The organism is Lentisalinibacter sediminis (assembly GCF_040706615.1).
Classification (GTDB): Bacteria; Pseudomonadota; Gammaproteobacteria; order Steroidobacterales; family Woeseiaceae; genus Lentisalinibacter; species Lentisalinibacter sediminis.
Map to the genome: position 1 here is coordinate 1 of NZ_JAPDRF010000003.1, position 57,671 is coordinate 57,671.

Genomic DNA, 57,671 nt, shown 5'->3' on the forward strand with positions numbered 1-57,671 from the left:
GGTGCTGGGCAACACCGAGCTTCGCCAAAGACTGATCACCGCCGCCGCGGCCTGATCGACAACCCTCAAAAAAACAACGCCCCGGAATGCTCCGGGGCGTTGTCGTTAGTGCCGGCCCGCAGGGTTTTGACACACCCTGAATGGCGCCCTTTTTTTGTCCGGGAATTGTGACTCGCATCACACCGGGCGAGTCAGCCCTCCGGTAACTTCTCTCTCGAATCTTCTCTTATCGCTCGGAGAAGATTCCTCCAACCCTCAAATCTCCTAAGTTGAGGCGAGATATTAGCCGGCAGGGATGCCGGCTTTTTTTTAGTCAAGTTCGCTTAGAGCACTCGCGAAAACTGACACGTTGGTCGCCGGGAAAGCGCTTCCATACGCTGCGAAGCGATTGCCCGCTGAAATGGCCGGAAGAGCCGCCTGCCCCAGTGACTGCGTCATGTCGACACTAAATCCGCCAATCACAGCAGTACCAGTTGTCCGATCAACAGACTGGACGGGTCCAGCTACTAGAACTTCTGTGGAACCAGGAACATGGGCCTCAGGGTAGACAACCGCGGTCAATGCCCTAAACGTGCCGTCCTTACCAACAACACCTTGGAAATACGTCATGTTACCTGCAGAAAAGACACCAGCCGCATTCTCAGGAAAACTACTTAAGTCCACTGTACGGCCAAGTACCTGAAGCGTACGACTACCGGTCACAGCGTCTACGGGAGCAAAAAGTTCGATGAGTGAGGATGAATCTACATCCTTCACACCGCTGCCTACTGCAATTGCATCGACACCACTGCCAACCTGGATAGCGAACACGCCACTACCAACCTGGATAGCTCGAACTCCGCTGCCAACGGCAATTGCGTCCACGCCGCTGCCGACCTGGATAGCGTGAGCACCGCTACCCACTTGAATCGCGTGAACTCCACTTCCGACAGCAATAGCGTCTACACCACTGCCAACCTGGATAGCATGCGCGCCGCTGCCGACCTGGATAGCGTGAGCGCCACTACCCACTTGGATCGCGTGTACCCCACTTCCGACGGCAATAGCGTCTACACCGCTGCCAACCTGGATAGCATGCGCGCCGCTGCCGACTTGGATAGCGTGAGCGCCGCTACCCACTTGAATCGCGTGAACTCCACTTCCGACAGCAATAGCGTCTACACCACTACCAACCTGGATAGCGTGAGCGCCACTACCCACTTGGATCGCGTGCACCCCACTTCCGACAGCAATAGCGTCTACACCACTGCCAACCTGGATAGCATGCGCGCCGCTGCCGACCTGGATAGCGTGAGCGCCGCTACCCACTTGGATCGCGTGTACCCCGCTTCCGACAGCGATAGCGTCTACACCACTACCAACTTGGATAGCATGCGCGCCGCTACCGACTTGGATAGCGTGGACACCGCTACCAACCTGAATCGCGTGCGCCCCACTACCGACAGCAATCGCGTCCACACCACTTCCTACCTGGATAGCTTTGGACCCGCTACCCACAGCGATTGCCTTGGCACCACTCCCAACGCTAATCGCATGCGTTGAAGACGTGGCCTGCTCGGCAGTCACATGCGAGGCCGCAAACCCCAGCGCGACGGCAAACGCAATGCCCCAAGTCATCCTCATTGTACTTCTCCTAAGTTTTCGCTCTGACAGCTCGCTCGTGCTGCCATTAGTCCCAGTCAATCGGGCGTCCTAGCCGTCAACTGGGTTTCTATTTCTTGTCCTCTTCGCTCGCAGAGTCGGCCTCATCCAGGAACTGATAGACGCCGACCCCGGCATACACTCTCCGAATTCCTCGTCGCGCCGCTCTGATGGCTGGCGTATCCGGAGCGTTATCCGAAAGTTCATTCGCCACGATCCAGGAATTGATCGCTTCCAAAAACTCCGCCGACCTATCTCTTACTACTCTCTGAAAATCTGGGTACTTCGATTCCGGAAATCCCTGATCGGAATACACCAACCGCTCTACTCGCTTCGTTGCCGCGTATCGCTCGTCATTATTGTGATTGAGCGTATCCGCGATCCTTTGTATTACCGTGCCTAAATGCTCAATGCTCGCTTCATCCATCGGCGAGGGAAGATACGTAGAGCTCTGCAGCTTCAGCGTTCCATCGTCAAATTGCTTAACAGCATCGATCCTCAAGAGTTCATCCAACATCGCCCTCGGCAGCATGTCCCCGCTGTAGAGCTTGACCAGCTCCGTGAAACTCGGCTCGTCTCTATCGGCATCGAAAGGCAACTCAAGAGGAACACCATAGGCTCCTGTGTAACGCGCGTTTCGCTGCCACTCGTTCAGTACCCGAGCGACACGGGACATGTTGCTAAAGTCTCTTTGAAACGACTCCCCCCTCCTAAGCCTCGCAATCTCTTTACGAGTGAGCCCAGTGAGAATTGCCAATCGTGTGTTGCTAACCCGAGATCGACCCTCGATCGCGAACTCTTCTGAAGAAGCAACATCTACGAAGACTTGTCTGACAATCTCCTCTAAGTCTTTAGCCACCATCCCACTTCGCAGCAGAATCCTGACGAGCGGGTTAAGCAAACGCCTAAATGCCTTTCGCAGGCTGTCTCTGATCTCCGGCGATCCAGCAGCGGCCGCGTTATCCGCGCTCATCTGGTGGAACTTCGTATTTTCTGGGTTCTTAACATAGTTTCTAATTATTTCAAATACAAGCGAGAAGATGTAAAAGGCGGTATCCGCTTTGCGACATAATTCTCCTCTTTCGGAGACAAATTGACAAATTTTTCCCAGAATTGACTGAAATTCGCCAAGTAGGAGGACCGATCGCCCGAGTGGGTAGCCGGTGGGTAGCCAGTCTAGTTCACATAACTCACTGATTTTATGTCAACTAGATGTGACACAAAATTTGTTGAGTCGCTGCGTCGTTAGATCTAGAAGGGCCCGCGTACGCGGTCAGATTTTTGTGCGATCGCACAAACAAGCGCGTTGGGTAGGAAAACCCAGGATAGGCTCTTAATGCCAATTTTGCTGCGACAGATCTGATTCTGCGCAACTCTCCCTAACACCGACCGAAGGAAGAGGTCCAACGGGCGGCAGTTATTAATCCCCTTGGAAATAGTAGAGCCCAACTCCGATTACTTCATTGGAATTGTCTGCTTCACTCTCGTGAAGCGCTTCATACGCCCCAAAAAGGTCATCGATGGATTCCGAGAACTCAATCAAGCGGCTGCTGACGATACGCCGAAGTCGTTTAGCGTCTTCGGCGCTAATTCGCTTGGTTTCGACGGTCCTCTGCACATAGGTGCTAACACCTTTATCCAACGAATCAGCGTTGTGAGCAACCGTCTGTCCCAAGGCGCTCAAACCAACCAAGCCCTCCGCGATTTTCTCCGACGATGTCGGAAGAGAGAAGCTTCGTTTCAGCGCCCTCAGACGTCCATCCTCATCCTCGCTTACAGCGCCAACCCTCTTCAGTTCAGTCCGCATAGCCCCAGGAGGAATATCTCCACCGTACTTCTTTACAAGCGCGGCAAAGGAGTTGTTGTGATCATCGAAATCGAGCGCGGCAGGCTGTCCATCTTCGTCAAGAAATAACGGATCTGTATGCCAGAAATGCAGTACATCTGAAGCAGGCACAGTACGATAAACTCTGCTCGCTTCCGCTCCGTCTATTTTCGAACGAATTCGTCTGATTTCTTTCCGGGTAAGCCCCGTCATAACGGCTACACGGGAAATATTGGTTGGACGACCACGTAAGCCATAATCAGTCGTCGAAACATCTACGAAAGCTGTCTTTGCTATCTCAGCAAACTCTCTATATCCAATACCTGAACGCAGAAGAATCCTAGCCACCTGCCTCATGAGGCCATAAAGAGCATCAAGAATTTTCTGTTGAGTAGCGCCGAGCATGGCGCGGAATATAGGACTGCCAACAGGTACGGTCAATTAATTCCAAATGCTGGGAAAATCGCCCCATTTGCCAACTGTCCGACCCACTGTTGTCCCTCCCTCGCAATTGAGCCTTTTTCGTTAGACGCTATCTGCGACCTGGATCATCTCCCCCAGCCTATCCTCATCAATCGTCTCAATGCCCAGAGCCTCGGCTTTTTCCAGTTTGCTGCCCGCGTTCTCACCGACTACGACAAAGTCTGTTTTCTTCGAGACACTTCCGGTCACTTTGCCGCCTGCCGCGCGGATGCGGTCCTTTGCTTCATCCCGGGTCATTGACTTGAGCGTTCCCGTGATCACGACGGTCTTGCCGGCGAATGGTCCGGTTTCGGATACCGCACCCGCCGCCTTGCCCTTGGGCCAGGTGATGCCGAGATCCTGCAGAGCCTGTATGACCGTGCGGTTGCGGTCTTCTGCGAAGAACGCATGGATGTGCGATGCGACTACCGGTCCCACGTCCGGTACCGCTTCCAGCGCTTCCTGATCCGCGGCCATCAGTGCGTCCAGGTCGCCGAAGTACTGCGCTAGATTCGCAGCGGTCGCCTCGCCCACCTCGCGGATACCGAGCGCGTAGAGGAAGCGATCCAGGGTCGTCTTCTTGCTGTTCTCCAGTGCCGCGACGAGGTTCTCGGCGGATTTCTCGCCCATCCTCTCGAGTTCGGCGAGTTCCTCTGCCGTCAGCCGGTAGAGATCGTCCGGGGATTCCACCTTGCCGGATTCAACGAGCTGCTCGACGATTTTCTCGCCGAGCCCGTCGATGTCCATGGCACGGCGCGAGGCGAAGTGCCGGAGCGACTCCTTGCGCTGGGCGGCGCAGATGAGACCGCCGGAGCAGCGGGCGACGGCCTCGCCTTCCGGGCGCTCCACCGCCGATCCGCAGACGGGGCAGTGTTCGGGCAGGCTGATCTGCCTCGCGTTCTTCGGACGCCGGTCGGTGACCACCGAGACGATCTCGGGGATGACGTCTCCCGCCCTCCGCACGATGACGGTATCGCCGATTCTGACGTCCTTGCGGGCGATCTCGTCCATGTTGTGCAGGGTGACGTTGCTCACGGTGACGCCACCGACGAAGACGGGCTCCAGGCGGGCCACCGGCGTGACGGCGCCGGTGCGTCCGACCTGGAATTCCACGTCGCGCACGACCGTGAGTTCCTCCTGGGCCGCGAATTTGTGGGCGATGGCCCATCGCGGTGCACGGGAGACGAAGCCGAGTTCGCGCTGATGATCGAGTCTGTCCACCTTGTAGACGACACCATCGATCTCGTACGGGAGCGAGTCCCTTTTCTCGGCGATTTGCCCATAATAACGAAGGCAGCCCTCGACCCCGCTCACGGTCTCCGTCTCCGGACAGGTACGGTGGCCCCAGTGGCGCAGCTGCTTCAGGATCCCACTCTGACGATCGGGCAGATCGCCGCCGGAGTATTCGCCGATGCCGTAGACGAAGATCTCGAGCGGCCGCTTCGCGGTGATGCGTGGGTCCAGCTGGCGCAGGCTGCCCGACGCCGCGTTGCGAGGGTTGACGAAGGTCTTCTCACCCGCTTTCTCCGCCCGGCGGTTGAACGCCTCGAAGCCGGCTTTCGGCATGAAGACCTCGCCGCGGATCTCGATGACGCGCGGATAACCGGAGCCGCGCAGGCGCAGGGGGACGCTGCGGATGGTGCGCACGTTGTGGGTGATGTCCTCGCCCGTGGTTCCGTCGCCGCGGGTGGCGGCCTGCACGAAGCGGCCGCCCTCGTAACGCATGCTGACGGCGACACCGTCCATTTTCGGCTCGGCGTGGTAGACGAGTTCTTCGCCCTGCTCCTCGTCCAGCTCGAGTCGGTCGATCACCCGACGATGAAAGTCCCGCAGCTCCTCTTCCGAGAATGCGTTGGCAAGTGAGAGCATGGGCACGCCATGCCGGACCTCGCCGAATTCGCTGACCGGTGTGGTTCCCACCCGCTGGGTCGGCGAGTCGGGGTCCTGCAGTGCCGGGTACTCCTCCTCCAGCGCTTCCAGCTCACGCATGAGCCGGTCGTACTCGGCATCGGGGACGGAGGGATCGTTGAGAACGTAGTAGCGGTAGTTGTGCTGGCGGATCTCCTCGCGGAGCTGCTCGACGCGTTTTCTCTTGGCGGCGGGAACGCTCACGGAGCGCCTTCAGCTCACGGCCAGACCGTGCTGGTACTGGATGATCTCCTCGCGCAGGAACCGCTCACGCTGAACGCTCATGGTGCTGCCGGCCTCGTCGAGGAGTTCCCCGTTCAGCGAGTCCGCCAGTGCGCGGGCGGTTTCCATCATCTCGTCGAAGGCCTCGGCACCGTCCTTCGGTCCGGGCAGCACCATGAACATGCTGACACCGGGCAGTTCCTGCTGGCGGATGTTCGCAAGATCGAAGGTGCCCGGCTCCACGAGGCTGGCCACGCTGAAGACGATGCTCTCGTCGTCGGTGCCCTCCACACGGTGGAAAATGCCGAACTTGCCGTGGCGCAGGCCGAGGCCGCGCAGGGCGAGTACGACCTGCTCGCCGTTAAAGTGATCGTCGCCGCGTGCCACCAGTCGCAGCGTGACGATCTTCTGCTCGATCTGCGGCTGTTCGGCCGTCTCGGCGTTCTCCTCGCTGTCGCCGACGAAGTCGCGGGTCTCGCCGACCGGGATATCGTCGTCGAAACCGTCATCGTACTCGTCATCGTCGCGGACGGTAGCGTCGGGCTCGTCCGCTTCCAGCTCCGGGAGTGAGGCCGTGTCGTCGTCGGCGCTGACGTCGTTCTCGTCGAACGCAGGCTCCAGCCTCACCTCCGGCTGGGACTCACGGCGCCGGGCCTGACGTCGGCTGTGCCAGTACACGAGGCCGACGACGGCGATACCGACCAGGAGAAGGATGACGCGTAATTCGTCCATGGCAACGACCAGCGACGCCGGATCAGCTCGCCGCCATTTTCACCGCCTCGTCGAGATCGACCGATACCAGGCGGGAGACGCCGGGCTCCTGCATGGTAACGCCAGTGAGCTGGCGCGCCATCTCCATGGTGCCCTTGTTGTGCGTGATGAACACGAACTGCACCTGGGACGACATTTCCTGGACGATATCGCAGAAACGGCCGACGTTGGCGTCGTCCAGCGGCGCATCCACCTCGTCGAGCATGCAGAACGGCGCCGGGTTCAGCTCGAATATGGCGAATACCAGGGCGACGGCGGTCAGCGCCTTCTCGCCGCCCGAGAGCAGGTGGATGGTGCTGTTGCGCTTGCCGGGCGGCCGCGCCATCACGGTCACTCCCGCGGAGAGGAGGTCCTCGCCGGTGAGCTCCAGGTAGGCGTGCCCGCCGCCGAAGAGCTTGGGGAACAGTCGCTTGAAACCGGCGTCCACCAGGTCGTAGGTCTCGCGGAAGCGCGTACGCGTTTCCTTGTCGATCTTGCGGATCGCCCCCTCCAGCGTGGTCAGGGCCTCGTTCAGGTCGGCCAGCTGGGCGTCGAGGTATTCCTTGCGCTGCGACTGCTCTTTGAATTCGTCGATCGCGGCAAGATTGATGGGCCCGAGCCGATCGATGCGGGCGCCGAGCTTGTGCAGGTTCTCTTCCCAGACCTCGGCCGAGGCGTCTTCCTGCATCTCCGCGAGGACCGTCTCCAGCTCGAAGCCGGTCTCGGCAAACTGCTCGGCCACACCTTCGCGGCGGACACGAATCTCCTGTACCGCCATGCGCACCTGGTCGACGGCCTGGCGGGCCGACTCCACGGCGGTCTCGTTGGCCAGACGCTGCTGATCGAGTTCCCTGAGCTCCGCATCCACGGCTTCCACCGCGCGGCGCGCCTCGGCCAGGGTGCCTTCCACTTCCACGCGCTCGCGCAGCTGCACCTCCAGCGCCTCTTCCTGGCGCCGGATCGGCTCCTCGCCCGCAGCGAGCTGCTCCTTGAGCCCCGCCTCGCGCTGGTGGAACTGACCTAGCTGGGACTTCATGCGCGCGAGACTCTGACTGGCGGACTCCCGTGAGGAACGGCGCGACTCGTATCGCAGTGCGATCGCCTGGGTCTCGGCCCGGTCCTGCTCCGCCTGCTGGCGAACCCGCGCGAGTTCGCCGCGGAGCTGCTCGCGCTGGGTCTCCAGCTCCGAGCGCTGCTTCTCGAGCGAACCCACATCGGCACGCGACTGCTCCAGATGCTGACGGCTGTCTTCGAGCCGCTGCCGTGTGGCCTCGACTTCCCGGTCGATATCGGCGGTCTCCGTGCGGAACGACTCGATGCGTTCCTCGATCTGGGAGAGCCGATACCGCGCGCTCTCGAGCCGGGCCTGGGCGTCGGCCTGGCGGCGATGTCGGTCTGCAGCCGCCTGCTGCACGGATTCGCGCTGCTCGTCGAGGCTCTCCAGCCGTCGGCGCGTATCGTGCAGGGTCTTCTCCAGTGTCTCCACCCGCACACGCTGCTCGCGCAGTTCGTCCTTCAGCATGCGCATCTCCTGCTCACGCTTCAGGATGCCGCCCCGCGCGTCCTTCTCCCGGTTGACTCGCAGCCAGTTGCGGCCGAGCCAGATACCCTCGGCGGTGATGATGGATTCGTTGTCCTCCAGGCGGTCCCGCAGCGCGAGCGCCGCCGGCAGCGAGTCCGCCGTGCGCACGTGCTGCAACTGGTCGAGCACCGCCTGGGGTGCGGCGCGGACCCGGGCCGCGAGACGGCCTTCTCCGGTCGCCAGGGAGCTCTCGCTCCCCTGCACGAGTGTCAGGGAGCCTTCGTTCAGTTCTTCCAGCGAACGGGTGGCAGCGACGAGATCGTCCACACAGACCGCCTGCAGGTAGGAACCCAGCACGGTCTCCACCGCACGCTCCCAGCCGTCCTCGACCTTGAGACGCTGTGCGAGCCGCGGCCGGTCGGCGAGCCCTGCGGACTCGAGCCAGCCGCCAACGGTGCCGTCCGCCTCGCCGAGCGCCGCCTTCTGCAGGGCCTCCAGCGAGGTATAGCGGCCGCTCGCCTTCTGCAGCTCGTCCTTGCGCGCCTCCAGGTGACGGCCGATGCGCACCTCCTGCTCCCGCAGCGTGGCGATCTGCTGGCGTAGCTCGTTCACCCGGGCGTCCGCCTCTTCGGCTGCCTGCCGCAGCGCACTCTCCTCGCCGGTGAGACCGGAGACGGCCTCTTTCTGCTCGTCGACGGAGAGGCCGCGGGAGTCGTCTCCGATCCGCTGGCGGCGCTGGCTCAGTTTCTCGAGCTGGCCCTCGAGCTGCTCGATCCTGGCGCGCTCGACTTCGCCCGACTGCTCCACGTCGCTCGCGCGGCGCACGAACTCGTCCCAGCGCGACTGCCACGACGCCATGGCTTCCTCGGCGCGCTGCAGCGAATCGGCCGAAGCAGCCTCACGGCCCCGGGCCTGCTCGAGGTCCGGCGTCAGCTCGTTCAGTGCCAGCTCGAGCTGGTCCAGCTCGTTGCGGTCCTGCTCGATGTGGTCCTCGATCTCGCGCGCCGCGGCCCGGGCCTGCGCGAGGTCCTGCTCCTGGCGCTGGCGCAGCTCTCTGCCGTGCTCGATGGCCTGCTCCAGACGGGCGATCTCGGCACCGATGCGATAGTAGCGGCCCTGGATCTCGTTGAAAGCCTCGCTGCGCTCGCTCTGGCCCACGCGGGCCTGCTCCATGGCGGCCTCGATGCGGCGCTGTTCGGCCACGGCCGCCTGCAGGGCATTCTCCTTCTGCGCCTGGTGGCGCTCCTGCCCCGCCGCCCGGGCATCCAGGTCCCGCAGCTTCAGGGCGAGCAGTTCGGCCCGGGTGCGGCGCTCTTCCGCCTTCAGGCGCTTGTAGCGTTCCGCCGTCTTCGCCTGGCGGTCGAGATGCTTGAGTTGCTTCTCGACTTCGTCCACCAGGTCGGCCAGACGCTCCAGGTTGTCCTTGGTATGGCGGATCCGGTTCTCGGTCTCCCGGCGCCGGTCCTTGTACTTGGAGATGCCGGCGGCCTCTTCCAGATAGACACGCAGCTCTTCCGGTTTGGCCTCGATCAGCCGCGAGATCATGCCCTGCTCGATGATCGAATAGCTGCGCGGCCCCAGCCCGGTGCCGAGGAAGACGTGGGTGATGTCCTTGCGGCGGCAGCGCGTGCCGTTCAGGTAGTAGGTGGAGATACCGTCGCGGGAGACGGACCGCTTGATGGAGATCTCCGAGTACTGGGCGTACTGCCCGCCGATGGTGGCATCGGAGTTGTCGAACAGGAGCTCGATGGTGGCCGCGCCGACCGGCTTGCGAGCGCTGGAGCCGTTGAAGATGACGTCCGTGATAGAGTCGCCCCGCAGGCGGCTCGCCGAACTCTCTCCCATCACCCAGCGCACCGCGTCGATCACGTTCGACTTGCCGCAACCGTTCGGGCCTACGACGCCGACGAGGTTGCTCGGAAACGAAATGGTGGTGGGATCAACGAAGGACTTGAAGCCGGATAGCTTGATTTTGCTCAGTCGCATCTGGTGATCTTACGGCAATAGCCCGCCAAAACGCGCTAGTGTAAAGTAAATTCCGGACGGTGACGATTGCCAGGAAAATCGACGCAGACCGGCCACACGAGGAGCAGAAATCCCGATGAGCGAGATTCGTTCGCCGGCCCCCGCAACGGGCCCGAGCAAGCAACTGGAGACGTTCGAGAATCCCAACCCCGGCCGGGATTATACCATCCGGATCACGGTGCCCGAGTTCACCTGCCTCTGTCCCAAGACCGGCCAGCCGGACTTCGCCACGCTGTATCTCGAGTACGTCCCGGACGCACGCTGCGTCGAATTGAAATCGCTGAAGCTCTACGTCTGGTCGTTTCGCGGCGAGGGCGCCTTCCACGAGGCGGTCACGAACCGGATCCTGGAGGACCTCGTTGCCGCCATGGAGCCCCGTTTCCTGCGACTCACCGCCGATTTCAACGTGCGTGGCGGCGTGTATACCGAGGTCGTGGTGGAGCATCGCCGGGCCGACTGGGAGCCGCAGATTCCGGTGGTTCTCCCGCCTCCCGCCGGCGGCGAATGACCGCCATGCGGCACCGCTCGGCGGAGCCGCGTTTCCACCCGAACAAAAAGCCGGAAATGTCGCTTTTCAGAGCGCGTATTGGATGTATAATCCCGCGCTTTTGACGCGCCTTTCCCGGAGAGAGATGATGCCTGCAAAGAAGAAGGCAACGAAGGCCAAGAGCCGCAAGAAGACCGCTTCCAAGTCGAAGGCCGCGCCGCGCAAGAAGGCTACGGCAAAGAAAACGGCGAAGAAGAAGGTCACCAGGAAAGCGCCGGCGAAGAAGGTCGCCAAGAAGAAGGCCGTGAAGAAGAAGGCGGCCGGGAAGAAGAAAGCGACGAAGAAGGCCCCGGCGAAGAAAAAGGTGGCAAAGAAGAAGGCGGCAAAGAAAAAGGCTGCCACCAGGAAAGCGCCGAGCAAGAAGAAGGCCGCCGGCAAGAAGACCGCCAGGAAGGCGCCCGCGAAAAAGACCGGAAAGAAGAAGGCCGCGAAGAAGCGTACGCGCAGCCGCTCGGAGGTGCTGTCCGGTCCCCTGCACGGCCTGGAGCCGTACAAGCCGCGGCGGGGCGAGGAATACATGAGCGCCGAACAGCTGGATCACTTCCATCAGATCCTGAGCGCCTGGAAACGCGAGCTGATGGAGGAGGTCGACCGGACCGTGCATCACATGCAGGACGAGGCGGCCAACTTCCCGGACCCGAGCGACAGGGCCACCCAGGAGTCCGAATTCGGACTGGAGCTGCGTACCCGCGACCGGGAACGCAAGCTGCTGCGCAAGATCGACGCTGCGCTGAACCGCATCGACGAGGGCACCTACGGCTACTGTGAGGAGACCGGCGAGGAGATCGGGCTGAAGCGGCTCGAGGCGCGCCCGGTGGCGACGCTCTGCCTGGAGGCGCAGGAGCGCCGCGAGCTCGCCGAACGGCAGTTCCGCGACCGGGACGACCAGTACCGCTGAGTCACGCGGCGCGGACGGCGGAGCCCAGTTGAACGCCGATCCCCCCCGCGTGCCCGGCGTGGGCCGCTTTGCTCCCTCGCCCACCGGCCCGCTTCATTTCGGTTCATTGCTGGCCGCCGTCGCCAGCTATCTCGAGGCCCGCGTCCGCGGCGAACAATGGCTGCTCCGGATCGAGGATATCGACCCGCCCCGGGAAGAGGCCGGCGCGGGCGAAGCCATCGTCCGCTGTCTCGAGGTCTATGGTTTCCAGTGGGACGGACCGGTGCTGCGGCAGAGCCGCAACGAGAAGCGCCACCGGGCCGCTGTCGAACGCCTGCTCGCCGACGGCCTCGCCTACCCCTGCCGCTGCACGCGGCGCGTCCTCGCCCGTACGGCCCGCCAGGGCGCGATGGGACCGATCTACCCGGGCACCTGCCGCGACGGCGGCGGCCGCGGCGCACGCGCGATACGGGTGCGCACGACGGACGAGCCCATCGCCATGGTCGACCGGCTGCAGGGGCCCATCGAACAGCGACTGGAGAGCGAACTCGGGGACTTCGTGATCCGGCGCCGGGACGGTCTCGTCGCCTACCAGCTCGCAGTGGTGATCGACGACGCGGTGGACGGGGTCACCGACGTGGTCCGGGGCATCGACCTCCTCGACTCGACCCCGCGCCAGATCCACCTGCAGCGCCTTCTCGGGCTGCCAACGCCGAGCTACATGCACATCCCCGTCGCCGTGGGCGCCGATGGCGAGAAACTGAGTAAACAGACAGGAGCCGCGCCCATCACCATCGAGGCGCAGGCGGTCGCGCCCACGCTCTGCCGGGCGCTCGCCGGCCTGCGCCAGGAACCGCCCGCGGATCTGGCGGGCGCCAGCCCGGATGCCGTGTGGGAGTGGGCCCTTGCCAACTGGCGGCCCGGGAGACTGCGCTCGCTGGCGAGCGTACCAGGTGCCTGAGGGGTCTTTCCGCTATGCAGCAAAATCGGCTATCTTACGGGCATGAGTGAAACCCGAATCATCAAGAAGTACCCCAACCGCCGGCTCTACGACACCGAGGAGAGCCGCTACATCACGCTGGCCGATATCAAGCGCCTGGTGCTGGAGAAGGCGGATTTCACCGTCATCGACAAGAAATCCGGCGACGACATCACGCGGAGCATCCTGCTGCAGGTAATCAGCGAGCAGGAGGCCCAGGGCGAGCCGATCATGAGCCAGGACTTCCTGTCCCAGATCATCCGCGCCTATTCCAGCGCCATGCCGAATTTCGTCAGCACCTACCTGGAGCAGAGCCTGAAGCTGTTCCTGAACCAGCAGAAGCAGGTGCGCACCCAGGTCAAGAAGGTGGTCGGCGTCGATCCGGTGGCCGCCGTGGCCGGCGTCACACAGCGAAATTACGCGCGCTGGAAATCGGTGCAGGAGGAGATTTTCCGTACTCTGACGGGCACCCGGAAGGAAGACGAAAAGCCTGAGGACAAGCGGGACAACGAGCGTTGAATTTCTTGCCCGCGAGGGGTTGACACCGGCCTCCCGATAGCCTAATTTGTGCACTGCAGCAGGCTTCATGCTCCCCCGCTACCTGCTGCACATGCCTGAAGGAGTGCAACACTCCGATTGGCTGGCCCCTCGCGCTTGCGAGGGGCCTTTTTTATGCCCGACCGGCATGCGCGCGAGACGGCCATGGACAAGCCAGCACCCTTTCAGCCGCCCCGGTGGCTGAAGAACCGCCACGCCCAGACCCTGTTCACCAGCTCACCGCTGTGCCGCCCGCCGGCACCGCGGTGGCGCCACGAGACGGTGGAGTTGCCCGACGGCGACTTCGTCGAGGCCCACTGGCTGGACCCCGCCGTCGTTCGGCCCGCGACCACCCTCGTGCTGCTGCACGGCCTGGAAGGCTCCAGCGAGGCGACCTACGCCCGCATGATGGGCCCGACGGCGGTGGCGCGGGGCTGGCGGCTCGTGGTTCTGCACGCGCGTGACTGTGGCGAGCGCCGCAACCGCCTCCCCCGCCGCTATCATGCGGGCGAGACCGGCGACCTGCGCTATTTCATGGGGCGCCTCGCGGCGGAGCAGCCGGACGCCCGCTTTCTCGCCGCAGGCTACTCCCTGGGCGGCAACGTCCTGCTAAAGTATCTCGGCGAGGAAGGCGCCGACAGCCCGTTCACGGCCGCCGCCGCCGTATCGGTGCCGTTCCAGCTGCGCGACTCGGCAGAGGCGCTGAACCGGGGCTTCTCACGCTTCTACCGCTGGTACCTCCTGCGCCGGATGAAGGCCGCGATGAAGCGGAAGTTCACTTCGGATACCGCACCTTTCGACTGGCAGGCCGCGCTGCGCGCGCGGGATTTCGTCGCCTTCGACGATATCGTCACGGCGCCGCTGCACGGCTTCCGCGGCGCGGCGCATTACTACGAGGAGTGCTCCTCGGGTCGATACCTCGAAGGCATACGGACGCCGACGCTGATCCTCAACGCCCGCGACGACCCGTTCATGAGCGCCGCCGCCATCCCGGACGCCGGATCACTGCCCGGCTCCATCCGGCTGGAGATCACCGACGCCGGGGGCCACATCGGTTTCGTGAACGGGCCCGCGCCCTGGCGGCCTTCCTACTGGATGCCCGCGCGCCTCCTCGCCTGGTTCGACCGGGCGCTGGCCGCGCCGGATCACGGCACCAGCCGCATCTGACGCTACCCTGCGCGTCCGCCACCAACCGGACCGGCATGAAAAAGGCCGGCGGCGCTCACGCGCCTGCCGGCCTCTCGCCTTCGGTTCACCGTCGGCCAGGGCCGACGGCTGCAAACCGGGTCAGGCCGCGTCCACTTCCTTCATGCTGAGACGGATCCGGCCCTGACGGTCCACTTCCAGCACCTTGACGCGCACGATGTCGCCTTCGGAAAGCTTGTCGCTCACCTTCTCAACGCGTTCGTTGGAGATCTGGGAGATATGCACGAGGCCGTCCTTGCCCGGCAGGATGGTGACGAAGGCGCCGAAGTCCATGAGCCGCGCCACGCGGCCCTCATAGGTGCTTCCCACCTCGACGTCAGCGGTGATCAGCTCGATGCGGCGCAGCGCTTCCTTGCCGGACGCACCGTCCACCGAGGCGATCTTGACGGTACCGTCGTTCTCGATGTCAATGGTGGCGCCGGTCTCCTCGGTAATGGCGCGGATGACGGCGCCGCCCTTGCCGATGACGTCCCGGATCTTGTCGGGGTCGATCTTGAACGTCATGATGGTGGGTGCCCAGTCGGACATCTCCTCGCGCGGCTCGGCCAGCACCTTGTTCATCTCGCCGAGAATGTGGAGGCGGGCTTCCTTGGCCTGCGCCAGGGCCTTCTCCATGATCTCGCGGGTGATGCCCTCGATCTTGATATCCATCTGCAACGCGGTGACGCCCTCGGATGAGCCGGCCACCTTGAAGTCCATGTCGCCCAGATGGTCCTCGTCGCCGAGGATATCGGTCAGGACCGCGAACTTGTCGCCGTCCTTCACCAGGCCCATCGCGACGCCGGCCACCGGCGCCTTCAGCGGCACGCCGGCGTCCATCATCGCGAGGCTCGAGCCGCAGACCGACGCCATGGAACTGGAACCGTTCGACTCGGTGATCTCGGAGACGACCCGGATCACGTAGGGGAACTCGTCCATATTCGGCATGACGGCCTGGATACCGCGCCGGGCCAGCTTGCCGTGGCCGATCTCGCGCCGCTTCGGGCCGCCCATGAAGCCGGTCTCGCCGACGCAGTACGGCGGGAAGTTGTAATGGAGCATGAAGGGCTCCTTGTACTCGCCCTCCAGCGCGTCGATGATCTGCGCGTCACGGCCGGTGCCGAGCGTCGCAGTAACAATCGCCTGCGTCTCGCCGCGGGTGAACAGAGCCGAGCCGTGGGTGCGCGGCAGTGTGCCGACACGCACGCTGATCGGGCGCACGGTCGCGTGGTCACGGCCGTCGATGCGCGGCTGGCCGTCCAGCACCCGGTTGCGGACGGTGGACTTCTCGAGTTTGCCGAGAGCGGCGGACACCTCGTCAGCACCGTAAGCCGGCTCGTCGCCGCCTGCCAGGGCCTCGAGAGCCTCGCTCTTCGCCTTGCCGACCGCCTCCTGGCGCTCCTGCTTGTCGCTGATCTGGTAGGCCTCGGTGAGCGCGCCGCGCGCAATCTCCGCCACCTTCTCCTCGAGGCTGGCATCGGTCTCGGGAGGCTGCCAGTCCCACGCCGGTTTGGCCGCCTGGCGCGCCAGCTCCTCGATCACCTCGATCGCCGCCTGCATCTTCTCGTGGCCGAACATGACCGCGCCCAGCATGACGTCCTCGGGGAGGATGTTCGCCTCGGACTCGACCATCAGCACGGCTTCGCCGGTGCCGGCCACCACGAGGTCCAGCTGGGAATCCTCGAGCTGGCTGGCCGTCGGGTTCAGCAGATACTCACCGTCCCTGTAACCGACCCGCGCGGCAGCGATCGGGCCCCGGAATGGCATGCCGGAGAGTGCCAGCGCCGCCGAGGCGCCGATCATGGCCGGGATGTCCGCGTCGATCTCGGGATCCAGGGAGATCACCGTAGTGATCACCTGCACCTCGTTCATGAATCCTTTCGGGAACAGCGGGCGGATGGGACGGTCGATCAGGCGCGACGTCAGCGTCTCCTTCTCGCTCGGCCGACCCTCGCGCTTGAAGAAGCCGCCGGGGATGCGGCCCGCAGCGTAGGTCTTCTCCTGGTAGTTGACGGTCAGCGGGAAGAACGGGCGGCCCGGATCGGCTTCCTTGCGGCCGACCGCCGTCGCGAGAACGACGGTGTCTCCCATGCTGACCATGACGGCGCCGTCCGCCTGTCGGGCAACCTCGCCCGTCTCCAGCGTCACTTCATGATCGCCGTAGTTGAAACTCTGCTTGATTACTGTCACGCCTGATCCTTCTGTCTGCTAATGCGAAAACTGGATGCAGATCCGGCGACCGCGGGGTCGACGCACCTGCATCCAGTCCATGTTCCGATTCTGCGCTGGGGTTGTCGGTCAGCAATTGCCGATCAGCGATTGCCGATCAGCGGCGCAGGCCGAGCCGCTTGATCAGGTCCTGATAGCGGTCCTGATCCTTCTTCTTGAGGTAGTCCAGCAGCTTCCGACGCTTGTTGACCAGCATCAGGAGCCCCTTGCGGGAATGATGATCGCGCTTGTGCTCGGAGAAATGCTCGGTGAGATCGGTGATGCGTGCGGACAGCAGCGCGACCTGGACCTCCGGTGACCCGGTGTCGGCGTCGCCGCGGCTATACTCCTTGAGGATGCTGCTCTTGCGTTCAGTCGAAAGTGGCATTGTTCGAAAACTCCAGTCTCAGTGCTCTTTGGCCTTCTGTGCAGCCCGGCATTGTAACTCGGGTCCGGGCCCGCTAACAATCTAAATACAATCTAAATTTCGGCGCTTTTTCCGCCATGCAGGAATACCCGCCGGGGCCGCACGGCGCCTGCGAACGGTATCTCGCCCACGCCGAGGAAGCGACCAGCGCGGTCATAGACCCGCAGATGGCCCTCCCGTGCCGAGTAGTCCGCCGGCACCTGCTGTCCCTGCAGGAAGCGTCCGGCAGCGTCGTCCTCGACCTCCGCCGCCGGCCAGTCCGCCAGCGCGGCGTCCACCGGCTGCAGGTAGCCGTCCAGCGACTCGGCGGATGCCGCATCCAGCCTGTCCAGCGTCACCATCGCAGCGGCCGCAAACGGCCCGACGGCCACCCTCCGCAGGGCACGCGTGTAGCCCACGGTGCCCGCAGCCGCCGCGATGTCTTCCACCAGCGTGCGCACGTAGGTCCCTTTCGAGCAACGCACCCGGAAGATGAGCTCCTCGCTCTCCCGCGCGATCAGCTGCAGCGAGCGGATACGCACGCGGCGCGCCGCCCGCTCCACTTCCCGGCCTTCGCGGGCCAGTTCGTACAGGCGCCGGCCGTCCTTTTTCAATGCGGAATACATCGGCGGCACCTGCTCGATCTCGCCGGTAAAGCGGGTGAACAACGCCTGCCAGTCCGCGCCGTCCAGCTCCGGCAGCTGCGCCGTCTCGATCACCCGGCCCTCGGAATCGCCCGTGTCGCGACGCTCGCCGAGACAGGCGCGCACGAGATATTCCTTCTCGGCGTCCAGCAGCCAGGCGCTGACCTTGGTGGCCTCGCCGAAGCACAGGGGCAGCAGGCCCGTGGCCGCCGGGTCGAGGCTGCCGGTATGGCCCGCCTTGCGGGCGCGGAATATGCCTCGCACGCGCTGCAGGGCCTGGTTCGAGCTCAGCCCCTCCGGCTTGTCCAGCAGGACGATGCCGTGCACCTCACGGCGGGCCGGGCGGCGGCGCTGGGCAGGAGTTCCCACCTCATTCCTCCGACTGCCGACCGCCGCCGGCGTGTTCGATGAGATTGCTCAGCGCCAGCCCTCGCTCCGCGCTGTCGTCGTGCTCGAAGCGCAACTCCGGCACGTGGCGCACGGACAGCTCCTTGCCGAGACGGCTGCGCAGGAACCCCGCGGCACGGCGCAGGCCGTCGGCGGCCGCGTCCACGTCCGCCGCCGGGTCCAGCACACTGAACCAGACCTTGGCCACCGAGAGGTCGCGGGAAAGCTCGACGTCGCTCACCGAGACCTGCGCCAGCGCCGGATCCTTGCTCTCGAATCGCAGCAGCTCGTTCAGCACGCGCATGATCTGGCCGCCGAGCCTGCGGCTCCTGGGATATTCACGTGGCATGGCGGCGGGGGCGGTCAGTCGAGCGAACGGGCCACCTCGACCCGCTCGTAGCACTCGATCTGGTCGCCGGCCTTGACGTCGTTGTAGTTGCGTACGCCGATGCCGCATTCGGTCCCGGCCCGCACCTCGTTCACGTCGTCCTTGTAGCGGCGCAGCGATTCCAGCTCGCCCTCGTAGATCACGACGTTGTCACGCAGTACGCGGATGGGATTCGAGCGCTTCACGTAGCCGTCGACGACCATGCAACCGGCCACCTGGCCGAACTTCGGCGAGCGGAACACCTCGCGTACCTCGGCCAGCCCGACGATCTGCTCGCGGATCTCCGGCGACAGCATGCCGGTGATGGCAGCCTTCACGTCGTCGATCGCCTCGTAGATGATGCTGTAGTAGCGCACATCCACGCCGGTCTCCTTGACCGCGCTGCGCGCCGCGCTGTCCGCGCGGACGTTGAAGCCGATCACGATGGCGTTGGATGCCGAGGCGAGGTTGATATCGGACTCGGTGATGCCGCCGACGCCGGAGGAGATCACGTCCACCTTGACCTCATCGCCGGAGAGCTTCGTGAGTGCATCCCGCAACGCCTCGGCACTGCCGTGCACGTCCGCCTTGATCAGCAGCTGGACGCTGGTGGTCTGTCCCTCGGACATCTGCGAGAAGACGTCTTCCAGCTTGGCCGCCTGCTGCTGGGCGAGCTTCACGTCGCGGGACTTGCCCTGACGGAACTCCGCAACCTCGCGGGCCTTGCGGTCGTCCCTGACGACCAGCATCTCGTCGCCCGAATTCGGCGTACCGGAGAGACCGAGCACGACCACCGGCGTCGACGGGCCGGCACTGTCCACCGGCTCCTGGCTCTCGTCGAACATGGCCCGCACGCGGCCGTATTCCTCGCCCGCGAGGATGGCATCACCCACCTTCAGCGTGCCGCTCTGCACCAGCACGGTGGCGACGGCACCGCGGCCCGTCTCCAGGCTGGATTCGACCACTACACCCTTCGCCGGGCCCTCGGCCACGGCCTTCAGGTCCATGAGTTCGGCCTGCAGGGAGAGCGCCTCCAGCAACTCGTCCACGCCCTCGCCCGTGTGGGCGGAGACATTGACGAACAGCGTATCGCCGCCCCACTGCTCGGGAATCACCTCGTGCTGGGACAGCTCGTTGCGCACCCGGTCCGGATCCGCCTCTTCGCGGTCGATCTTGTTGACCGCCACAACAATCGGCACCCCGGCCGCCTTGGCGTGCTGTACCGCCTCGATGGTCTGCGGCATGACGCCGTCATCGGCGGCGACCACCAGGATCACGACGTCCGTCACCTGCGCGCCGCGGGCCCGCATGGCCGTGAAGGCGGCGTGGCCCGGTGTGTCCAGGAAGGTCACGCTGCCCTTCTCCGTGGGCACCTGGTAGGCGCCGATGTGCTGGGTGATGCCGCCGGCCTCGCCCGCCGCCACCTTGGTACGGCGGATGTAGTCCAGCAGCGAGGTCTTGCCGTGGTCGACGTGACCCATGATGGTGACCACCGGCGAGCGCGAGACTTTCTCGCCCTCCACCTCGACGTCCGCGAGCACGTCCTCGTCGACGGAGCTCTCGGCCAGCGGCTTCGCCGTGTGGCCCATCTCCTCGACGACCAGCACGGCAGTATCCTGGTCGATGACCTGGTTGATGGTGACCATGGCGCCCATGCCCATGAGCACCTTGATGACCTCCGGCGCCTTCACCGCCATGCGCTGGGCGAGATCAGCCACCGTGATGGTCTCCGGGATCTCCACTTCGCGCACAACCGGGGCCGTCGGCCGCTCGAAGCCGTGCTGGGAGTCCACGCTGACGGAGACGGGACGCCGGCGCTGGGGCCGCTTGCGCTTGCGCCGGCCGCTCTTGTCGCCGGCGACATGCAGTTCCTTGCGCCCGTAGCGCGTACTCTGGTCCTTCTTGGTCTCTTTCTCCCGGCGTTCCTTGGCGGCGGCTTCCTTGCGCTCCTGCTCGGCGCGCTCGGCAGCCTGCAGGGCAGCGGCGGCTTCGCTCTCGGCCTTCTCGCGAGCCTCGCGCTCCTGCTCTTCCTTCTCCTGCTGCTCGGCGCGGGCAGCCTCGGCCTCTTCCTTGCGGAGCTTCTCCTGGCGCTCGGCCTCGATGCGCTCCTGCTCCAGGCGCGCCGCCTCCTCGCGCTCCTGCTCCTCGCGGCGCTGGCGGTCGAGCTCGTCCTGCTGGGCCTTCGCCTGCTGCTCCAGCACGTCGCGCTTCACATAGGTACGCTTGCGGCGCACTTCCACGTTGACCGTGCGGGAACGGCCCTGGGCACCGGAGAGCCGCAGTTCCGACTGGGACTTGCGCTTCAGTGTGATTTTCTTCGGGCCGGCGCCGGCGCCGCTCTCGTCGCGCCCGTGGGAGCGACGCAGGTGCGAGAGCAGCTCGAGCTTCGCGTCCTCGCTGATCGTATCGTCCTGGCCGCTGACCTTGATGCCCGCTTCGTCCAGCTGAGAGATCAGCTTGTCGACCGGCACCTTCAGTACCTCGGCGAACTGTGCGACAGTGACTTCAGCCATACCTAAAACTCCTGTTGATCAGGCCCGCTCCTGCTGCTGCTCTTCTTCCTGCTCGAACCAGTGCGCGCGCGCCGCCATGATCAGCGCAGCCGCCTGCTCCTGGTCCATGTCTTCCTGGATCTCCAGCAGATCGTCCACCGACTGCTCCGCCAGATCTTCCCGGGTCACGACGCCCTCGCTGGCAAGCAGGTAGGCGAGCTCCCGGGTCATGCCCTCCAGCGCCAGCAGATCCTCGGCGGGCTCCGCCTCGTCGATCTTCTCCTCGCTGGCGATCGCCTGGGTCAGCAGGACGTCGCGGCCGCGGCTGCGCAGCTCGTTGACGATGTCCTCGTCGAACTCCTCGATCTCGGCCAGCTCGGCCGCCGGCACGTAGGCCACTTCCTCCACGGTGGAGAAACCTTCCTGCACCAGGATCATGGCCACCTCCTCGTCGACGTCGAGGCTTTTCATGAACATCTCGGTGAGCTCGCGCATCTCCGATTCGCTCTTCTCCTCGGCGTCCGCGGCGGTCATGACATTCAGCTCCCAGCCGGTCAGCTCGCTCGCCAGGCGGATGTTCTGGCCGCCGCGGCCGATGGCCTGAGACAGCTTTTCCTCTTCCACCGCGATATCCATGCTGTGGGCCTCCTCGTCCATGACGATGGAGACCACGTCCGCCGGCGACATGGCGTTGACGACGAACTGGGCCGGATTGTCGTCCCAGAGGATGATGTCGACACGCTCGCCGGCCAGCTCGTTGGAGACCGCCTGCACGCGGGAGCCGCGCATGCCGACGCAGGCACCCACCGGGTCGATGCGCCGGTCGTTGCTCTTCACCGCGATCTTCGCCCGCAGGCCCGGGTCCCGGGCGGCGGCGACGATATCGATCAGGCCCTGCCCCACCTCGGGGACCTCCAGGCTGAACAGGTCGATCAGGAACTCCGGCGAGGTGCGGGTCATGAACAGCTGCGGCCCCCTCAGCTCGGAGCGGACCTCGACCAGGCGCGCCTTGATGCGGTCCTGTGGGCGCACCGGCTCGCGCGGGATCATGTTCTCGCGGGGCACGAAGCCCTCGGCATTGCCGCCCAGGTCGATGAAGACGCCATTGCGGTCCACGCGCTTCACCAGGCCGCTCAGCAGTTCGCCGACCCGGTCCTGGAATTCCTCGACCACCTGCTCGCGCTCGGCCTCGCGCACCTTCTGCACGATCACCTGCTTGGCGGTCTGGGCAGCGATGCGGCCGAACTCCACGGACTCCATCGGCACCTCGACATAGCCACCCGGCTCGGCGTCGGGGTCGATCTCGACGGCGTCGATCATCCTCAGCTCGCGGTCCGGGAACTCGAGCTCGGTGGACTCGTCCTCGAACACCAGCCAGCGGCGGAAAGTATCGTAATCACCGGTCTGGCGGTCGATGGCCACGCGCACATCGATATCTTCTCCGTGGCGCTTGCGGGTGGCGGACGCCAGCGCCGCCTCGATCGCCTCGAAGATAATCTCCTTGTCCACGCCCTTCTCGTTAGAGACGGCGTCGACCACCATCAGAATTTCCTTGCTCATACCTGTCGTCTCTCCGCCCAGCCCGATATGGTGGCTAAAGCTCGGGAACCAACCTCGCCTTGTCGATATCGGCGATGCGCAGCCGATAGAGTTCTCCGTCCACACGCATCGCCACGTAACCGTCTTCCACGCCTTCCAGCGTGCCGCGGAATCGCCGCCGGCCGTCCAGCGGGACCCTGAGCGCGACCTTCGCCTCGCTGCCGACGAACCGCTCGAAGTGCTCGGGGCGCTTCAGCGGCCGGTCCAGACCGGGCGAAGACACTTCCAGCACGTACTCGCCGGGGATCGGGTCCTCCACGTCCAGTACGCCGCTAACCTGGTGGCTCACCCGCTCGCAATCCTCGAGGCTCACGCCTTCGGGCTTGTCGATGTAGAGCCGCAGCAGCCCCTTGCCGCCGATGCGGGCCTCCAGGTCCACGAGTTCGTAGCCCATGGTCGCCAGCGTCGGCTCCAGCAGCTGCCTGATCTCGTCCTCTGTCACTCTTCCTCTGTCGCGGGTCCGTCGGGGACCCCAACAAAAAATGGGCCCCAGGGCCCATTTCGTTCCTGCTCGTGCCCAGGGCTGCCGGCCCTGGCTCCGGCAGACCTTTTCGGGCAAACAAAAAGCCCCGAGCGGGGCTTTCTGTCACCAAAAACCTTGGTAGCGGGGGCAGGATTCGAACCTGCGACCTTCGGGTTATGAGCCCGACGAGCTGCCAGACTGCTCCACCCCGCATCCGCGAGAACCGAATAGTACTAGAGAAGCTGCGTTGGTTTCAACCGTCCCGGCAAAAACGCTGCCGCAGACGCTCGATTGCGTCAGCCCATGACGCTCGCGCACAGGGCCAGCAACGTGCCCGGGACCAGGCCGAGGCCGAGGATGGCCAGCCCGTTCACGCTCAGCACCACCTGCATCTCACGCGGCGCAGTGAGCGGCGCACTATCGTCCGGCGCATCGAAATAGACGAACTTCAGCACCCGCAGGTAGTAGAAGGCGCCGATGACCGAGAAGACCACCATCAGCAGGGCCAACCAGGTGTAGATGACGCCCTCGGGCGCCAGCCGGCCCGCATCCAGGACGGCTGAGATCACGTTCAGCTTCGCCCAGAAGCCCACCCAGGGCGGGATGCCGGCCATGCCGAACATGAAACAGGCCATCATCGCCGCGAACCAGGGGCTGCGGCTGTTGAGTCCCTTGAAGTCGCTGATCTCCTCCGCCTCGAAACCCTGCCGCGAGAGCAGGATGACCATGCCGAAGGCGCCGGCGGCCATCAGGACATAGGTAATCGTGTAATACATGGCTGCCTGATAGCCCGCCTGGGTGCCGGTGAAGATGCCGAGCAGGATGAAGCCGACGTGGCCGATGGTCGAGTACGCCAGCATGCGCTTGATATTCGACTGGGCGATCGCCACGACGTTGCCCAGCGCGAGAGAGAGTACGGCCAGGATCATGAGCATGCCCTGCCAGGCGCCGTGCAGCTCCGGCAGGCCGTCCACCAGTATGCGCATGGCGAGTGCGAACGCCGCCACCTTCGGCGCCGAGGCGATCAGCAGGGTCACGGGGGTACGCGCGCCCTGGTAGACGTCGGGCAGCCACATGTGGAACGGCACCGCGCCGAACTTGAACGCGATGCCGACCACCAGGAAAGCCAGACCGAACCACAGCGCGATGTCGTCCGGACCCGCGCTGCGGATGGCCAGCGACAGCGGGCCGAACTCGAGCACGCCGGTCACGCCGTAGAGGTAGGAGATGCCGAACAGCAGCATCCCCGAGGCGATGGCGCCGAGGACGAAGTACTTCATGGCCGACTCGGCGGCCACAGCGGAGTCCCGATCGAAGGCCACCAGCGCGTACAGGGCCAATGAGAGCATCTCCAGGCCCAGGTACATGGTCAGCAGGCTGTTGGCCGAGATCATCACCAGGACGCCCAGCAGCGCGAACAGCCCGAGAGTGTAGAACTCGCCGCGGGTGAGGCCGTTCACCGTCAGATACTGGCGGGAATAGATGAACACCAGCGCCATGAGGCCCACCGAGACGATCTTCAGGATCTGTCCCATCGGGTCGGCTACGTAACTGCCCGAGAACGTGAGGGTGCGCAGGTCCGGCGCGGAGCCGAGGATGGCCGCCAGCGTCACCCCCAGCGCGCCCATTGCCAGCCACCAGGTCACGATGCGGCGTTCGTCGCTCACGAACAGGTCGGCGATCAGGACCACGCAGATCAGCCCGAGCAGTACGATCTCGGGGAGCGCGGGACTGAAATCGGGAACGATGAAATCCATCTGTCAAACCTTGGGTTGAATGGACCGGTTTACCGCGCCGTTCACAGCTTCGACCGGCTCATCTGATCGACCAGCTGATCCACGCTCGCCGACATGAGATCCACCAGCGGCGCCGGCCAGACCCCCAGCAGGAGGACGGCGACGGCGAGAACGCCCAGCACCAGGAACTCCCGGCCGTTGAGGTCCGACAGGCCCGCCACCCTGTCGTTGGCCACGTCGCCGAACACCACCCGCTTCACCATCCACAGGGTATAGGCCGCGCCCAGAACCAGCGTGGTGCCGGCCAGCAGCGCATACCAGAACGAGGCCCTGAAACTCGACAGGATCACCATGAACTCGCCGACGAAACCGGAGGTGCCCGGCAGCCCGGCGTTGGCCATGGCGAACAGCACCATGAACGCGGCGAACACCGGCATGGTGTTCACCACGCCGCCGTAGTCGGCGATGCGCCGGGTGTGCAGGCGGTCGTACATCACGCCCACGCAGAGGAACAGTGCGCCGGAGACGAGGCCGTGGGAGACCATCTGCACCATGCCGCCGGTGAGCCCCAGCCCCGCCCCGCTGACCGAACCGGTGGACTGCTCGATGTCCCAGAGCACGAAGAAACCCAGCGTGACGAAGCCCATGTGGGCGATGGAGGAGTAAGCGATCAGCTTTTTCAGGTCCTGTTGCACCAGGGCGACGAAGCCGATGTAGACCACGGCGATCAGCGACAGCGCGATCATCAGCCAGTCCAGCGCCTGACTGGCATCCGGCAGGATCGGCAGCGACAGGCGGACGAAGCCGTAGCCGCCCATCTTCAGCATGATCGCCGCCAGGATCACCGAGCCGCCGGTCGGTGCCTCCACGTGGGCGTCCGGCAGCCAGGTGTGCACCGGCCACATCGGCACCTTCACGGCGAAAGCCAGCAGGAAGGCGAGGAAGATCAGGATCTGCGCCTCCATGCCGATGCGCATGGCGTGGAAATCCAGGATGCCGTAGCTGCCCGACTGCACGTACAGCCAGATCAGCGAGACCAGCATGAACACCGAACCCAGGAAGGTGTAGAGGAAGAACTTGATGGTGGCGTAGATGCGCCGCTCGCCGCCCCACACGCCGATGATCAGGAACATCGGCACCAGCATCGCCTCCCAGAAGACGTAGAACAGCATCGCGTCCAGCGCGCAGAACACGCCGACCATCAGGCCTTCGAGGATCAGGAAAGCGGCGAAATACTGGGCCGGGCGCTTCGTGATGCCGCGCCAGCCGGCGATGATCACCAGCGGCGTGATGAACGTGGTGAGCAGGATCAGCGGCACCGACAGCCCGTCGACACCGAGGTGGTAGAACACGTTGAAGGTCTCGATCCAGGACACCCGCTCGACGAACTGCATGGCGGCGCTGGCACGGTCGAAGCCGGTGAACAGCGGGATGCTGGCGGCGAGCGTCGCGAGCGAGGTCACCAGCGCCGTCAGGCGCATGGCCGACGCCCGCGGCGAAGCCGCATCGTCGCCGTCGCCGATGATGAGCGCCAGCACGCCGCCGGCGATCGGCAACCAGATGAGCAGGCTCAGAAGATAACCGAAATCCATGACAGACCCGTTCAGCCCCCGACGCTCAGCCGACCCACAACAGCCAGCCGAGCAGCGCGGTGAGACCGATCACCATCGCAAACGCGTAGTGGTAGAGATAACCGGACTGCACCTGCCGCACCGCCGCGGCGATGCGCCCGATGGTCCTGGCCGTGCCGTTGACCATCACGCCGTCGATGAATGCCTGGTCGCCCGCCTTCCACAGCACGGTACCAATGCCACGGCCACCCGCCGCGAATACCCGCTGATAGAGTTCATCGGCGTAGTACTTGTTGAGCAGCAGGCGGTAGACGGCCGACAGGCGATCGCTCGCCTGAGCCGCGAGGTCCGGCCGGCGCAGCCAGATGTACCAGGCGACCGCGACGCCCGCCAGCGCCAGATACACGGCAGGGCCGCCGAACGCGTGCAGGATGAAGCCGGCCGGGCCGTGGAACTCCTCGCCCACGGCCGCCAGCGCGCCGTGTTCGGGCGCTACCCGGATGGCGTCGCCGAAGAAATCCCCGAACAGCAGCGGGCCGATGGTGAACCAGCCGACCAGCAGCGAGGGGATGGCCAACAGCACCAGCGGCACGGTCACCACCGCCGGCGGCTCGTGCAGATGGGACCGGGTGGCGGCACCCATGCGCTCCTCGCCGTGGAACACGAGGAAGAACATGCGGAACGAGTACAACGCCGTGACGAAGACGCCGAGCAGCACGCTCCAGTAGGCGATGGCATGGGCCAGGCTGCCCTGCTCCACCCACGCCGCATGCACCGCCTCGATCAGGGCGTCCTTGGAGAAGAAGCCGGCCGTGCCCGGGAAACCGATCAGCGCGAGCGAGCCGATCAGCGCCGTCCAGTAGGTGACGGGCATGTATTTCCTGAGGCCGCCCATCCGGCGGATGTCCTGCTCGTGATGCATGGCGATGATCACCGAGCCGGCCGCCAGGAAAAGCAGCGCCTTGAAGAAGGCGTGGGTCATCAGGTGGAAGATACCCGCCGCATAGGCCGAGGCGCCGAGTGCCACGGTCATGTAGCCCAGCTGAGACAGGGTCGAGTAGGCGACCACCCGCTTGATGTCGTTCTGCACGATGCCGAGCAGGCCCATGAAGAAGGCCGTCACCGCACCGATGATCAGCACGAAACCCAGTGCGGTGGCCGAGATTTCGTACAGCGGCGACATCCGCGCCACCATGAAGATGCCCGCCGTGACCATGGTGGCCGCGTGGATCAGCGCGGAGATCGGCGTCGGGCCCTCCATGGAGTCCGGCAGCCAGACGTGCAGGGGCACCTGGGCAGACTTGCCCATGGCGCCGATGAACAGCAGGATGCAGATCAGCGTCATGGCGTTCCACGGGCTGCCCGCGAAGATCGCGATCTCCTGACCGGCGATGCGCTCGGCCTGGGCAAAAGTCTCGGCGTAGTCGAGCGTGCCGGCGAACATCACGACCGCGGCGATGCCGAGGATGAAGCCGAAATCCCCTACCCGGTTCACCAGGAAGGCCTTCAGGTTGGCGACGATGGCCGTCGGCTTCTTGTACCAGAAGCCGATCAGCAGGTAGGACACCAGCCCCACGGCCTCCCAACCGAAGAACAGCTGCAGGAAGTTGTTCGACATCACCAGCATCAGCATGGCGAAGGTGAACAGGGAGATGTAGCTGAAGAAGCGCTGATAACCCGGGTCGTCGTGCATGTAGCCGATGGTGTAGACGTGCACCATGAGCGAGACGAAGGTCACCACCACCATCATCAGGGCACTCAGCCGGTCGATGAGGAAGCCCACCTCCATGCGCAGGCCATCGGTGACGGCCCATGTGTAGACCGTGTAGTTCTGCACCTCGCCGCCGTCGAACACCAGGTCCTTCAGCACCAGCAGCGAGAGCACCGCAGAGAGACCCACGGCGAGGATGGTGATCCAGTGCGCCCCGGCCCGGCCGATGCGCCGGCCGAACACGCCCGCCACGATGGCGGCGACGAGGGGCGCGAGGACGATGGTGAGATGCATCGCTTGCATGCGCTAGCCCCTCATCGCGTCCATGTTCTCGACGTCGATGCTGCGCCGGCTGCGGAACAGCACCACCAGGATGGCCAGCCCGATCGCCGCTTCGGCCGCCGCCACGGTCAGGATGAAGAACACAAATACCTGGCCGAGCTCGTTGCCCACATAGCGGGAGAACGCCACGAAATTGAAATTCACCGCCAGCAGCATGAGCTCGATGCACATCAGCAGCAGGATGACGTTCTTGCGGTTGATGAAGATACCGGCGACCGCCAGCGAAAACAGGATCGCCGACAGCGTGAGGTAGTGCTGCAGTCCGATGCCGCTCACTGGCGTTCCTCCGAATCCATGCTGACCAGGCGCACCCGGTCCTCGCGGCGCGTGCTCACCTGCCGTGAGATGTTCTGCACCTTCAGGCCCGGGCGTCGGCGCATGGTCAGCGTGATCGCCGCGACGATGGCGAGCAGCAGTATCACGGCAGCCAGCTCGAAGGCATACACGTGCTCGGTATAGAGCACCGACCCGAGTGCCTTGGTATTGCTGTAGCCCTCCGGCAGGGGCGGCGCGTCCGCCATCGTCGTGAGCCCGCGGCTCTTCGCCCAGATGACCTGAACCAGCTCGACCACCATGATCAGCGCGACCACGAGACCGAGGGGAGCGTAGCGGGTGAGCCCCTCGCGCACCGCCTCCACGTTGACGTCGAGCATCATGACGACGAACAGGAACAGCACCATGACCGCGCCGACGTAGACCAGCACCAGGACGATGGCCAGGAACTCCGCCTCAGCCAGCAGCCACAGGACCGCGCTGTTGAAGAAAGCCAGCACGAGGAACATCACGGAATACACCGGATTCCGCGAGAAGATCACACCGAGTGCCGCACCGATCAGCACGGCGCTGAAGACGTAGAAGAGCAGCGTCTCAAACAAAATCCGGTCCCCAATGGCTCCCGCGCCCGGGAGCCCCTCGTCAATAATGGATGGCGGCGCCCTGCCCTAGCGGTAGGGCGCGTCCGCGGCCTTGTCGGCGGCGATCATCGGTTCGTACTTCTCGCCGACGGCCAGCAGTTTCTCCTTTGTCATGATGTTCTCGCCCCGGTTCTCCATGTGGTACTCGTGGATCCGGGTCTCGACGACCGCATCCACCGGGCATGCCTCTTCGCAGAATCCGCAGTAGATGCACTTGAACAGATCGATATCGTAACGGGTCGTGCGACGTGTGCCGTCCGGCCCGACGTCGGATTCGATGGTGATGGCCAGCGCCGGGCAGACCGCCTCGCAGAGCTTGCAGGCAATACAGCGCTCCTCCCCGTTCGGGTAGCGGCGCAGGGCGTGCAGACCGCGGAAACGCGGCGACTGCGGCGTCTTCTCCTCCGGGTACTGCACCGTGACCTTGGTGTGGAACAGGTTCCGCCCGGTCAGCATCAGGCCGCGCCAGAGCTCGAGCAGCAGAAACGTCTTGAGGATATTCCTGACCATCGGCACTCTCCCCTACACGCCCGTCGCCAGCCGCGCCCAGGGTCCCACGTGCAGCCACGCGAGTACGCCCTCCACGGCGATCCAGACTATCGTCACCGGGATGAACACCTTCCAGCCGAGCCGCATGATCTGGTCGTAACGGTAGCGCGGGAACGTGGCCCGCAGCCACAGGAAACAGAACAGGAAGAACGCGGTCTTGAGCGCGAACCAGAAGAAGCCCGGCTGCACGATCCAGGCGTTCTCGCTGATACCGGCGAACCCGATCAGACCTTCGAACGGCGACAGCCAGCCGCCCCAGAACAACACCGCCGTGAGCGCCGCGATCAGCACCATGTTGGCGTACTCGGCCAGGAAGAACACGGCGAAGGCGATGCCCGAGTACTCGACATGGAAGCCGGCGACGATCTCCGATTCTCCCTCGGCCACGTCGAACGGCGCCCGGTTGGTCTCCGCGACGCCGGAGATGAAGTAGACCGCGAACAGCGGCAGCAGCCACAGCCAGAACCAGTTGGTGATACCGCCCTGCTGGGCGCGGATGATCTCGCCGAGGTTCAGGCTGCCGGCCGCCATCAGGACGCCGACCAGGGCGAAGCCCATGGCGATCTCGTAGGCGACGATCTGCGCGGCGGAGCGCATGGCGCCGAGGAAGGCGTATTTGGAGTTGGTGGCCCACCCCGCCAGGATGACGCCGTAGACACCCACCGACGTGAGCGCCAGCACGTAGAGGAGGCCCGCGTCGATGTCGGCCAGGACGAAGTCCTCGCTGAGCGGAATCACGGCCCAGGTGGCCAGCGCCGGCGTGATGGAGAGCAGCGGCGCAATGACGAACAGGAAGCGGCTGGAGTTGGTGGGTACCACGACCTCCTTCATGAGCAGCTTCAGCACGTCGGCGAACGGCTGCAGGAGGCCACGGAAGCCCACCCGGTTCGGCCCGATGCGGTTCTGGATGTAGCCGATCACCTTGCGCTCGGCCAGGGTCAGGAAGGCCACGGTCAGGATCACGCAAACCATCACCGCCACGATCTGGCTGGTGACGACGGTGACCATCTGCGCCGTCTCCGGCAGCCGGCCCAGCAACCCGAAACTGATGAGGTTCAGGAACTCGTTCACCCGGCGGCCTCCAGCCGGTCATCGTGCTCACTGCGCTCGCGGCCCTCGCGGCCGTCGACCGTCAGCTGCAGGGCGTGGGCGTGGCGGACCAGCGCATCCACCCGGTAGATGGGTACGTCGAGTGTCTCGCCCTCGGGTTCGTCTGCCGCCTCGCACACGTGGTCGCCGGCGTAGGCGTTGTCCGCTACCGGCGTGCCGATCCGATCGAGCGCCTCGTCGCGAACCTGCTCCGCGGAGACGTAATCGAAGCCGGGCGCGTCCAGCAGATTGCCGATCACACGCAGTATTTTCCAGCCGGGGCGCGCCTCGCCCACCGGGCTGGCGACGCCGGCGAAGCTCTGCACCCGCCCCTCGCCGTTGACGAAGGTGCCGGCCGTCTCGAATGCGGTGCCGAGCGGCAGCATGACATCCGCGGCGGCCTCGATGCCGGCCGTGCGATAGGCCGTCATAGCCACCACGAACTCGCTGCCGGCGAATGCCTGCCGCGCGTCTGCGGCGAAATCCTCGTCCGGGTCGGCGCCCAGCAGCAATATCCCGCGCGGCGGATCCGCGAGCAGGCCGGCGACGTCCCGGCCGGGCCTCTCCCGGCGGGCCCCGGACGCGGCGCGACGGGGCAGCACGCCCGCCAGGCAGGCCCCGGCCGTATTGGCGCCCTCGGAGACATAGCCGAGAGCCGTGCCGGTCAGCTCAGCCAGCGCGGCGGCCAGCGCACGCAGATCTGCGTAGCACGGGTGCCGCCCGGCGATCAGCCCGAGCAGTATCAGTCCGTCGCTGCCCTCGACGAGGCTGGCGGCGGCGCGGCGCTGCTGGTCGTCGGGGCTTACGCCCTCGGTCAGAGCGCGCACCGGGGCCGGCACCGCCGTCTCCTGCAGCTGTGCGGCAGCGACAGTCACCCCGGCCAGCCCCGCGACCAGACTGCCCTCGGCGTAGGCCTCTACGCCGAAGAAATAGGGATAGCGCTCCGGGTTGACGAAGGAGACCTTCCCGCCGCCCACGGCCGCCTTGCGCACGCGATGAGCCAGCATCGGCACTTCCTTGCGCAGGTTCGAACCCACGACCAGCAACGCGTCCAGATCCTCGAAGTCCTCCAGGGAGCGGCCGAGCGCGGCGAATAACGGGTCTGCGTCCTGGTCGCGGAAGTCGCGCCGGCGCAGGCGATGGTCGAGATTCGCGGTGCCCAGATGTTCGCCCAGGCGGGCCAGCAGATGGCATTCCTCCAGCGTCGCCCCCGGCGCCGTCAGCAGAGCGACCTCGCCGGGGTCCGCGGCGGCGATCTCGCGCAGCCGCTCGGCCGTCACGGACAGGGCGTCCTCCCAGGACACCGCCTCCCAGCGCCCGTCCCGCTTCACCATCGGCTCGCGCAGCCGCGCCTCGCTGTAGATACCCTCGTAGCTGAAGCGGTCCCGGTCGGCGATCCAGGTCTCGTTGATCGCCTCGTTACGGCGGGGGACGATGCGTTTGACCGTGCCACGCAGCACGTGCGCATACAGGTTGCTGCCCGCGCAGTCGTGCGGCGACACCATGGGCCTCTGCACCATCTCCCAGGCGCGGGCGCTGTAGCGGTAGGGCTTGTTGTTCAGCGCGCCCACGGGACACACGTCGATGATGTTGCCGGACAGCTCGTGATCGACGCTCTTCTCGATATAGGTGCCGATCTTCATGTGCTCGCCGCGGTCCGTGGTGCCCAGCTCCTGGATGCCGGCGATCTCCTGGCCGAAGCGCACGCAGCGGGTGCAGTGGATGCAGCGGGTCATGTCCGTGGACACCAGCGGACCCAGATCCTGGTCCTTCACCACCCGCTTGCCTTCGGTATAGCGGGAGACGTCGCGACCGAAGCCCATCGCGAGGTCCTGCAGCTCGCACTCGCCGCCCTGATCGCAGATCGGGCAGTCCAGCGGGTGATTGATGAGCAGGAATTCCATGGTGGCCTTCTGGGCCGAGACCGCTCTGGCGGAACGGGTGAAGACCTTCATACCCTCGTTGACCGGGGTGGCGCAGGCGGGCAGCGGCTTCGGCGCCTTCTCCACCTCCACCAGACACATGCGGCAGTTGGCGGCCACGGACAGCTTCTCGTGATAGCAGAAGCGCGGCACGTAAATGTTCGCCGCATCCGTGACCTCGATCAGCATCTGCCCCTTGCGCGCCTGCAGGGGCTTGCCGTCGACTTCTATGTTGACCAGATCGTCGCTCATGGTGCTCGCAATGCGGTACGGGTCACGCGGCCCGGCGGTCGTCGTCCTCGACGATGCTCCGGCCCTTGTGCTCGACCATGTATTCGAATTCGTGGCGGAAGTGTTTCAGGAAGCTCTGCACCGGCCACGCGGCGGCGTCGCCCAGCGCGCAGATGGTGTGGCCCTCGATCTTGTTCGCCACGTCGAGGAGTTTGTCCAGATCGTCCGCCGTCGCCTGGCCCTCGAGCATGCGCGTCAGCATGCGGTACAGCCAGCCGGTGCCCTCGCGGCAGGGTGTGCACTGGCCGCAGGACTCGGCCATGTAGAAGCGCGAGATACGCCGCAGGACGCGCACCATGCAGGTGGTCTCGTCCATCACCATCACGGCACCGGTGCCGAAGGATGAGCCCGCCTCCTTCAGCGAGTTGTAGTCCATGGTGCAGCCCATGATGATATCGGCCGGCAGCACGGGTACCGAGGAGCCGCCCGGAATCACTGCCTTCAGCTTACGCCCGCCCAGCATGCCGCCGCAGCGCTCCAGCAGTTCCGGGAACGGGATGCCCATGGGCAGCTCCAGATTCTGGGGCTGCTCCACGTGTCCGGATACGGAGAAGATGGCCGTGCCGCCGGAGCCCTCCACGCCCAGGGCAGAGAACCACCTGGCACCGTTGCGGATGATGGAGGGCACACTCGCGAGCGACTGGGTGTTGTTCACCGTGGTGGGCTTGCCGTACACGCCGAAGTTCGCGGGAAACGGCGGCTTGAAACGCGGCTTGCCCTGCTTGCCTTCGAGGGATTCCAGCAGTGCCGTCTCCTCACCGCAGATATAGGCGCCGGCGCCGACGAAGGTGTAGAGGTCGAAATCGATGCCGGAGCCACGGATATCGCGGCCCAGCAGCCCCGCCTCGTAGGCTTCCGTGAGCGCGGCCTCGAACCTCGGCACCGGCTCCTCCATGAACTCGCCGCGGATGTAGTTGTAGCCCACGGTGGCGCCCATCGCATAGCCGGCGATGGCCATACCCTCGACGAGAGAATGGGGGTTATAGCGCAGGATCTCCCGGTCGTGGCAGGTGCCCGGCTCGCTCTCGTCCGAGTTGCAGACGATGTACTTCTGCACCGGCGCGCTGCGTGGCATGAAACTCCACTTCAGGCCCGTCGGGAAACCAGCGCCGCCGCGACCCTTCAGCCCCGACTCCTTGACCTCCTCGATCACCGCCTCCGGCGTCATCTCGCCCTTCAGGATGCGCTCCCACGCCTCGTAGCCGCCCACCTTGCGGTAGGCCTCGAGGCTCCAGGGCTCGTCCTGCCCGAGCGTGGCGTAGCAGATCAGGTTCTCGTCGGTACTCATCAGTCCAGTCCGTCCATTATCTCGTCGATGCGCTCGGGGGTGAGGTTCTCGTGGTAGACGTGGTCCACCATCATCATCGGCGCCCCGCAACAGGCGGCAAGGCACTCCTCCTCGCGCTTCAGATAGATGCGCCCGTCCGGTGTGCTCTCACCCAGGGAGACCCCGAGTTTGTTCTCCACGTGCGCTACCAGGTCTTCCGCGCCTCGCAGCATGCAGGAGACGTTGGTACAGATGGAGACGCTGTGCCGGCCCACCGGCTTCGTCTCGAACATCGAATAGAACGTGGCGACCTCGTACACCTGGATGGGCGGCAGCTCCAGGTAGGCCGCGACGGCGTCCATGATCTGCGGCGTGAGATAGCCGGCGTTCTCGTGCTGCGCGGCATGCAAAGCACCGATCACCGCCGAGCGCTTGCGCTCCTCGGGGAAGCGCCCGGTCCACTTGTCGATCTCCTCGCGCACATGGGCGCTCAGCTCGGGCACTGCCGTCTGCTCGCTCACCGGTCCACCTCCCCGAACACGATGTCCTGGGTGCCGATCACAGCGACCACGTCGGCCAGCATGTGCCCCTGCACCATCTCGTTCATGGCCGCCAGGTGGGCGAAGCCCGGCGCCCGGACCTTCAGCCGGTAGGGCTTGTTCGCCCCGTCCGAGATCAGATAGCAGCCGAATTCGCCCTTGGGCGCTTCCACCGCAGCATAGGCCTCGCCTTCCGGCACCACGTAGCCCTCGGTGAAGAGCTTGAAGTGGTGAATCAGCGATTCCATGTCGTCCTTCATCTCGACCCGGCTGGGCGGGGCGATCTTGCGGTCGTCCAGCATGACGGGACCCGGATTCTGTTCCAGCCAGTCGACGCACTGGCGAATGATCCGGTTCGACTGGCGCAGCTCCTCGATCCTCACCAGGTAGCGGTCGTAACAGTCACCGCTGACCCCCACGGGGATCTCGAAGTCGAGCTGGTCGTAGACCTCGTAGGGCTGCTTCTTGCGGAGGTCCCACTCGATGCCCGAGCCGCGCAACATGGGTCCGCTGAAGCCGAGCTGCAGCGCCCGTTCCGGCGTTACCACGGCAATGTTCACCGTGCGCTGCTTCCAGATCCGGTTATCGGTGAGCAGGGTCTCGTAGTCGTCCACGCAGGCCGGGAAGCGGTCCGTGAAATCGCGGATGAAGTCGAGCAGCGAACCTTCCCGCGCCCGGTTCATCTCGTCCACTTCCTTCTGGCTGTGCCACTTGGACGGCTGGTACTTCGGCATCTCCTCCGGCAGGTCGCGGTAGACGCCGCCGGGGCGGTAGTAGGTGGCGTGCATGCGCGTACCCGAGACCGCCTCATAGCAGTCCATGAGATCTTCGCGCTCACGGAAGCAGTACAGAAACATGGTCATGGCGCCGATATCGAGGCCGTGTGCGCCCAGCCACATCAGGTGGTTCAGAATGCGGGTGATCTCGTCGAACATCACACGGATGTACTGGGCGCGGAGCGGCGGCGTGATGCCGAGCAGCTTCTCGATGGCCATCACATAACCGTGCTCGTTGCACATCATGGACACGTAGTCGAGGCGGTCCATGTAGCCGATGCTCTGGTTGTAGGGCTTGGACTCGGCCAGCTTCTCGGTGGCCCGGTGCAGGAGGCCGACGTGGGGGTCGGCCTTCTGGATCACCTCCCCGTCCATCTCCAGCACCAGCCGGAGCACGCCGTGGGCCGCCGGATGCTGGGGCCCGAAATTCATCGTGAAGTTCTGTATTTCAGCCATCGCTAGAAGTCCCTCTCAGTTGTTCTTCGTAGCGATGGTCATCGCGGATCACCTTCGGCACCAGTGTGCGCGGCTCGATCGTGACCGACTGGTAAGCCACGCGGCGCTTTTCGGGGTCGTAGCGCACCTCCACGTTGCCGGACAGCGGGAAGTCCTTGCGAAACGGGTGGCCGATGAAGCCGTAGTCGGTGAGGATGCGGCGCAGATCCGGGTGGCCGTCGAAGAGGATACCGAACAGGTCGAAGGCCTCTCGCTCGAACCAGTCGGCCGACGCCCAGATGCCGATGACGGACGGCATCCGCGGCGGGTTGTCCGTGCCGCAGTAGACGCGAAGCCTGAGGCGGCGGTTCTTCGCCACCGAGAGCAGATGGTAGACCACCGCGAAGCGCTCCGGCTCGAAGCTCTCGGCATCGTCGATGATGACCGGCGCCCGATCCACGCCGCGGGAGAAACCGCTGTCCGTGGCATCCTGCGTCTTCCACTCGGCATGCCCGTAATCCAGGTAGTCGACGCCGCAGACGTCCATCAGCGTGTCGAAGGCGAAGTCGTCCTCGTCGCGCAGCGCCGTGGCCACCTCGAGCAGGCGCTCTTTCTCCACCTCGAAGGTGATCTCGCCGCAGGTGGACGGGACGCGGGTGACCGCGTCGCCGAAGCGCTCGTCGATGGCCGCAGCCAGAGCCTCTCTGCCTTCACTCATGCGGATGCCTCAACGCGCGATGGTGCTGGTGCGGCGGATCTTCTTCTGCAGCTGGATGATGCCGTAGAGGAGCGCCTCCGCGGTGGGCGGGCAGCCCGGCACGTAGACGTCCACCGGGACGATGCGGTCGCAACCGCGCACGACCGAATAGCTGTAATGGTAGTAACCGCCGCCGTTTGCGCAGGAACCCATGGAGATCACCCAGCGCGGCTCGGGCATCTGGTCGTAGACCTTGCGCAGCGCCGGCGCCATCTTGTTCACCAGCGTGCCGGCGACGATCATCACGTCGGACTGGCGCGGGCTCGGCCGGAAGATCACGCCGAAGCGGTCCAGGTCGTAACGGGCCGCACCCGCGTGCATCATCTCCACAGCACAGCACGCCAGGCCGAATGTCATCGGCCAGAGGGAACCCGTACGCGCCCAGTTCACGACGTTGTCCACCGCCGTGACGACGAACCCCTTCTTCTCGATGCTGCCTTCCGGCAGCGGTGCGCGGGCCTCGTCCAGCCCGAATTCCTGCCTGTCCGCCTCGCTCAGTCCCATTCCAGGGCCCCCTTCTTCCACTCGTAGATGAAGCCGACCACCAGGATGGCCAGGAACAGCGCCATGGCGAGCAGGCCGAAGCCACCGACCGTATCCAGCGATACCGCCCACGGGAAAAGGAACGCGATCTCCAGATCGAAGATGATGAACAGTATCGCCACCAGGTAGTAGCGCACGTCGAAGCGCATGCGCGAGTCCTCGAAGGCCTCGAAGCCGCACTCGTAGGGTGCGAGCTTCTCCGGATCCTTGCTGCCGTGGCCGAAGACGAAGCCGAGGATCAGCAACAGCACGCCGATGCCCGCCGACAGCGCGAGGAAGATCAGAATGGGCAAATAGTTTTCCAGCACGATGGGTGCAGCCTGAATCTCGACAGATGGAAACCTCGGGGCCGACAGCCCCAGTTGGCCCGTTATTGTATCAGCCCGGCAGCATGGTGTAACGCTCGCGCGACGCCAGGGCGGCTTACACCGGACTTGTCCAGCAATCAGAAAAAGAGCAAAAAAAAACGGCGGCCCCTGCCGGGACCGCCGCTCATCTCGTGTGTGGTGCCGACGGCCGGACTCGAACCGGCACGGCTTGCGCCACTGCCCCCTCAAGACAGCGTGTCTACCAATTCCACCACGTCGGCATCGATCGAACGAATCTCTTTACGGGCCGGTTACCGGCCCTGGCCGTCGCCGCCTTCCTCTGCGGGCTGATCGACCGCCGGCAACTGATCCAGGTTCTCGGCCCCGCCGTCCCCTGCGGACTCGGGCAGCGGCAACGGGTCCTCGATATCCTCGGCCGGCAGCGCCTGCGCCGGACCCGGCTCGCTCTGTCCTGCCTCCTGCTCGAGCAGACTCTCGCCACCACCCTGCTGACCGCTCAGGTAGGCGAGCGCCAGGCAATTGGCGAAGAACAGGGTGGCCAGCACCGCAGTGGCACGTGACAGGAAGCTGCCGGTGCCGCGGGCGCCGAACACCGTGCCGGACGCGCCGGAACCGAAGGCAGCACCCGCGTCTGCGCCCTTGCCTTTCTGCAACAGGACCAGCGCGATGATGCCGATGGCCATGAAGACCAGCGCCACCGTCAGGACGACGTAAAGTGTGCTCATAGTATGTCTCTTACCCTGCCGCGGCAGCCGCACGCCCGATGGCGAGGAACTCCGCGGCCTTCAGCGACGCGCCGCCGATCAGGCCGCCGTCGATATCTTCCCGGGCGAACAGGCCCGGCGCATTGTCGCCCTTCATGCTCCCGCCGTACAGGATGCGCAGCCCGTCGGCCACCTGCGCGTCCCGGTCTCGCACGAGCCCGCGGATGAAGGTATGCACCTCACCGGCCTGCTCGGGGCTGGCCGTGCGGCCCGTGCCGATGGCCCAGACGGGCTCGTAGGCCACCACGGCGTCGGCGAACGCCGCGATGCCGACCTCGTCGATCACGGCCATCAGCTGCCGGCGGATTACCGCCTCCGTCTCGTCGCTCTCCCGGTGCTCCAGCGTCTCGCCGATGCAGAGGATGGGCACCAGGCCGTGCTTGTGCGCGGCGGCGAACTTGGCAGCTACCCGGTCATCGGTCTCGCCGTACAACGTGCGCCGCTCCGAGTGGCCCACGATCGCATAGCGGCAGCCGAGATCGACCAGCATGGCGGCGGAGACTTCGCCGGTGTACGCGCCCGACTCGTGCTCGGAGACATCCTGCGCGCCGATTTCGAGGCCGCTGCCGGCGAGCTGCTGGCCCACCGGGGCCAGGTACGGCGAGGGCGGGCACACCAGGAACTCCACGCCCGGCGCCTCGCCCGCACCCTCGAGGATGCCGTCGATCAGCGCCCGGTTGTCCGCCAGGCTCCCATGCATCTTCCAGTTGCCGGCGACCAGATATTGTCTCACAGTGCGTCTCCGCGCCCCGTGGCCGGGGCCGTGAAAGGGCGCGAAGGATACCGGCCGCACCCGCGCAAATCAATGTCCGGCAAGGCCCGGCAAGGCCGGCAAAGCCTCCCGCGGCAGCAGTCCCGGTGCCGACGGGCGAGGCCCCGCCTCAGGCCGCGCTGCGCTCCACCACCGCGGCGATGCGAAGAGCAAGCTCCTCCACCTCGCCGGCGTCCTCGCCTTCCACCATCACACGGATGACGGGCTCGGTGCCCGAGGGCCGCAACACCACCCGGCCGCGGCCGCCCAGATGCTCCTGCACCTCCGCCACGGCCTTTTGTACGGCAGCCGAGCCATCCAGATCGATGCGGCTCGCCACGCGGACGTTGACCATGTGCTGGGGCATCCGCGGCATGCCGGAGGTCAGCGTCTTCAGCGACTCGCCGCTGTCCTTCATGATGGCCAGCATCTGCAGCGCGCTCACCAGCCCGTCACCGGTGGTGGTTCTGTCCAGGCAGATGATGTGGCCGGAGGTCTCGCCGCCCAGGGTGCCACCCGTCTCGCGCAGCAGCTGCATCACGTAGCGGTCGCCGACCTTGGCGCGCCGGAAGTCGATGCCGGCGTCGCGCAGCGACAGTTCCAGGCCGAGATTGCTCATGACCGTGCCCACGACGGGCCCGCGCAGCTCGCCGGAGCGCTGCCGCGCCAGCGCCACCACGTAGAGCAACTGATCGCCGTCGATGATGTTGCCCTCGTGGTCCACCATCACCACGCGGTCGCCGTCGCCGTCGAGCGCGATGCCCACGTCGGCACGCACGCCCGGCACGGTCAGCTGCAGGAGTTCCGGGTGCAGCGAGCCGCAGCCGTCGTTGATATTGCGGCCGTTCGGCGAGCAGCCGATGGGGATGACCTCGGCGCCCAGGGCACCCAGCACCCGTGGCGCGACCTTGTAACCCGCGCCGTTGGCGCCGTCGATGACCACCTTCAGACCGCGCAGGCTCAGATCCGCGGGCAGCGTGGACTGGCAGAACTCCATGTACTGGCGCCGCGCGCTGTCGATGCGCTGGGCCTGGCCCAGGTGGGCGGAGTCCTTGGTGCGCGCCGGCTGCTCCAGCCCCGCCTCGATGGCGAGTTCAACCTGGTCGGAGAGCTTGCCGCCCTGGCGGTCGAAGAACTTGATGCCATTGTCGTAGTAGGGATTGTGGGAGGCACTGATCACCACGCCCAGGTCCGCCTCGAACTTCTGGGTCAGGTGCGCGATGCCGGGGGTCGGCAGCGGCCCCAGCAGCAGCACGTCGGCGCCGGCCGCCACGAAACCGGCCTCGAGCGCGGACTCGAACATGTAGCCGGAGACCCGCGTGTCCTTGCCGATCAGCACCTTGCCGCCGTCGGGCACCAGCACTTCCGCTGCGGACGAGGCGAGCCGCATGGCGAATTCCGCCGTCATGGGGTGATCGCCGACGCGCCCCCGGATGCCGTCGGTACCGAAATATCGTCTGCTCAAGTCCCTTCCCCTTGTTCCCTGGCCCGGGCGACTGCCGCGACAATAGCCAGCGCGTCGCGCGTCTCGGCCACGTCGTGAGCCCGTATGATATGGGCGCCGTGCTCCGCCGCCAATGCCGCCAGCACCACGCTGCCGACCATGCGCTCCTCCACCGGACGCCCCGTGAGCGCGGCCAGCAGCGACTTGCGGGACAGCCCCGCCAGCACGGTATAGCCCGTGGCACGGAGCGTCCCCAGGCCGGACAGCAGCGCCAGGTTGTGCGCCACGGTCTTGCCGAAACCGAAGCCCGGGTCGATCACGATCCGCTCGCGGCCGATGCCGGCAGCTTCGCAGTCCGCCGCCCGCGATACCAGGAACTCCGTCACTTCCGCCACCACGTCGTCATAACGGGGATCGGCCTGCATGGTGCGCGGCTCGCCCTGCATGTGCATGAGGCAGACGCCGGCACCCAGCGCGGCCGCCGCCTCCAGCGCACCCGGACGGCGCAGGGCACAGACATCGTTGATCATCGAGGCGCCCGCGGCAACCGCTTCGCGCATGACTTGCGGCTTGGAAGTGTCCACGGAGATGGCCACGTCGAGTTGGCTGCGGATAGCCTCGATCACGGGCAGCACGCGGTCGAGTTCCCGCTGAACCGACACCGGCTCCGCGCCGGGCCGCGTGGACTCGCCGCCCACGTCCACGATGACGGCGCCCGCCCCGACCATCGCACGCGCCTGTTCCAGCGCCTCGTCGTAACGGATGAACCGGCCGCCGTCGGAGAAAGAGTCCGGCGTGACGTTCAGCACGCCCATGACCACCGGGCTCGAGAGATCGAGGGTCGTCTCGCCCAGCTGCAACGAGTCGCTCATGCTCAGATGCTCAGATGCTCAGTGTCGATTCTGCAGGGCCGGCTGTTCGTGGCCAGGGGCCCCACCGCACGGCGTTCCGGCTACCCAAACGAAACCGGCAGCCCTGGGGCTGCCGGTACGTGCGAATGGCGGGCTGCCGCTCAGTGCTGGCTGGCCGGACCGCCGATCTTGCCATCGCCTTCCTTCGCCGTCTTCCCGTCCTCGTCGCCCTGCAGACCCGGCGGCCGGCCGGTATCGTCCCAGTCGACGGGCGGACGCGGCTCGCGGCCCTCCATGATGTCCCTGATCTGGCCCTCGTCGATGGTCTCGTACTTGATGAGCGCCTCGGCCATCAGGTGCAGCTGCTTCTCGTTGTCGGTCAGAATCTGCTTCGCGCGCTGGTAGTTCAAGTCGATGATCGCGCGGATCTCCTCGTCGATGGCATGCGCCGTCTGGTCGGAGACGTTCTTGTGCTCGGTGACGGAGCGGCCGAGGAACACCTCGCCCTCGTCCTCGCTGTAGGTCAGCGGGCCCAGTTTCTCCGACAGGCCCCACTTGGTGACCATGCTGCGGGCGATCTCCGTGGCCCGCTCGATATCGTTGGACGCGCCGGTGGTCACCTTGTCGGCACCGAAGATCAGCTCCTCGGCAAGGCGGCCGCCGAACAGGCTCGAGATCTGGCTCTGCAGACGCTGCTTGGAGAAGCTGTAGCGGTCCTGCTCCGGCAGGAACATGGTCACGCCGAGTGCCCGGCCGCGCGGGATGATGGTGACCTTGTAGACCGGATCGTGATCCGGCACCAGCAGGCCCACGATGGCGTGGCCGGCCTCGTGATACGCGGTCAGCTTCTTCTCGTCCTCGCTCATGACCATGGAGCGGCGCTCGGCGCCCATCATGATCTTGTCCTTGGCCTTCTCGAACTCCTCCATGCCCACCACCCGGCGATTGGCACGGGCGGCGAACAGCGCGGCCTCGTTCACCAGGTTGGCCAGGTCGGCGCCGGAAAACCCGGGCGTGCCGCGGGCGATGATGTTCGGCCGCACGTCGTCGCCGATGGGCACCTTGCGCATGTGCACCTTCAGGATCTGCTCGCGGCCGCGCACGTCCGGCAGCGGCACCACCACCTGGCGGTCGAAGCGGCCCGGGCGCAGCAGCGCGGGGTCGAGCACATCCGGCCGGTTGGTGGCGGCGATGACGATGATGCCCTCGTTGCCCTCGAAACCGTCCATCTCGACCAGCAGCTGGTTCAGCGTCTGCTCGCGCTCGTCGTGACCGCCGCCGAGGCCGGCACCGCGATGGCGGCCGACCGCGTCGATCTCGTCGATGAAGATAATGCAGGGCGCGTGCTTCTTGGCCTGCTCGAACATGTCACGCACACGGGAGGCGCCGACGCCGACGAACATCTCCACGAAGTCGGAACCGGAGATGGTGAAGAACGGCACCTTCGCCTCGCCGGCGATGGCCCGGGCCAGCAGCGTCTTGCCGGTGCCCGGCGAGCCCACCATCAGCACGCCCTTCGGGATCTTGCCGCCGAGCCGCTGGAACTTGCTCGGGTCCTTCAGGAAGTCCACGACCTCCACGACCTCTTCCTTGGCCTCTTCCACGCCCGCGACATCGGCGAAGGTCACGCTGACCTGGTCCTCGCCGAGCAGCCTCGCCTTGCTCTTGCCGAAGGACATGGCGCCGCGGCCGGCCCCGCCGCCCTGCATCTGGCGCATGAAATACACCCAGACACCGATCAGCAGCAGGATGGGGAAGGAATTGATGAACAACTGGGTCCAGAAACCCTGGCCTTCCTGCTGCTTGGCGCGGAAGTCCACGTTGTTGTCCATCAGCTCGCCGATGAGGACAGTGTTGTCGCTCTCGGGGCTGTAGGTCATGTAGCGCCCGCTGTCGTCACGGGTGAAGTGGATGTTGCGGCCCTCGAAGACCACCTCTTCGACGTTGCCGCTACGCACCTGCTCCAGGAAGTCCGAGTACGGGACCTCCTGCGACTGGGTGCCCACGGGACCGAAGCCCTGCGCCACGGACAGCAGGACGACGATGATGACGACAAAGACGATAATGTTCTTGGTGAGATCGTTCACTCGGGCCCCTCTTCCTTGGCCATGCTTAGACGCAGTCTAAACGTCAGACCGTACTACAGATGATAGTTTCTCGCCAGCAGATAGACCTCACGGCTGGCGGGCCGCGACGCCTTCGGCTTGACCACCCGGACCTGGCGGAAACGCTCCCGCGCCGCCCGTACCAGATCGTCGAATCCCTCGCCCTGGAACACCTTGCAGATGAAGGTGCCGCCCGGGCGCAGCGTGTCGCAGGCGAGTTCCAGAGCCAATTCAGCCAGATACATCGCCCGCGGTTGATCTACGGATCGATTGCCGGAGATGTTGGGGGCCATGTCGCTCAACACAAGGTCCGCCCGCGCGCCACCGAGTTCCGCCGTCAGCCGCTGTAGAACTTCTGACTCGGTAAAATCCCCCTGCAGAAACTCCACACCGGGAATCTCGTCCATCGGCAGGATGTCGAGAGCCAGCACCCGGGTTTTCTCGCCCCACCGGCGCACCACGTACTGGCTCCAGGCGCCGGGCGCCGCGCCCAGGTCGATGACCAGGCCGGGACGGCCCGGCAGCCGCGCTTTCTCCAGCAACTCCTCGAGCTTGTAGACGGCCCGGGAACGATAGCCTTCGTCGCGCGCACGCTGGACGTAGGGGTCACGCTCCTGGCGCTGGCGCCAGCCGGCAGAACTGCCCTTCGGGTTGCTCATGAACGACTCATGAACCGATCGCCTTGGACCGATCGCCGGCGCCCCGCTGCTGGTAAACTGTGGCGCCATGGCACTCAGCGAGAAACAGCGGAAGCACCTGCGCCGCCTCGGTCACGACCTCAAGCCGGTCATCCTGGTGGGTGACGCCGGCGCGTCCGACGGCGTGATCCGCGAATGCGACCTCGCGCTGGAGCACCACGAACTGGTGAAGGCGAAGGTGCATGGGGCCGACCGGGAGAGTCGCGATGCCGTCATCGACACCCTTGCCGAGGCCACCGGCGCCGAGGTGGTCCAGCGCATCGGCCACGTCGCGCTGCTCTACCGCCGCCACCCGGAGAAACCCCGCATCGTCGTCTGAGCCCGTCTGCGGCCGCCTGCGGAGGCCGCGTCAGACGTAGCGCACCTCCACGATCTCGTAGTGCTTGTCGCCGCCGGGTGCGGCCACGGTGACCTGCTCGCCCTCTTCCTTGCCGATCAGCGCGCGGGCGATCGGCGAGGTCACCGAGATCAGGCCCGTTTTGATGTCCGCCTCGTCCTCGCCGACGATCCGGTAGGTGATCTCCTCGCCGCTGGCCTCCTCGATGAGCTGCACGGTGGCGCCGAACACGACCTTGCCGCCCTCGCCGAGTTGCGTGACATCGATGATCTGGGCATGGGAGAGCTTGCCCTCGATGTCCTTGATGCGGGCCTCGATGAAGCCCTGCTGCTCCTTGGCGGCGTGGTACTCGGCATTCTCCTTGAGGTCACCATGGGCGCGCGCCTCTGCAATGGCCTGGATGACGCTCGGCCGTTCCTGACTCTTGAGACGCTTCAGTTCCTCGCGGAGCTTCTCCGCGCCACGCAATGTAATCGGTACTTTGGTCAAGCTGCCAACTCCTTGTGCAGATCCTGCAGTCGGTTGACCTCGTCATCGTCCAGGTGCGCAAGGGCCTTGCACGTCGCCATGGCTGCCGCCAGCGTCGTGTAATAGGTCACCTTCTTGTGCACCGCCTCACCCCGGATGGAGTGCGAGTCACGGATGGCCTGCTTGCCTTCCGTCGTGTTGACGATGAACGAGATTTCTCCGTTCTTGATAACGTCGACGATGTGCGGGCGCCCTTCCCTGACCTTGTTGATGCGCCGGCACGGCACACCGGCGGCCTTGAGCGCTCTCGCGGTGCCGTCGGTGGCCACGATATCAAATCCTCTGGCCACTAGCAGCTCCGCCAGCGCCACGGCGCCGTCCTTGTCGCGGTCCCGCACGGACAGGAGCGCGGTGCCACGGCGCGGCAGAATCACGCCGGAGGCGAGCTGGGCCTTGGCGTAGGCCTCACCGAAAGTCCGGCCGGTGCCCATCACCTCGCCGGTGGACTTCATCTCCGGGCCGAGGATGGGATCGGCTTCGGGGAACTTGGCGAAGGGGAACACGGATTCCTTCACCGAGTAGAAATGGGGGGTGACCTGCCCGGTGTAGCCCTGCACCGCCAGCGACTCGCCCACCATCACCCGCGCCGCCACCTTGGCCAGCGGGATGCCGGTGGCCTTCGACACGAAGGGCACCGTGCGCGAGGCGCGCGGATTGACCTCCAGCAGATACACGATGCCGTTCTGGATGGCGAACTGGGTGTTCATCAGACCCACCACGTTCAGGCCGTGGGCCAGCTTCACCACCTCGTCGCGAATCTCGGCCTGAAGCTCCTCGGTCAGGCTGAACGGCGGCAGCGAGCAACCGGAATCGCCGGAATGCACGCCCGCCTGCTCCACGTGCTCCATGATGCCGCCGATGAGCACGTCCTCGCCGTCGCAGATGGCGTCCACGTCCACCTCGGTGGCCAGGTCCAGGAAGCGGTCCAGCAGCACGGGGCTCTTGTTGGACACGCTCACCGCGGCCGCCATGTAGGCGACCAGATCCTCCTCGCTGTAGACAATCTCCATGGCCCGGCCGCCGAGCACGTAGGAGGGGCGCACCACCAGCGGATAGCCCACCTCGGCGGCCAGCGCCGGTGCGGAGGCCTCGTCCCGGGCCGTGCGGTTCGGCGGCTGGCGCAGACCGAGGCCGTTGATGAGCGACTGGAACCGCTCACGGTCCTCGGCCAGGTCGATCGAGTCCGGCGACGTGCCGATGATGGGCGCCCCCGCCGCCTCCAGGTCCCGGGCCAGTTTCAGCGGCGTCTGTCCGCCGTACTGGACGATGACGCCTTCCGGCCGCTCGACGTCGATGATCGACAGCACGTCTTCGAGCGTCAGCGACTCAAAATACAGCCGGTCGGAGGTGTCGTAGTCGGTGGAGACCGTCTCCGGGTTGCAATTCACCATGATGGTCTCGAAGCCCGACTCCCGCAGGGCCAGCGCCGCGTGCACGCAGCAGTAGTCGAACTCGATGCCCTGCCCGATGCGGTTGGGGCCGCCGCCCAGGATCATGATCTTGCGCCGGTCGGTGGGCTCCGACTCGCACTCCTCCTCGTACGTGGAGTACATGTAGGCGGTGTCGGTGGCGAACTCCGCCGCGCAGGTATCCACCCGCTTGAACACCGGGACCACGCCGTGCTCGTGCCGTGCCGTGCGCAGTTCCGATTCTTCGGCTCCGATCAGCCCGGCCAGCCGGGAATCCGAGAAGCCCTTGCGCTTCAGCTCCCGGAGCCGCGCGGCCGTCAGGATCTCCCTGCCCTCGCCGCGCGCGCTCTCCTCCTCGCGCACCAGGTCACGGAGCTGGGCCAGGAACCAGGGATCGATGCGGGTGATCCTCGCCACCTCGTCCAGCTTCATGCCGTGGCGGAAGGCGTCGGCGACATACAGAATCCGCTCGGCGCCGGCGGCCCTGAGCTCGTGGCGCAGCCGTTCCATGTCCTCTTCGGCCGGTTTTTCCGGGATGCGCTCCACCAGGCCGTCGATGTTCGTCTCCAGGCCCCGGAGCGCCTTCTGCAGCGACTCCTGGAAGGTGCGGCCGATGGACATGACCTCGCCCACCGACTTCATCTGGGTGGTGAGACGGTCGTTGCTGCCCATGAACTTCTCGAAGGTGAACCGGGGGATCTTGGTGACCACGTAGTCGATGGTGGGCTCGAAGGACGCCGGCGTGGCACCACCGGTGATCTCGTTCCTGAGCTCGTCCAGGGTGTAGCCGACAGCGAGCTTGGCCGCCACCTTGGCGATGGGAAAACCGGTCGCCTTGGAGGCCAGCGCCGAGGAGCGCGAGACGCGCGGGTTCATCTCGATGACGAGCAGCCGGCCGTTCTCCGGATTGACGGCGAACTGCACGTTGGAGCCGCCGGTCTCCACGCCGATCTTGCGCAGCACGGCGATGGAGGCATCGCGCATGCGCTGGTATTCCTTGTCCGTCAGGGTCTGCGCCGGGGCCACGGTGATGGAATCGCCGGTGTGCACCCCCATGGGATCGAAGTTCTCGATGGAGCAGATGATGATGCAGTTGTCGTTGCGATCCCGCACCACCTCCATCTCGTACTCCTTCCAGCCGAGCACGGATTCCTCGAGCAGCACCTCGTTGGTCGGCGACAGGTCGAGGCCATTGGCCACGATGCGCTCGAACTCCTCCTTATTGTAGGCGATGCCGCCGCCGCTGCCGCCGAGCGTGAAGGAGGGCCGGATGATGGTCGGGAAGCCGATCTCCGCCTGCACCTCGATGGCCTCTTCCAGCGTATGGGCGATGATCGAGCGGGGTGACTCCAGGCCGATCTCGGTCATCGCCTCGCGGAACTGCTCCCGGTCCTCGGCCATGTCGATGGCGTCGCGGGAGGCGGCGATGAGTTCCACGCCATGCTGCTCCAGCACGCCTTCCCGGACCAGGTCGAGCGCGCAGTTCAGCGCCGTCTGGCCACCCATGGTCGGCAGCAGCGCATCGGGCTTCTCGCGCTCGATCACCTTCGCCACCGCGCGCCAGTGCACCGGCTCGATGTAGACGGCGTCCGCCGTCTCCGGATCGGTCATGATCGTGGCCGGGTTGGAGTTCACCAGGATCACCCGATAGCCCTCCTCCCTGAGCGCCTTGCAGGCCTGGGCACCGGAGTAGTCGAACTCGCAGGCCTGGCCGATCACGATCGGCCCGGCACCGATGATCAGGATGCTCTCGATGTCGTCGCGTCTTGGCATGGCGGCTCCTGACCGGCGCCGCCCGATCGGCGCCAGATCACTTGAAGAATAAATCCTAAGCTACTGTTATCTATGGCCTGACGCGGAGGCTTCCACCTCTCGGCGCTGGCTTCGCGTGGCTTCGATCAGCTCCACGAAATGCTCGAAGAGCGAATCGATGTCGTGGGGCCCCGGACTCGCCTCCGGATGGCCCTGGAAACTGAAGGCCGGCCGGTCGCTGAGTTCGATGCCCTGCAGCGAGCCGTCGAACAGCGAGCGGTGGGTGGTGCGGACGTTGTCCGGCAGGCTGTCCTCCGCCACCGCGAAGCCGTGGTTCTGACTCGTGATGAAGACCCGGCCGGTGGCCAGTTCCTGCACGGGGTGGTTCGCGCCGTGGTGACCGAATTTCATCTTCTCGGTGCGGGCGCCGGCGGCCAGCGCGAGAATCTGGTGCCCCAGACAGATGCCGAACACGGGTATGCCCGCCTCGAGCAGTTGGCGGGTCGCCTCGATGGCGTAGTCGCAGGGCTCCGGGTCGCCGGGGCCGTTGGAGAGAAACACGCCGTCGGGCTCGAGGGCGAGCACTTCGCCGACCGGCGTCGTGGCCGGCACCACCGTGATGCGGCAGTCGTGTTCGGCGAGCCGGCGCAGGATGTTGCGCTTGATGCCGAAATCGTAGGCCACCACGTGGTTCGGCGCGATGCGCCGGGTCACCACCGGGTCCCGGTCGGGCCAGATGCTGCCCTGGGCCCACTGATAGGCGCCGTCGGTGGTGACGAATTTGGCGAGATCCATGCCCGCGATGCCGGGGAATTTCCGCGCATCGCGCAGGGCCGTCTCGGTCATGTCCTCGCCGGTCATGATGCAGCCGGCGAGCGCGCCCTTCTCCCGGAGCAGGCGGGTGAGCCTGCGGGTGTCGATATCGGCGATGGCCACCACGTTACCGCGGCGCAGGAACTCCCCGAGGGACTGCTCCGAGCGGTAGTTGCTGGCGATCATCGAGCGGTCACGGATCACCAGGCCGGCGGCGAACACCTTGCGCGACTCCAGGTCGTCGCTGTTGCAGCCGGTGTTACCGATGTGGGGATAGGTCAGCGTGACGATCTGGCGGCAATAGGAGGGATCCGTGAGGATCTCCTGGTACCCGGTCATCGCGGTGTTGAAGACCACCTCGCCGATGGTCCGGCCTTCGGCCCCCACGGAGACGCCGTGGAAAACCGAGCCGTCTTCCAGTGCCAGTACCGCAGGTGTCATCGTATGGTGGCCCCTCTTGCGTATCTATTGCGGTTTGCAGATGTGCAAAAGCGGAAGGAATCCCCTGGTAAGCAACCGGGATGCCCTTCCGCCCGGGCCGCCACACTATGGGGCGACCCGCGATAGTGTAATGCAGGCCTGCGGGTGACGCCAGATCGCATCCGGCGCCACGGGGCTCAGCGGATGCCGAGCACGTCCGCCATGGCGTACAGCCCGGGCGCGCGTCCGGCGAGCCAGCGCGCCGCGGCCAGTGCGCCGGAGGCAAACGCCGCCCGGTCCTGGGCCTGGTGCACCAGGCTCAGGCGGTCGTAGTCGCCGCCGAACAGCACCGTGTGTTCGCCGACGATGGCACCGGCGCGGATCACGGAGAAACCGATGGCGCCCCGTTCCCTGGGGCCGCTTTCGCCCTCGCGGGCGTATACGGCCCGCTCCGCAAGAGTCTCGCCGCGGGCGGCGGCCAGCGTCTCGCCCAGCATCAGGGCCGTGCCCGAAGGCGCATCACGCTTGGCGCGGTGATGGGCCTCGGTGATCTCGGCGTCGTAGTCCGCGCCCAGGCGCGACGCGGCCTCGCGCACCAGGAAATTCAGCAGCTGCACGCCGACGCTCATGTTGCGGTCGTAGACCACGGGCACGGTGGCGGCCACATCACCCATGCGCTCGAGTTCCGCGTGTGCCACCCCGGTGACGCCGCACACCAGCGGCAAGCGGTTGCGCTCGACCGCCTCGAGCACGGACGCCGTGGCCACCGGCAGCGAGAAATCCACCACCACGTCGGCGCCGTCCAGCACCTCGTCCAGGTCCGCGGAAGTGACCGCCGCGGTGTCCGCCGCGGCCGGATGCCAGCTGGCGACGGGCTCCCCGGACCGCGCGTCGCCCTCGCGCACCCAGGCTGCGGCCAGCTCCAGATCCGGCTCCCGGGCCACGATATCGATGACGGCGCGGCCCATGCGGCCGGCCGCCCCCATTACGGCGATGCGGGTGGTATCGATGACGCTGCCTCCTCCGGTGGCCCTGGTGGCCTTGGGCGAACAGCTTACCCCGCGGCCCGGCGGGCTGTCAGCAAACCCCGGAGGCCGCTCAGGTGATGCGCTCGAAGAAACGCTTGACGGTGTCTTTCCAGTTGCCCGAGTGGGGGTTGTGGGTCTCGCCGCCCGCCTCCACCGAGGATTCGAACTCGCGCAGGAGCCGTTCCTGCTCCGCGGTGAGGTTCACCGGCGTCTCGACGACGGCGCGGCAGAACAGATCGCCGTGGCGGGGGCTTCGCACCGTGATGACGCCCTTGCCGCGCAGCCGGAAGACCTTGCCGGACTGGGTGCCGCCCGGGATTTTCAGCGAGACCTGGCCGTCCAGCGTGGGCAGGTCCACGGAGCCGCCCAGCGCCGCCGTGGCGAAGCTGATGGGCACGTCGCAGTGCAGATCCGCACCGTCGCGCTCGAACAGCTTGTGGGGCTTGATGTGGATCTCCACGTAGAGATCGCCCGGCGGACCACCGTTGCGGCCGGCCTCGCCCTCGCCGGAGAGCCGGATGCGGTCGCCCTCGTCGACGCCGGGCGGGATTTTCACGGAGAGGCTCCGTTCGGTCATGACCCGGCCGCGCCCCTGACAGTCCTCGCAGGGGTCCGTGATCCGGGTTCCCTCGCCGCGGCAGGACGGACAGGTCTGCTGCACCGAGAAGAAGCCCTGCTGCATGCGCACCTGGCCCACGCCGCCACAGGTATCGCAGGTCTCCGGCGTCGAACCGGGGGCCGAGCCACTGCCGTCGCAGGTCTCGCAGCCGGTCAGCGAGGCGACGTCGATCTCCACGGTGTCGCCGGCCACGGCGCGCTCGAGTTCGAGCTCCAGGTCGTAGCGCAGGTCCGCGCCGCGGAACACCTGGCTGCGCCCGCCGCGGCGGCCGCCGCCGAAGATGTCGCCGAAGACGTCGCCGAAGATGTCGCCGAAGGCATCCGCCGGGTTGAAACCGCCGCCGCCCATACCGCCCGCGCCGCTGACGCCGGCGTGACCGAACTGGTCGTAGGCCGATTTCTTGCGCGGATCCGACAGGACCTCGTAGGCCTCCTTGGCCTCCTTGAACTTGATTTCGGCGTCCGCGTCGTCCCTGTTGCGGTCGGGGTGGTACTTCATCGCCAGACGCCGGTAGGCCTTCTTGATCTCTATCGCCGAGGCGTCGCGGCCGACGTTCAGTACCTCATAGTAGTCGCGTTTCGACATGCGCAGGTCCGTCACGGACGCGGCTCCCGACCGACAGCCGGGAGCCGCGCTTCACTCATCCCCGTGCCCGCCGCGCGGGCGGGCACCCCAATCGTCAGCTGCCGGTCAGGCCGACTTCTTGTTCTTGTCGTCGTCGTCCACTTCCTCGAACTCGGCATCGACCACGTCGTCGGAGCCGGCCGACTCGCCGCCCTGAGCGCCCTGGCCCTCGGCGCCGGCCTCCTCGCCGCCCTCGGCCTGCTCGTAGGCACGCTGGGCGACCGCTGCAGAGGCCTCGGCCAGTGCCTTGGAGCGCGCCTCGATGGCCTCCTTGTCGTCGCCCTCCAGCGCCTTCTTCAGATCGCTGATGGCGGACTCCACGTTGTGGCGCTCCTCACCGCTGGCCTTCTCACCCAGGTCCTCCAGCGCCTTCTCGGCGCCGTGGATCAGAGCGTCGGCCTGGTTGCGCACGTCGACGAGCTCGCGGAACTTCTTGTCTTCCTCGGCGTGAGCCTCGGCTTCCTCGACCATGCGGTCGATCTCCTCGTCCGAGAGGCCGCTGGAAGCCTTGATGACGATATTCTGGCTCTTGCCGGTGGCCTTGTCCTTGGCCGAAACGTTGAGGATACCGTTCGCATCGATGTCGAAGGTGACCTCGATCTGCGGCATGCCGCGCGGCGCCGGCGGGATGTCCGCCAGGTCGAAGCGGCCGAGCGACTTGTTGTCGTCCGCCCGCTCGCGCTCGCCCTGCAGCACGTGGATAGTCACCGCGGTCTGGTTGTCGTCCGCCGTGGAGAACGTCTGCTGGGCATTCGCCGGAATGGTCGTGTTCTTCTCGATCAGCTTCGTCATGACGCCGCCGAGGGTCTCGATACCGAGCGACAGCGGGGTCACGTCGAGCAGCAGCACGTCCTTGACGTCGCCGGAGAGCACACCGCCCTGGATGGCTGCACCGAGTGCGACGGCCTCGTCAGGGTTCACGTCCTTGCGCGGCTCCTTGCCGAAGAAGTTCTTCACCTCCTCCTGCACCTTGGGCATGCGGGTCTGACCGCCCACCAGGATGACGTCGTCGATCTCGGAGACCTTCAGGCCCGCATCAGCCAACGCCGTCTTGCAGGGTCCGATCGTGCGACCGATCAGCTCCTCCACCAGCGACTCGAGCTTGGCCCGGGTCAGCTTGATGTTGAGGTGCTTCGGACCGCTGGCATCCGCCGTGATGTAAGGCAGATTCACCTCCGTCTGCTGCCCCGCGGACAGCTCGATCTTGGCCTTCTCGCCGGCCTCCTTCAGGCGCTGCATCGCAAGCGGATCCTTGCGGATGTCGACGCCGCTCTCCTTCTCGAACTGGGAGGCGAGATACTCGATGATGCGCAGGTCGAAGTCCTCGCCGCCCAGGAAGGTATCGCCGTTGGTGGCCAGCACCTCGAACTGGTGCTCGCCGTCCACCTCTGCGATCTCGATGATGGAGATGTCGAAGGTGCCGCCGCCCAGGTCGTAGACGGCGATCTTGCGGTCGCCGCGCTTCTTGTCCATGCCGTAGGCCAGCGCGGCCGCGGTCGGCTCGTTGATGATGCGACGCACCTGCAGGCCGGCGATCTTGCCGGCGTCCTTGGTGGCCTGGCGCTGGGAGTCGTTGAAGTACGCCGGGACGGTGATAACCGCCTCGGTCACCTCTTCACCGAGATAGTCCTCGGCCGTCTTCTTCATCTTCATCAGCACCCGCGCGGAGACCTCCGGCGGCGCCATCTTCTTGTCACCCGCCTTCACCCAGGCGTCGCCGTTGTCCGCCTCGACGATGTCGTAGGAGACCATGTCGATGTCGCGCTGTACGACGTCGTCCTTGAAGCGGCGGCCGATGAGGCGCTTGACGGCGAACAGGGTGTTGGCCGGATTGGTGACGGCCTGGCGCTTGGCCGACTGACCGACCAGCACCTCGTCGTCCTTGGTGAAGGCGACGATGGACGGAGTGGTCCGGTCGCCCTCGCTGTTCTCGATGACCTTCGCCTTGTCGCCTTCCATGACGGCGACGCACGAGTTCGTCGTGCCGAGGTCGATGCCGATTACCTTACCCATGAGAATCTCCCCATAACGTGGTGTCAAAAACTGTGTTGTCGTCTAGATGGGGCCCGCGCCGCGGCCTTTCAAGCCTCGCCGCTCCGCGGTTCCGCGGCCACGATGACCCGGGCCGGGCGCAGCAGCCGCCCGTTGATGCGGTATCCCTTCTGGATCACCGTGAGGACGCTGCCCGGCTCCGCCTCGGCGGAGGGCTGCATGGTCATGGCCTCGTGGTATTCCGGGTCGAAGCGCTCGCCCCGGGGATCGATCTCCTCGACGCCGAAGTCACCGAGCACCTTGCGCAGCTGCTTCAGCGTGGCCTGCTTGCCTTCCAGCAGGCTGGCGGCGTCGGCCGCCTCGCCGGCGGCGATGCCCATCTCCAGACTGTCTGCCACGCCGAGCAACTCGCCGGCGAAGCGTTCGATGGCGTACTTGCGGGTGTTGTCCAGGTCCCGCGCGGCGCGCTTGCGGAAGTTCTCCAGCTCGGCCACCGCACGCAGATATTTCTCCCAGTTCTCGTCCGCCCGGCGGCGTTCCGCCTCCAGCGGGTCTTCGTCGTCGCCGGCACGGCCCTCGCCTTCCAGCACCTGGGTCTCGGCGAACTCGTCCGCCGGTTCTCCGGGCTCGTCGTCCCGCACCGGGTCGTCGCTGCGTTCCGGATCGTTACTCATAAACCACTACTCCGCTGCAAATACCGACGCCGCCGCGGGGCGACGGCTGAATCTTCTAGAGTCCTGTGTGAGGCCTAGGTGCGGGAATTCAAGGTCGATCCCAGCAACTTCGCCGTGATATCGACGATGGGGATGACCCGGTCGTAGGCCATGCGGGACGGGCCGATGACGCCCAGCACGCCGATGACCTCCTCGTCCACCACGTAGGGGGCCGCGACGACGCTGCAGTCGTCGAGTATGCCGTAGCCGGACTCCTCGCCGATGAATATCTGCACGCCCTCCGCCCGGATGCTGCGATCGAGGAGATCGAGCATGAAGCGGCGCTCGTTGAAGGCCTCGAAGAGCCGGCGCAGCTTCTCCAGATCCGAGAGCTCGGCGAAGTCCATGAGATTGGTCTCGCCGGCCAGCACGTAGTCGCTGCGGTGCTCGCCCGCGCCCTCGAAGGCGTGATGGGCCATGGCCACCATGTCCAGCATGGTCTGGTTCATGGAATCCCGGGTCTGTTCCAGCTCGTCGACCAGCTGCCGGCGGATGGTCTCCAGGTCGCTGCCGGCGTAGCGGTCGTTCAGAAAGTTCGCGGCCCGGCGCAGCTCCGAGTCCGTATAGGTCCGGGAGGTATGCAGGATGCGGTTCTGAACCTCCCGCTCGTTGACCACCAGGATGGCCAGCACCCGGTTGTCGGAAAGCGGCAGGAACTCGATCTGGCGGAGCGTCACCCGCTCCGTGCGGGGCACGGACACCACGCCGGCCATGCGCGTGATGTGGGACAGGAGGCTCGAAGTGGAGGAGATCAGCGAATCCGGGTCGTCGCGCAGCGTCTCCAGCTCCTGGCGCAGCCGGACTACCTCGGACGCCTTCAGCGGGCGCAGCTTCAGCAGCGTATCCACGAAGAAGCGGTAGCCCAGCGCCGTCGGCACGCGGCCGGCCGAGGTGTGCGGCGCCGAGACGAAGCCCATCTCCTCCAGATCCGACATCACGTTGCGGATGGTGGCCGGGCTGAGGTCCAGCCCCGAGTCCCGCGACAGGGTGCGCGAACCCACGGGCTGTCCGTCGCGGACATACCGCTCTATCAGCACCCTCAGGAGGTGCCGGGCTCGCTCGTTCGGGGCCGATTTGTCGACTTCGGCTGGCATAACGGACTACATCCTCGGTTTTCGCCCGCTGGCACTCAACCCGCCAGTGTGCTAACAAACGCTAGCAACGGCCCGTGACCCCGTCAAGAAGACATCGCCGGGGTCGGCCGGGCGCCTCAATTCGCGTAAGCTCGACGCACTGCGAGCGCCGAGCGTCCTTGCAACCCCTACAGGCACGACAGCGACGACATCCGCCACATGACCAACACATTCGAGACCGTCGCCGTCTTCGGCCGCCACTCCGATCCCCGTGTCGCCGAGCCCATGACCGCCATCGCCGAGTTCCTCAGCGACAGAGGGGTCGACGTGCTGGTGGCCGCCAACGTGGACCTGGAGATCGCCGGCCGCAGGATCCCGGAAGACAAATTGGCGCCGTCCGCCGATCTGGTGATCGCAGTGGGCGGGGACGGCACCATGCTGTACGCCACCCGTCTCGCCGTTGGCCATTCGGTGCCGCTGCTGGGCGTGAACCGGGGCCGTCTCGGCTTCCTCACCGACGTGACGCCGGAGGCGATGCTCTCCAGCGTGGAGGCGGTGCTGGAGGGCGACTACAGTCGCGAGACGCGCCTGCTGCTGGCCGCCGAGCTGCAGCGCCCCGACGGCACCTGCCTCACCGACATGGCGCTGAACGACGTCGTGCTGGCCCGGCGGGAGACCGGCCGCATGGTCGATTACGAGACCTGGGTGGACAACCGCTACGTCAACACCCATTCCGGCGACGGCCTGATCGTGGCAACGCCGACGGGCTCCACCGCCTATGCCCTGTCCTGCGGCGGGCCCATCGTCCAGCCGGATCTCGACGCCATGGTGCTCGTGCCGGTCTGCCCGCACACGCTCAGCGACCGGCCCATCGTGATCCCCGCCGCCTCCGAGGTGCAGATCCGGCTGTTCGAGCGGCCGGAGACCCGGGGCGAGATCACTTGCGACGGCTACCCGCTGGGCCCGCTCGAGGACGGCGACCGTCTGCTCGTCCGTGCCGCCGACGACCGCATCACCCTGATCCATCCGCCCGGCCACGACTACTACGAGATCCTGCGCTCGAAGCTCAACTGGGGCCGGGACAGCCGGGTGCGCCGCACGATCCGGGCCTGAGGGCAGGCATGCTGAAACGCATCCACATCCGGAATTTCGCCATCATCGACGAGATCGAGCTCGATCTGGGCGAAGGCATGACCGCGCTGACCGGCGAGACCGGTGCGGGCAAATCCATCCTCATCGATGCACTCGGCCTGATCCTGGGCGACCGAGGCAGCGCCGAGGTGGTGCGCCAGGGCGCGAAGCGGGCCGAGATCAGCGCCGAGTTCGAGATCGAGGGCATGGCCACGGTGGAGGCCTGGCTGGAAGAGCAGAGCCTCGATCTGGACGGCGAATGCCTGCTGCGCCGTGTGATCGGCGCCGACGGCCGCTCCCGCGCCTACATCAACGGCAACGCCGTGCCGGTGCAGAATCTGCGCGCGCTCGGCGAGCACCTGGTGGACATCCACGGGCAGCACGAGCACCAGTCCCTGGCCCGCCGGGAGGCCCAGCGCGACCTGGTGGACCACCACGGCGGCCACCAGGGCCTGCGGGAGGAACTCGGCGACGCCTGGCAGCGCTGGCAGCGCCTGGCCGACGAACTGGAAGACCTGCGGACCCGCCGCAGCGAGCGCGACAGTCGGCTGGAGTTTCTCCGTTTCCAGGTGGACGAGCTGGAAGCGCTGGCCCTGGGTCCCGAGGAGCTGGCCGAGCTGGAGACCGAGCGCCGCCGACTCGCCAACATGAGCCGGCTCGCCGAGGGCTCGGCCACGGCGCTCGGCGCGCTGTACGAGAATGACGAGGTCAGCGCCCAGTCCCTGGTGGCCGAGTCCGTGCGCCGCCTGGAGGAACTCGCCGAACTGGATCCGGCGCTGGAGGGCGCGGCGCGCCTGGCTGT

49 protein-coding genes, 2 tRNA genes and 1 pseudogene (1 of these 52 running past the window's edge) are annotated in these 57,671 nt (G+C 65.8%); 9 read left to right on the forward strand and 43 right to left on the reverse strand.

Annotated features, from left to right (window positions below; all coding sequences use genetic code 11):
- Positions 1-309: 309 nt before the first annotated feature.
- Complete coding sequence (locus ACJMKX_RS04875; RefSeq protein WP_405221875.1) at positions 310-864, reverse strand: hypothetical protein; 555 nt, start codon at positions 862-864, stop codon at positions 310-312.
- Positions 865-885: 21 nt separating this feature from the next.
- On the opposite strand from ACJMKX_RS04875, the gene ACJMKX_RS04880 reads away from it, so the two are divergent.
- Complete coding sequence (locus ACJMKX_RS04880; RefSeq protein ID WP_405221878.1) at positions 886-1,542, forward strand: hypothetical protein; 657 nt, start codon at positions 886-888, stop codon at positions 1,540-1,542.
- A 169-nt stretch (positions 1,543-1,711) separates the two neighbouring features.
- Here the strand turns inward: ACJMKX_RS04880 and ACJMKX_RS04885 are convergent, their stop codons facing one another.
- From ACJMKX_RS04885 to smc, 5 genes are all read right to left on the reverse strand, one after another.
- Complete coding sequence (locus ACJMKX_RS04885) at positions 1,712-2,614, reverse strand: DUF6502 family protein (protein ID WP_405221881.1); 903 nt, start codon at positions 2,612-2,614, stop codon at positions 1,712-1,714.
- Between the two features lie 447 nt (positions 2,615-3,061).
- On the reverse strand, positions 3,062-3,907 hold the full coding sequence (locus ACJMKX_RS04890) for a DUF6502 family protein (RefSeq protein WP_405221884.1): 846 nt from the start codon (positions 3,905-3,907) through the stop codon (positions 3,062-3,064).
- An 84-nt stretch (positions 3,908-3,991) separates the two neighbouring features.
- Positions 3,992-6,040, reverse strand: coding sequence for an NAD-dependent DNA ligase LigA (gene ligA / locus ACJMKX_RS04895; protein WP_405221887.1), 2,049 nt, complete (start codon positions 6,038-6,040; stop codon positions 3,992-3,994).
- Positions 6,041-6,049: 9 nt separating this feature from the next.
- Positions 6,050-6,790 (reverse strand): cell division protein ZipA, encoded by a 741-nt coding sequence (gene zipA, locus ACJMKX_RS04900; RefSeq protein WP_405221890.1) that lies wholly within the window; start codon positions 6,788-6,790, stop codon positions 6,050-6,052.
- 22 nt (positions 6,791-6,812) lie between these two features.
- The gene (gene smc / locus ACJMKX_RS04905) at positions 6,813-10,316 is read right to left on the reverse strand and encodes a chromosome segregation protein SMC (RefSeq protein ID WP_405221893.1); all 3,504 of its coding nucleotides are present in this window, start codon (positions 10,314-10,316) and stop codon (positions 6,813-6,815) included.
- 115 nt (positions 10,317-10,431) lie between these two features.
- Between smc and queF the strand changes: the two genes are divergently transcribed.
- The 5 genes from queF (at position 10,432) to ACJMKX_RS04930 (ending at position 14,462) form a co-directional block, all read left to right on the forward strand.
- Positions 10,432-10,863, forward strand: coding sequence for a preQ(1) synthase (gene queF, locus ACJMKX_RS04910; protein ID WP_405221896.1), 432 nt, complete (start codon positions 10,432-10,434; stop codon positions 10,861-10,863).
- A 556-nt stretch (positions 10,864-11,419) separates the two neighbouring features.
- Positions 11,420-11,800: an RNA polymerase-binding protein DksA gene (dksA, locus tag ACJMKX_RS04915; protein WP_405223754.1), complete on the forward strand. Its 381-nt coding sequence runs from the start codon at positions 11,420-11,422 to the stop codon at positions 11,798-11,800.
- Between the two features lie 28 nt (positions 11,801-11,828).
- Entirely contained in the window at positions 11,829-12,740 is a 912-nt protein-coding gene (gene gluQRS / locus ACJMKX_RS04920) for a tRNA glutamyl-Q(34) synthetase GluQRS (protein WP_405221899.1), read from the forward strand.
- Between the two features lie 42 nt (positions 12,741-12,782).
- Entirely contained in the window at positions 12,783-13,277 is a 495-nt protein-coding gene (gene phaR / locus ACJMKX_RS04925) for a polyhydroxyalkanoate synthesis repressor PhaR (protein WP_405221902.1), read from the forward strand.
- 183 nt (positions 13,278-13,460) lie between these two features.
- Positions 13,461-14,462, forward strand: a complete 1,002-nt coding sequence (locus ACJMKX_RS04930; protein WP_405221905.1) for a hydrolase — start codon at positions 13,461-13,463, stop codon at positions 14,460-14,462.
- A 120-nt stretch (positions 14,463-14,582) separates the two neighbouring features.
- Here the strand turns inward: ACJMKX_RS04930 and pnp are convergent, their stop codons facing one another.
- The 29 genes and pseudogenes from pnp to ACJMKX_RS05075 all read right to left on the reverse strand — a co-directional run bounded on the left by pnp (position 14,583) and on the right by ACJMKX_RS05075 (position 44,391).
- Entirely contained in the window at positions 14,583-16,670 is a 2,088-nt protein-coding gene (gene pnp / locus ACJMKX_RS04935) for a polyribonucleotide nucleotidyltransferase (RefSeq protein ID WP_405221908.1), read from the reverse strand.
- 136 nt (positions 16,671-16,806) lie between these two features.
- Positions 16,807-17,076, reverse strand: coding sequence for a 30S ribosomal protein S15 (rpsO, locus tag ACJMKX_RS04940; protein ID WP_405221911.1), 270 nt, complete (start codon positions 17,074-17,076; stop codon positions 16,807-16,809).
- A gap of 92 nt (positions 17,077-17,168) precedes the next feature.
- Entirely contained in the window at positions 17,169-18,107 is a 939-nt protein-coding gene (truB, locus tag ACJMKX_RS04945) for a tRNA pseudouridine(55) synthase TruB (RefSeq protein WP_405221914.1), read from the reverse strand.
- Position 18,108: 1 nt separating this feature from the next.
- On the reverse strand, positions 18,109-18,474 hold the full coding sequence (gene rbfA, locus ACJMKX_RS04950) for a 30S ribosome-binding factor RbfA (protein WP_405221917.1): 366 nt from the start codon (positions 18,472-18,474) through the stop codon (positions 18,109-18,111).
- A 14-nt stretch (positions 18,475-18,488) separates the two neighbouring features.
- Complete coding sequence (gene infB, locus ACJMKX_RS04955) at positions 18,489-21,005, reverse strand: translation initiation factor IF-2 (protein ID WP_405221920.1); 2,517 nt, start codon at positions 21,003-21,005, stop codon at positions 18,489-18,491.
- 18 nt (positions 21,006-21,023) lie between these two features.
- A complete protein-coding gene (gene nusA / locus ACJMKX_RS04960; RefSeq protein WP_405221922.1) occupies positions 21,024-22,544 on the reverse strand; it encodes a transcription termination factor NusA in 1,521 nt (506 codons plus the stop codon).
- 34 nt (positions 22,545-22,578) lie between these two features.
- Positions 22,579-23,067: a ribosome maturation factor RimP gene (gene rimP, locus ACJMKX_RS04965; RefSeq protein WP_405223756.1), complete on the reverse strand. Its 489-nt coding sequence runs from the start codon at positions 23,065-23,067 to the stop codon at positions 22,579-22,581.
- 115 nt (positions 23,068-23,182) lie between these two features.
- A tRNA-Met gene (locus ACJMKX_RS04970) sits at positions 23,183-23,259 on the reverse strand.
- Between the two features lie 83 nt (positions 23,260-23,342).
- Entirely contained in the window at positions 23,343-24,803 is a 1,461-nt protein-coding gene (gene nuoN / locus ACJMKX_RS04975; RefSeq protein ID WP_405221925.1) for an NADH-quinone oxidoreductase subunit NuoN, read from the reverse strand.
- Positions 24,804-24,844: 41 nt separating this feature from the next.
- On the reverse strand, positions 24,845-26,374 hold the full coding sequence (locus ACJMKX_RS04980; RefSeq protein ID WP_405221928.1) for an NADH-quinone oxidoreductase subunit M: 1,530 nt from the start codon (positions 26,372-26,374) through the stop codon (positions 24,845-24,847).
- A 25-nt stretch (positions 26,375-26,399) separates the two neighbouring features.
- The gene (nuoL, locus tag ACJMKX_RS04985; RefSeq protein WP_405221931.1) at positions 26,400-28,367 is read right to left on the reverse strand and encodes an NADH-quinone oxidoreductase subunit L; all 1,968 of its coding nucleotides are present in this window, start codon (positions 28,365-28,367) and stop codon (positions 26,400-26,402) included.
- 3 nt (positions 28,368-28,370) lie between these two features.
- Positions 28,371-28,673 (reverse strand): NADH-quinone oxidoreductase subunit NuoK, encoded by a 303-nt coding sequence (nuoK, locus tag ACJMKX_RS04990; protein ID WP_405223758.1) that lies wholly within the window; start codon positions 28,671-28,673, stop codon positions 28,371-28,373.
- 5 nt (positions 28,674-28,678) lie between these two features.
- Positions 28,679-29,284, reverse strand: a complete 606-nt coding sequence (locus ACJMKX_RS04995) for an NADH-quinone oxidoreductase subunit J (RefSeq protein ID WP_405223760.1) — start codon at positions 29,282-29,284, stop codon at positions 28,679-28,681.
- 63 nt (positions 29,285-29,347) lie between these two features.
- On the reverse strand, positions 29,348-29,830 hold the full coding sequence (gene nuoI / locus ACJMKX_RS05000) for an NADH-quinone oxidoreductase subunit NuoI (RefSeq protein WP_405221934.1): 483 nt from the start codon (positions 29,828-29,830) through the stop codon (positions 29,348-29,350).
- Positions 29,831-29,842: 12 nt separating this feature from the next.
- Positions 29,843-30,877, reverse strand: a complete 1,035-nt coding sequence (nuoH, locus tag ACJMKX_RS05005) for an NADH-quinone oxidoreductase subunit NuoH (protein WP_405223762.1) — start codon at positions 30,875-30,877, stop codon at positions 29,843-29,845.
- A gap of 344 nt (positions 30,878-31,221) precedes the next feature.
- A pseudogene (nuoG, locus tag ACJMKX_RS05010) lies at positions 31,222-33,144 on the reverse strand (NADH-quinone oxidoreductase subunit NuoG); the annotation flags it as partial.
- Between the two features lie 10 nt (positions 33,145-33,154).
- A complete protein-coding gene (nuoF, locus tag ACJMKX_RS05015) occupies positions 33,155-34,459 on the reverse strand; it encodes an NADH-quinone oxidoreductase subunit NuoF (RefSeq protein ID WP_405221940.1) in 1,305 nt (434 codons plus the stop codon).
- Positions 34,459-34,959 carry an NADH-quinone oxidoreductase subunit NuoE family protein gene (locus ACJMKX_RS05020; RefSeq protein ID WP_405221942.1) on the reverse strand — a complete coding sequence of 167 codons (501 nt, stop codon included), beginning with the start codon at positions 34,957-34,959 and terminating at the stop codon, positions 34,459-34,461. The genes nuoF and ACJMKX_RS05020 overlap by 1 nt, the downstream gene beginning before the upstream one ends.
- The gene (locus ACJMKX_RS05025; protein ID WP_405221945.1) at positions 34,956-36,209 is read right to left on the reverse strand and encodes an NADH-quinone oxidoreductase subunit D; all 1,254 of its coding nucleotides are present in this window, start codon (positions 36,207-36,209) and stop codon (positions 34,956-34,958) included. Before ACJMKX_RS05025 ends, ACJMKX_RS05020 begins: the two co-directional genes overlap by 4 nt.
- Positions 36,202-36,906 (reverse strand): NADH-quinone oxidoreductase subunit C, encoded by a 705-nt coding sequence (locus ACJMKX_RS05030; RefSeq protein WP_405221948.1) that lies wholly within the window; start codon positions 36,904-36,906, stop codon positions 36,202-36,204. The genes ACJMKX_RS05025 and ACJMKX_RS05030 overlap by 8 nt, the downstream gene beginning before the upstream one ends.
- A gap of 9 nt (positions 36,907-36,915) precedes the next feature.
- Entirely contained in the window at positions 36,916-37,470 is a 555-nt protein-coding gene (locus ACJMKX_RS05035; protein WP_405221951.1) for a NuoB/complex I 20 kDa subunit family protein, read from the reverse strand.
- A complete protein-coding gene (gene ndhC / locus ACJMKX_RS05040; protein ID WP_405223764.1) occupies positions 37,440-37,745 on the reverse strand; it encodes an NADH-quinone oxidoreductase subunit A in 306 nt (101 codons plus the stop codon). Before ndhC ends, ACJMKX_RS05035 begins: the two co-directional genes overlap by 31 nt.
- Before the next feature lie 247 nt (positions 37,746-37,992).
- Positions 37,993-38,077: transfer RNA gene (locus tag ACJMKX_RS05045), tRNA-Leu, on the reverse strand.
- Positions 38,078-38,107: 30 nt separating this feature from the next.
- On the reverse strand, positions 38,108-38,542 hold the full coding sequence (gene secG / locus ACJMKX_RS05050) for a preprotein translocase subunit SecG (RefSeq protein ID WP_405221954.1): 435 nt from the start codon (positions 38,540-38,542) through the stop codon (positions 38,108-38,110).
- A gap of 10 nt (positions 38,543-38,552) precedes the next feature.
- The gene (gene tpiA, locus ACJMKX_RS05055) at positions 38,553-39,314 is read right to left on the reverse strand and encodes a triose-phosphate isomerase (RefSeq protein ID WP_405221957.1); all 762 of its coding nucleotides are present in this window, start codon (positions 39,312-39,314) and stop codon (positions 38,553-38,555) included.
- Between the two features lie 148 nt (positions 39,315-39,462).
- Entirely contained in the window at positions 39,463-40,797 is a 1,335-nt protein-coding gene (gene glmM / locus ACJMKX_RS05060) for a phosphoglucosamine mutase (RefSeq protein ID WP_405221960.1), read from the reverse strand.
- On the reverse strand, positions 40,794-41,648 hold the full coding sequence (gene folP, locus ACJMKX_RS05065; RefSeq protein WP_405221963.1) for a dihydropteroate synthase: 855 nt from the start codon (positions 41,646-41,648) through the stop codon (positions 40,794-40,796). Before folP ends, glmM begins: the two co-directional genes overlap by 4 nt.
- Before the next feature lie 140 nt (positions 41,649-41,788).
- Positions 41,789-43,714: an ATP-dependent zinc metalloprotease FtsH gene (gene ftsH, locus ACJMKX_RS05070; protein ID WP_405221966.1), complete on the reverse strand. Its 1,926-nt coding sequence runs from the start codon at positions 43,712-43,714 to the stop codon at positions 41,789-41,791.
- Between the two features lie 53 nt (positions 43,715-43,767).
- A complete protein-coding gene (locus ACJMKX_RS05075) occupies positions 43,768-44,391 on the reverse strand; it encodes an RlmE family RNA methyltransferase (RefSeq protein WP_405221969.1) in 624 nt (207 codons plus the stop codon).
- A 67-nt stretch (positions 44,392-44,458) separates the two neighbouring features.
- Here ACJMKX_RS05075 and yhbY point away from each other — a divergent pair, with 67 nt between their 5' ends.
- On the forward strand, positions 44,459-44,749 hold the full coding sequence (gene yhbY, locus ACJMKX_RS05080) for a ribosome assembly RNA-binding protein YhbY (RefSeq protein ID WP_405221972.1): 291 nt from the start codon (positions 44,459-44,461) through the stop codon (positions 44,747-44,749).
- Positions 44,750-44,779: 30 nt separating this feature from the next.
- On the opposite strand, the gene greA is transcribed toward yhbY, so the two are convergent.
- The 8 genes from greA to hrcA all read right to left on the reverse strand — a co-directional run bounded on the left by greA (position 44,780) and on the right by hrcA (position 55,759).
- On the reverse strand, positions 44,780-45,256 hold the full coding sequence (greA, locus tag ACJMKX_RS05085; RefSeq protein WP_405221975.1) for a transcription elongation factor GreA: 477 nt from the start codon (positions 45,254-45,256) through the stop codon (positions 44,780-44,782).
- Complete coding sequence (gene carB / locus ACJMKX_RS05090; protein ID WP_405221978.1) at positions 45,253-48,477, reverse strand: carbamoyl-phosphate synthase large subunit; 3,225 nt, start codon at positions 48,475-48,477, stop codon at positions 45,253-45,255. Before carB ends, greA begins: the two co-directional genes overlap by 4 nt.
- A 66-nt stretch (positions 48,478-48,543) precedes the next feature.
- Positions 48,544-49,710, reverse strand: a complete 1,167-nt coding sequence (carA, locus tag ACJMKX_RS05095; RefSeq protein ID WP_405221981.1) for a glutamine-hydrolyzing carbamoyl-phosphate synthase small subunit — start codon at positions 49,708-49,710, stop codon at positions 48,544-48,546.
- Positions 49,711-49,886: 176 nt separating this feature from the next.
- Positions 49,887-50,675, reverse strand: coding sequence for a 4-hydroxy-tetrahydrodipicolinate reductase (dapB, locus tag ACJMKX_RS05100; protein WP_405221984.1), 789 nt, complete (start codon positions 50,673-50,675; stop codon positions 49,887-49,889).
- A 112-nt stretch (positions 50,676-50,787) separates the two neighbouring features.
- On the reverse strand, positions 50,788-51,921 hold the full coding sequence (gene dnaJ / locus ACJMKX_RS05105) for a molecular chaperone DnaJ (protein WP_405223766.1): 1,134 nt from the start codon (positions 51,919-51,921) through the stop codon (positions 50,788-50,790).
- Between the two features lie 105 nt (positions 51,922-52,026).
- Entirely contained in the window at positions 52,027-53,973 is a 1,947-nt protein-coding gene (dnaK, locus tag ACJMKX_RS05110) for a molecular chaperone DnaK (RefSeq protein ID WP_405221987.1), read from the reverse strand.
- A gap of 68 nt (positions 53,974-54,041) precedes the next feature.
- The gene (grpE, locus tag ACJMKX_RS05115) at positions 54,042-54,626 is read right to left on the reverse strand and encodes a nucleotide exchange factor GrpE (RefSeq protein ID WP_405221990.1); all 585 of its coding nucleotides are present in this window, start codon (positions 54,624-54,626) and stop codon (positions 54,042-54,044) included.
- A 74-nt stretch (positions 54,627-54,700) separates the two neighbouring features.
- Positions 54,701-55,759, reverse strand: a complete 1,059-nt coding sequence (hrcA, locus tag ACJMKX_RS05120; protein ID WP_405221993.1) for a heat-inducible transcriptional repressor HrcA — start codon at positions 55,757-55,759, stop codon at positions 54,701-54,703.
- 198 nt (positions 55,760-55,957) lie between these two features.
- Here hrcA and ACJMKX_RS05125 point away from each other — a divergent pair, with 198 nt between their 5' ends.
- Positions 55,958-56,851: an NAD(+) kinase gene (locus tag ACJMKX_RS05125; protein ID WP_405221996.1), complete on the forward strand. Its 894-nt coding sequence runs from the start codon at positions 55,958-55,960 to the stop codon at positions 56,849-56,851.
- 8 nt (positions 56,852-56,859) lie between these two features.
- Positions 56,860-57,671, forward strand: partial view of a DNA repair protein RecN gene (gene recN, locus ACJMKX_RS05130; protein ID WP_405221999.1) — the start only. The gene runs 880 nt beyond the window's last position; the window shows 812 of its 1,692 coding nt (coding positions 1-812); its start codon is at positions 56,860-56,862; the stop codon falls past the right edge of the window.

Bases quoted from the DNA above. Each gene is read 5' to 3' on its own strand.
- dnaJ (WP_405223766.1), bottom strand. From the start codon at position 51,921: ATGTCGAAACGCGACTACTATGAGGTACTGAACGTCGGCCGCGACGCC.
- yhbY (WP_405221972.1), top strand. From the start codon at position 44,459: ATGGCACTCAGCGAGAAACAGCGGAAGCACCTGCGCCGCCTCGGTCAC.
- nuoH (WP_405223762.1), bottom strand. From the start codon at position 30,877: ATGGTCACCGTCGTCACCAGCCAGATCGTGGCGGTGATGGTTTGCGTG.
- phaR (WP_405221902.1), top strand. From the start codon at position 12,783: ATGAGTGAAACCCGAATCATCAAGAAGTACCCCAACCGCCGGCTCTAC.
- ACJMKX_RS05025 (WP_405221945.1), bottom strand. From the start codon at position 36,209: ATGGCTGAAATACAGAACTTCACGATGAATTTCGGGCCCCAGCATCCG.
- infB (WP_405221920.1), bottom strand. From the start codon at position 21,005: ATGGCTGAAGTCACTGTCGCACAGTTCGCCGAGGTACTGAAGGTGCCG.
- smc (WP_405221893.1), bottom strand. From the start codon at position 10,316: ATGCGACTGAGCAAAATCAAGCTATCCGGCTTCAAGTCCTTCGTTGAT.
- queF (WP_405221896.1), top strand. From the start codon at position 10,432: ATGAGCGAGATTCGTTCGCCGGCCCCCGCAACGGGCCCGAGCAAGCAA.
- nuoN (WP_405221925.1), bottom strand. From the start codon at position 24,803: ATGGATTTCATCGTTCCCGATTTCAGTCCCGCGCTCCCCGAGATCGTA.
- carA (WP_405221981.1), bottom strand. From the start codon at position 49,710: ATGACACCTGCGGTACTGGCACTGGAAGACGGCTCGGTTTTCCACGGC.
- rbfA (WP_405221917.1), bottom strand. From the start codon at position 18,474: ATGCCACGTGAATATCCCAGGAGCCGCAGGCTCGGCGGCCAGATCATG.
- rpsO (WP_405221911.1), bottom strand. From the start codon at position 17,076: ATGCCACTTTCGACTGAACGCAAGAGCAGCATCCTCAAGGAGTATAGC.
- ACJMKX_RS04930 (WP_405221905.1), top strand. From the start codon at position 13,461: ATGGACAAGCCAGCACCCTTTCAGCCGCCCCGGTGGCTGAAGAACCGC.
- dnaK (WP_405221987.1), bottom strand. From the start codon at position 53,973: ATGGGTAAGGTAATCGGCATCGACCTCGGCACGACGAACTCGTGCGTC.
- folP (WP_405221963.1), bottom strand. From the start codon at position 41,648: ATGAGCGACTCGTTGCAGCTGGGCGAGACGACCCTCGATCTCTCGAGC.
- grpE (WP_405221990.1), bottom strand. From the start codon at position 54,626: ATGAGTAACGATCCGGAACGCAGCGACGACCCGGTGCGGGACGACGAG.
- ACJMKX_RS05075 (WP_405221969.1), bottom strand. From the start codon at position 44,391: ATGAGCAACCCGAAGGGCAGTTCTGCCGGCTGGCGCCAGCGCCAGGAG.
- ACJMKX_RS04885 (WP_405221881.1), bottom strand. From the start codon at position 2,614: ATGAGCGCGGATAACGCGGCCGCTGCTGGATCGCCGGAGATCAGAGAC.
- nuoF (WP_405221940.1), bottom strand. From the start codon at position 34,459: ATGAGTACCGACGAGAACCTGATCTGCTACGCCACGCTCGGGCAGGAC.
- dksA (WP_405223754.1), top strand. From the start codon at position 11,420: ATGAGCGCCGAACAGCTGGATCACTTCCATCAGATCCTGAGCGCCTGG.
- nuoI (WP_405221934.1), bottom strand. From the start codon at position 29,830: ATGGTCAGGAATATCCTCAAGACGTTTCTGCTGCTCGAGCTCTGGCGC.
- ACJMKX_RS04980 (WP_405221928.1), bottom strand. From the start codon at position 26,374: ATGGATTTCGGTTATCTTCTGAGCCTGCTCATCTGGTTGCCGATCGCC.
- nusA (WP_405221922.1), bottom strand. From the start codon at position 22,544: ATGAGCAAGGAAATTCTGATGGTGGTCGACGCCGTCTCTAACGAGAAG.
- dapB (WP_405221984.1), bottom strand. From the start codon at position 50,675: ATGGGGGCGGCCGGCCGCATGGGCCGCGCCGTCATCGATATCGTGGCC.
- secG (WP_405221954.1), bottom strand. From the start codon at position 38,542: ATGAGCACACTTTACGTCGTCCTGACGGTGGCGCTGGTCTTCATGGCC.
- ACJMKX_RS05125 (WP_405221996.1), top strand. From the start codon at position 55,958: ATGACCAACACATTCGAGACCGTCGCCGTCTTCGGCCGCCACTCCGAT.
- nuoL (WP_405221931.1), bottom strand. From the start codon at position 28,367: ATGCAAGCGATGCATCTCACCATCGTCCTCGCGCCCCTCGTCGCCGCC.
- zipA (WP_405221890.1), bottom strand. From the start codon at position 6,790: ATGGACGAATTACGCGTCATCCTTCTCCTGGTCGGTATCGCCGTCGTC.
- ACJMKX_RS05030 (WP_405221948.1), bottom strand. From the start codon at position 36,906: ATGAGTGAAGGCAGAGAGGCTCTGGCTGCGGCCATCGACGAGCGCTTC.
- carB (WP_405221978.1), bottom strand. From the start codon at position 48,477: ATGCCAAGACGCGACGACATCGAGAGCATCCTGATCATCGGTGCCGGG.
- hrcA (WP_405221993.1), bottom strand. From the start codon at position 55,759: ATGCCAGCCGAAGTCGACAAATCGGCCCCGAACGAGCGAGCCCGGCAC.